Below are 56,433 nucleotides of genomic sequence, written 5' to 3'. Positions count from 1 at the left end.
GGCAGCGATCGAGGCCGCAGCGGGGATCGACGACGTGAACGAGAAACGACGGCAGCAGGCGCTGCCGCTGCGCGATGCGCGCTATCTTACGGAGCGCGTGCGCACGGCGCAGGTGATCGATGCGCCGACGTCGCAGGATGTGGTGGCCTTCGGAAGCACGGTGACATTCGAGCGCGATGACGGACGCGTGCAGACTTATCGCATCGTGGGCGAGGATGAGGCCGATCCAAAGGCCGGGACGATATCGTTCGTGGCGCCGGTGGCGAAGCTGCTGATGGGCAAGGCCGTGGGGGATGTCGCGACCATGTCCGGACAGGAACTGGAGATCACGAAAATTGCGTGAATTCTCCGCCGTCATTGCGAGGAGCGTAGCGACGAAGCAATCCAGTCTTGTTGCCTTCTGGATTGCTTCGCTACGCTCGCAATGACGAGTAACTACTCCCCGCCGAGCCCCAGCCTGTTCGGCATCCGCTTCTCGATGTTGAACTTGAGCAGCGCGGCGGAGCGGAAGATGCCGTGGGCGAATTTGCCGTAAGGCAGCGTCACAAACAGCGCCATCACGGTGCCGAGATGGATCGCCAGCCACAGCGCCATGAAGCGGGTGTCGCGCAGCACCAAGAGCAGCAGGCCGGTGACGGACACCAGCAGCAGCAGCATGATGAAGCCGCGGTCCATGGCCTTCTGCGAAGCGTCGCTGCGCAGCGCGTCGCGCTTGAAGTTCAGCCAGAGCAGACCGACCGGGCCGATGATCAGGCCGATGCCGCCAAGCGTACCGAGAATGACGGGCGCGCTGGTGTAGGCATAGGGCGCCTGCAGCTTCCAGATATAGTGATACAGCGTCGCCACGCAGGTGGAGGCGAAGCACAGCAGGAAGCCATACAGCGTGAAATGATGGAAGCGCCGGCGCCACAGGGTAAAGGCATCATCGCCCTCGTTGCAGCCCTCCCCATGGCCACCGCCGAGATATTTCATGCGCGCCACATCGTGGACTGCTTCGGCCACGGCGGGCACGCGCGCTTGCGCGGCCGCCTTGATGTCTGCAGCATTGCCATCCTTCGTCGGCGAGACCTCGCGCCAGAACTTCACGACGCCGATGGCGAGCGCGAGGATGGCGAAGCCGAACACCGCGCCGAACAGCAGCGCCATGAAATTGTGCGGGAAGATCGCGTAGAAATTGCCCTTCAGAGGCTCATGAATGAGACGGCCATTCATCGCGATGGCGAGAATCATGAACAGCGCAAGACCGCCGGACAAAGCGAAGGCGACGGTGAGCCCGGCGCGCTCATAGAGCTTTCCGAACGCGCGCGGCCAGGCATAGTCCTGATAGGTGCGCACGCGCACCTTGGCCATGGCCTGCGGGACATTGACCGCGAATTCATGGGGCGGTGCATATTGGCAGGCATAGAGGCACGAGCCGCAATTATGGCAGAGATTGGCGAGATAATGCGTATCCGCCGCGTTGAATTCGAGCCGGCGCGTCATTGCCGGAAACACGGCGCAAAAACCTTCGCAGTAACGGCACGCGTTGCAGATCTGCATGACGCGCGCGATCTCGGCCTCGCCGGCGGTCATCGCCTCGGCGAGATTGACGCCGCCATTGCAGGCGCCGTCTTTCGGCGGAGCCAATTCAGCGACCGGCGGCATAGGCGAATTCCTCTTCGAATGTCGGGTGGTGATGCCCGGTGCTGGCGGCCGCATTGACGCCGGCGATGCGGCCGAAGGCCGTGCCGATGCTCATGCCGACGCCGGCGGTGTAGCCCTTGCCGAGCACATTGCCGGCGACCATTTCGCCGGCGGCAAACAGGTTGCTGCTGACGACATTGCCGAAGCGACAAGCGGCGGTCTCGTCGGTCTTCATGCCGAGATAGGTGAAGGTGATGCCGGGTGCGAGCGGATAGGCGGTGAAGGGCGGCGTGTCGATCACGCGTGCCCAATGTGTCTTCGCAGGCACGACACCATCGGTGCGGCAATCATCGAGCGCGGTGTGATCGAAGGTGCCGGGCTGGCACGCCGCATTATAGGCGTTCAGCGTTTCCATGAAGGTGGCGGGATCGACGCCGATCTTCACCGCGAGTTCTTCCAGCGTATTTGCCTTGGTGCCGTCGAACACCGGCGGCATGAAGCGGCCGATGGCTTTCTGGTCGATGATCGACCAGGCGGTCTGGCCCGGCTGCTGGGCAACCAGACGGCCCCAGATCGCATAACGCTTCGGCCAGAAGTCCTCGCCCTCGTCATAGAAGCGCTTGGCTTCGCGATTGACGACGACGCCGAGCGAGACGCAATCGATGCGCGTGCAGATGCCGCCGTCATAGAGCGGCGCGCGGGCGTCGATGGCGACGCAATGGGCCTGGGTGGGATCGCCGATGGTGTCAGCGCCGGCATCGATCATGAATTTGAGCAGGACGCCTTGATTGAAGCGGGTGCCGCGGATCAGGAAGTTTTCAGCGGTCCATTCACCGCGCTCGTTCTGGCCCCAGGCTTCGCGCTGCCATTCCAGATTGGACTCGAAGCCACCGCAGCCGAGCACGCAGCTTTTGGCGGTGATACGCTCGCCAGACTCGGTGATGGCAGCGACGAACTCGCCGTCTTTCAGTTCGAGGCTCTTGACCGGCGTATCGTAGCGGATCTCGACGCCAAGCTCTTCGGCTGATCGGTAATAGGCATTCACCAGCGCCTTGCCGCCGCCCATGAAGAAGGCATTGGTGCGGGCGACGTGCAGCGCGCCGGACAATGGGGGCTGGAAGTGGACGCCATGCTTGCGCATCCATGGCCGGCAACGCGAGGAATGCCGGATCACCATGCGCGCCAGCGGCTCATTGGTGATGCCGCCGGTGACCTTCAGCAGATCCTGCCAGAATTCCTCTTCCGGATAGGCCTCGACCAGCACGTCCTGCGGCTCGTCATGCATGCAGCGCAGATTGCGGACATGCATGGAATTGCCGCCGCGCCATTCCTTCGGTGCGGATTCCAGCAAGAGCACCGACGCACCGGCCTCGCGCGCCATCAGCGCCGAGCACAGAGCCGCATTGCCGCCGCCGATGACGAGAACGTCGGGCATGGATGAGGACGTGGCCATCGATCAGACCGTCTTTCTCAAGATTGAAATTCCGGCCACTCGCCGCCGAGATTGATGGAGAGCTTTTGCGCGATCGGGCCGAGCACGCTTTTCATCTGCGCGATCTCCGCTGCGCCAAAGCGTTCGCGCGGGCCGGACAGCGAAATCACGCCGACCAGCATACCACGCGGGCCGAACACCGGCGCCGCCACCGCCGCGCAGCTCGGATCACGCTCGCCGAGCGAGACGTCGTTACCATGCGTGCGGATGGCATCATAGCGATCGCCTTTCGCGGCATCGTAAGCGAGGATGATGTGGCCGGCAGCGCCGCGCAGCAACGCGTAACTGTGACCGGCCTCGACGCGATCCAGCGTGGCGTGGCGCGAATTGACGCGGTAGAGGCAGACGCGGTTGTCGGTGTCCTGCCGCACATGGAATGACGCGCTTTCGGTGCCGCGATCGACCAGCTCCTGCAACGCCGGCACCACGTAATGGCCGAGCGCATTCTTGCGGGTGAAGGCAACGCCGAGACGGAATGCGGTGGGGCCGAGGTCATAGGTCCCGTCCGGCAGGCGCGTCACATAGCCGGTCGGGATCAATGAGGAGAGCAGACGCAGGATCGTGCTCTTGTAGAAACCGGTGCGCACGGCCAGTTCGGCCAGCGTCATCGGCTTGTCGGCATGTTCCAGCGCGGCGACGATGGACAATGCCCGCTCGACAGCGGCGACGCCCTCGCCGCCTTCGCGGGCGGGAAGATCGGCCTTGGGTTTCATAGCAGGCTTGTTCATCGTGATCCGATCAGGTGCGGGATTTCTCAAGGACGCGGGCGATCACCGGCCAGTAGAGATCGCCATCACCGGCGTCAATCGCCTGACCGAGGACCTTGTCGGCGAGTTCCGCCCCCTGCAACTGGATGTTCACCGACTTCGCCAGATCGAGCGCATAGGAGATGTCCTTGCGGGCATATTCAGTGGAGAAGGCGCGTTCGGGGAAATTACCGGGCAACATCGCCTTCATGCCGTGATTGCGCAGCGCGAAGCTATCGGCCGAGCCTTTGGCCAGGGTCTCGAAGACCACCTTGGGATCAAGGCCCGCGCGCTTTGCCGTTTCCAGCGCTTCGCTGAGCGCGACCACGGTTTCCATCAGCACCATATTGTTGAGGATCTTGACCACCTGCCCGGCGCCGATATCGCCGCAATGGGTGATGTCGGACGCGAAGGTGGCGATCAGCGGCTGCAGCTTCGCGTAGTTGGCGGCAGAGGCGCCGACCATGACGCTGAGCGTGCCGTCTTCCGCCGCCTGACGCGTGCGCGCGATCGGGGCGTCGGCATATTGCGCGCCCCTGGCGGCGAATTTCTTGGCGAGCTCGCGGCTGGCTTCCACCGGCGAGGTGCCGAGATCGACGATGGTGTGGCGCGCATCGGCATGAGCGAGCAGACCGTCTTCTCCTTCGCACACCGCGGCGACATGCTTGCCGCTCGGCAATGCCATGAAGATCACGTCGCAGAGTTTGGCGAGTTCGGCCAGCGTCGCAGCGCGCTTGACGCCGACTTCGGCAAGGCGTTCGAGCGGCGCATCGGCGCGGTCGAAACCATAGACGGGCAAGCCCGACTTCTTCGCCAGATTGCGGCACATCGGCTCGCCCATCACACCCAGACCGATGAATCCAATGGCAGTCGTCATGCCGCGTTCCTTTTCATTCCAAAAATCGGGTTCGTGAGGGCGGACGCGGCCAAGCCGCGTCCGCAGGAGTTGGTTGGATCAGCCCTTGACCAGCGGGCAATTGCCTTCGCTCATCGGGCGGAACGCCTGCTCGCCCGGTGAGGTGGTGATGACCTTGTAATAATCGAACTTGTACTTCGATTCCTCGGGCTTCTTCACCTGCACCAGATACATGGTGTGCAGCACGCGGCCGTCCGGACGCACGGTGACGTCCTTGTTGTAGGCGTCGTTGACCTTCAGCTCGTGCATCTTCCTGGCAACGGCGTCCGTGTCCTTGGTGCCCGCCGCCTTCACCGCCGCAAGATAGTGATGCACGCCGCTATAGACGCCGGCCTGGACCATGCTCGGAACCTTGTTGTTGGTCAGCGCGAAATAGCGCTTGGCCCAGGCGCGGGTCTGCTCGTTGAGATCCCAATAGAACGATGTCGTCACCTGCAGACCTTGCGTCGCCTTGAGGCCGAGCGCATTGACGTCGGTGATGAAAACGAGAAGACCGGCGAGCTGCTGGCCGCTCTCGACAATGCCGAATTCGCCGGCCTGCTTGATGGCGGTCTGCACATCGGCGCCCGAGGTGGCGAGGCCGACGACCTTGGCCTTGGAGCCCTGCGCCTGCAGCAGGAATGACGCCATGTCGGCGGTGCCGAGCGGATGCGCGGACGAGCCGATCACCTTGCCGCCGGCGCCCTCGATGAATTTGGTGGCGTCACGCTGCAGCGCGTGGCCGAAAGCATAGTCGGCGGAGATGAAGTACCAGGTATTGCCGCCGGCCTTGGTGATGGCTTCCGAGGTCAGCTTCGACAGCGCATAGGTGTCGTAGTTGAAGTGGAAGGAGATCGGCGAGCAGGCCTTGCCGGTGAAATCCGACGAGCCCGGTCCGCTGATGGTGAAAATCTTGTTCTTCTGCTTGGCGACTTCGAGGATGGCGAAACCGGCCGACGAGGCTGCACCGTCGGCGACCATATCCACCTTCTCATTGTCGAACCAGCGGCGCGCGGTGGCGGCTGCGACATCCGGCTTGTTCTGGTGATCGGCGGTGACGATCTCGATCTTCATGCCGTTGATCTCGCCGCCGAACTCTTCAGCCGCGAGCTTGGCGGCCGCGACGGAGCCCGTGCCGCCATTGTCGGCGAACACGCCGGACTGGTCGTTGAGCACGCCGATCTTGATGGTGTCGGCTGCGCTTGCGGCAGGGGCCGACAGCACGAGGGCTGCGGATAAATAGAATGCGCTCTTCATTGATTTCATCGGATGCCCCTCCTCAGGAACTATGTTTTTGTTTGATCGTCTCAAGCACCGGCGCGATGTAACGCCGGAACTGCGCAGGATTCTCGCTCATGGGAAAATGACCGAGAGCTTCCATGACCGTGACTTCTGCCCCCGTGATGCCAGACGCCGTGCGCACGGTGTCCTCGGGCGAGCACGAGAAATCGTATTCGCCGGTGAGCAGATAGAGTGGACAGGTCGTGGTATCGATCGCGCTCGTGCGGCCACGCAGGTCGCCATCGACGCGATAGAAATAGAGGTCACCCTTGAACACGCCGGGGCCGCCCTGCTTGTAGGCCCACAGCGTTTCCATGCGCGCTTCGGCCGGCGACTGCGGCGCGACGAGGCCGGAGACCAGTGCGGCGCAGACTTCGCCGCCATGCACGTCGGGGCGGTTCAGCCATGCGGTGTCGTACCACGGCGCCTGGAAGTCGGCGGCTTCGAGACCGATCAGCGCACGGAATTCGCTGGCATGATCGATGGCGAGATTGAGCACGATGCGGCCACCGATCGAGCAGCCCATCACGACGGGCTTGTCGAGATCAAGCGCGTTACAAAAAGCGCGGATCGTTTCGGTGTAGCGCTTGGTCGTCAGCTGATATTCCGACCCGTCCCAATTGGCGGGCGGATTCGACTTGCCATGCCAGGGCAGATCGAAAGCGATGATGCGGAAGTTTTTGGTGAACTCCTCATCGGCCAACATGTAGCGCCACTGGCGATTGTCGGAGCCGGCGGTGTGCAGGCAGACCAGCGGAATGCCCTGGCCGGCTTCCTCGAAATAGATGCGGTGCATGGTGCCGTCGATCTCGACATGCACGTAACGGCCGATCATCGGCTCGATGTAAGCACTCATGCTGCACCTCCGGCGCTGCGCGGCAGGGCAAGCAGATCCTTGAAATATTGCAGATGGGTCATGAACGGCTTGATGTCGCCTTCGAGCGTGGCCGCGCCGCGCTTGGTGAGCGACAGCAGATCATGCCAGCCGGCCTTCGGCATTGGCTGCCAGAACGCCGTCCACGCCTCGGGCGTAGCGCGATAGATGAACGTGGACGAACGCATCAACACCGGCGCCGGCACGAGATCGACGATACGGCCGGCCCGGATGGCGACGTGATAAGCCTGTTCGGTCGAGCCGAGCAGGCAATCGACATCGAGAAAGCGGCCGCGATGGATCAGCGCGGTGTCGCGCTCCAGAAGCGTCGGCAATTGCTCGAATACAGCGCTGACGGGATCAGATTTTTTCAAGGCCGGACTCCTTGATGATCTTGCCCCACAGCTCCGTTTGCTTGGTGACGTGGTCAGCGAGGCCCTGGGGCGACGAGACATCGGGCTCAAGGCCGATATCGGCGAAGAACTTCTTCGCCTCATCCGTCGCCATCACCTGCAGGAACGCCTTGTTGAGCTTCTCGACCACGTCGGCCGGCACGCCCTTCGGGCCGAACAGGCCGCTCCAGGCGGCGAAGTCGTAGCCGGGCAGACCGACTTCGGCCATCGGCGCAACGTTCGGCAGGGACGCGACCTTCTGCACGGTGGTCACGCCCAGCGCGCGCAGGCTGCCATTGTTGATGAATTCGCGCGTCACCGCGACGTCGGTGATGACGAATTCGATACGGCCACCGAGCAGATCGGTGATGGCCTGCGGCGTGCCGGGATAGGAGATGCGCACGGCGTCGATGCTGGCGAGCGAGCGCACCAGCTGTGCGGCGGCCATGCTGCCGGTATTGCCCGAGCCGTAGCTCAGCTTGCCGGGATTGGCCTTGCCGTAAGCGATGAACTCCTTGAGGTCCTTTGCGGGAAAATCCTTGTTGACCACCATCACCAGCGGGTTGCGCGTCAGCCGCGCGATCGGCGTGAAGTCGGCGACGGGATCGAATGGCATCTTGTTGTAGAGATGCACATTGGCCGAATGGGTCGAGTTGGTGGCGAGATACAGCGTGTAGCCATCACCCGCCGCGCGCGCGACTTCGGCGGCGCCGATATTGGCGTTGGCGCCCGGCTTGTTGTCGACCAGAATTTTCTGGCCGAGCACGGCGCCGACCTTCTCGGCGAGGAAGCGCGCTTCCACATCGGTCGCGCTGCCGGCCGGGAACGGCACCAGCAGGCGGATCATCTTGCTCGGATAGGCGTCCTGCGCCTGTGCCGGCATCAGCGTCATTGCGCTTGCGGCGAATGCACCTGCGATCAGTGCACGACGTGTGAACGACCACGCGGCCTTGTGCCCACTCATGTCTCTACTCCCAACCCTTGTTTCTTGAATCTTTTGTTTTCAGCGCATCCGACGCGCGAGGGCCGACGCACACATGGCGCGCGTTGCGGCATGGGCCGCTGCGATCACCGCCGTCCTGTGTGGTCCGCCCTGACCCATCTTCGATCTGATCCAATTCCAGAATATTCTACTAGACAGAACGCTTGTTCTATTATGTGAACATATGTTTGATGCCGCGCAAGCGAGGCGGAGTCAACCGCTTCCAACGATCAAGAAAGTGGACTTGCGAATGGCCTATCCAGAGATCGAGCTTTACGTGGACGGACAGTGGCGCCGGAAATCCGGTGCGCCGATCATCAATCCCGCGGATGAGAGCGTGATCGGCACCGTGCCGCATGCGACCCGCGCCGATCTCGACGATGCGCTGGACGCCGCGCAGCGCGGCTTCCAGGTCTGGCGCAAGACGGCGCCGAATGCGCGCGCCCAGATCATCCTCAAGGCCGCGGCGCTGATCCGTGCGCGCGTGGACGAGATGGCCGTCGCGATGACCCTCGAACAGGGCAAGCCGCTCGATCAGGCCAAGCTCGAAATTTTGCGCGGCGCCGAGATCATCGAATGGGATGCCACCGAAGGCATGCGCATGTATGGCCGCGTGATTCCCGCCGGCCCAGGTCTGCAGCACACGGTGTATCGCCAGCCGATCGGCCCGGTGGCGGCGTTCTCGCCGTGGAATTTCCCGATGAGCTCACCGGGCCGCAAGGTCGCCGGCGCGCTGTCGTCGGGCTGCTCGATCATCCTGAAGGCGTCGGAAGAAACGCCAGCCGGCGCGTTGCAGCTGGTGCGCGCATTTCATGATGCCGGCTTGCCGAAGGGCGTGCTCAATCTGGTATTCGGCGATCCCGCCGAGATCTCCAGCTATCTGGTGCCGCATGATGCGATCCGCCTGATCACCTTCACCGGCTCCGTGCCGGTCGGCAAACATCTCGCCGCGATGGCGGGCCAGGCGATGAAGCCGGCGATCATGGAGCTGGGTGGCCACGGCCCGGTGATCGTGTGCGACGACGTCGATCCCGTCGCCACTGCCAAGGCGTCCGTCGCCACCAAGTCGCGCAATGCCGGCCAGGTCTGCGTCGCGCCGACGCGCTTCTTCGTGCAGGAGAAGAATTTCGAGATTTTCGCCAGGACCTTTGCCGAAGGTGCCGCAGCGTTGAAGATCGGCAACGGCATGGATCCGACGACGCAGCTCGGCCCGTTGGCCAATCCGCGCCGCGTCGATGCGATGGAGCGGTTGGTGGGCGACGCCAAGAAGCGCGGCGCGCGCGTGCTGGCCGGCGGCGAGCGCATCAACAATCGCGGCTATTTCTATCCGCTCACCGTGCTGGCCGATGTGCCCGACGATGCGCTGGCGATGAATGAAGAACCGTTCGGCCCGCTCGCGCTCGTCAATCCGGTGCGCGATCTCGACGAAGCCATCGCGAAAGCGAATGCCCTGCCCTTCGGACTTGCGGCCTATGCCTTCACGAACTCGGCCGACAACGTGCAGCGCATCTCGAATGACGTGGAGACCGGCAATCTCACCATCAACCACTTCGTGGCATCGACGGCCGAGACGCCGTTCGGCGGCGTGAAGGACTCCGGCTATGGCCGCGAAGGCGGCATCGAAGGTCTCGGTTGCTATACGGTGACGAAGAACGTCTCGCATAAATTCGGGTGATGAACTCGTATGGCGGATGACGCCTTCGGCTCATCCGCCCTACGATCCTATCCGAACACTTTCGACAAATCGCTGTGCAGGCGCTTCATGCCAGCCGGGCCGGTGAAGATCTCCTTCACCTCGGCCAGAGCTTCACTGGTCAATGCTTCCTCCGAGCGAATGCCCTGCGCGGCGGTCGCGAGAATGCGTCCTGCAATGGCCGCCTGATTGGCCGAGGTACGATGCTGCTCCGGGACCTTCGCCACGACTTTGCTCAACACATCGCGCATGAGAGCAACGGTGACGGGATCATAAGATGCCGACATTGGGGGCCTCCCCGTTGATATTCTTATTATCTGGACAGGCTACGCCCGCTTTCAAGTTTGCCCAGTGACATTCGCGTGTTCGATCAGCAGACGAAAGGTCGCATCAACTCGTTGATGGTCTGATAGCGGACATTGTAGAGGGTGCATCGGTATCTATTGCCCTGTGATCGGGTTCCCCGGCGCTCGAAAAATATAGTCCTAACAAGCGCGGAAGAACCGGATAGATTTCCGGGACACAGACTGGATGGGAGCAAAGCTTCAATGGTTCGATCGACGGAATTGGCCAGGCTGGAGGCCGGCATCCGCCAAACACCAGTCGCGTGATGATGGATCAGTCGTCAACAATCGAGCCGGGATCTGCCACCCCAGGCGAAATGAGCGCGCTTATCCGCCAGCATGACTGGTCTGCGACCTCGCTCGGCGCGATAGCGTCCTGGTCTCCGAGCTTGCGGGCCACCGTCGATCTGATGCTGGCGACGCAAGCGCAGATCGTGCTGTTTTGCGGGCCGCAATTCGTGGCGCTCTATAATGACGCCTATGCGCCGAGCATCGGCGAAAAGCATCCGCATGCGCTGGGGCATCCGGCGCATGAACACTGGGCCGAATTATGGGACGACCTTGGACCATTGCTGCGCGGCGTCGTCGATACCGGCGAGACGTTTGCCGCTAAAGATCGCCCGTTCTATATCGAACGCAGCGGCTATGGCGAGACGGTCTATTTCGATATTTCCTATTCTCCCGTCCGTGATCGTGATGGCCTCGTCGAGGCTGTGCTCTGCATCGTCACCGAGACCACCGGCCGCGTGCGGGCGACACAGATTCTCGCAGAGAATGAAGAACGACAGGCGCTGCTGCTGAAACTCAGCGACGCGCTGCGCGAGGTGGATGACGCCGTCGAAATCCAGCGCGTCGCCGCATCGACCCTGGGTGCGCATCTCGGGACCCATCGTGTCTTCTATGGCGAAATCAGCGAAGACGGCGACAAGGTCTTTATCCTGCACGATTTCACGTCCGGCTGCGCCAGCATCGCCGGGCTGCACACGATGGCGAGCTATGACAACACGGTGCGAGACAAGTGGCATCGCGGAGAAACCGTCGCAGCTAACGATGTCGATGCCGACCCCGACCTGTCGGAACGGCAGCGGGCGGCATTTGCGGCCATCAATGTTCGTGCCTGGATGGGTATTCCGCTCGTCAAGGCCGGCCGGCTTGTCGCCATTCTCGGGCTGGGTCAGGCCGAGCCGCGGCATTGGTCGAGCCGCGAACTATCGCTGGTCAGCGAAGTGGCGGAGCGGACCTGGTCGGCCGTGGAACGCGCGAAGTCGGACGCACGCCTGCGCGAGAGCGAAAAACGGTTTCGCGCGCTGGTAAGCGCAAGCTCGGACGTGGTCTATCGGATGAGCCCGGACTGGCAGGAAATGCGCCAGCTCGACGGACGTGGCTTCCTGTCCGACGTGGAAGGGCCGACCGTGCGATGGCTCGACGAGTATATTTTTCCGGACGACCAGCCCCTGATCATGGCCGAGGTCGGCCGCGCCATTGCCGCACGCGACACTTACGAGCTCGAGCACCGCGTGCGACAGGCCGACGGCAGCGAAGGCTGGACGTTGTCGCGCGCCATTCCCATCATCGATGAATCCGGGGCGATCACCGAATGGTTCGGCACGGCCGCGGATGTCAGCAACGCCAAGCGCATTCGCGATCAGCAGCGCCTGCTCAACAACGAACTCAGCCACCGCATCAAGAACCTGTTCGCGATGGTGCAGGCTATCAGCCTGCAGACGCTGCGGCCGATCAAGGAGCGCGGCGAGGTCCAAACGCTGCAGGAGCGATTGCTGGCGCTGAGCGGTGCGCATGACATTCTGCTGCGCAACAACTGGATCGAGGCCTCGGTTCACGACGTCGTCTCGGCCGCACTGGACGCGCTCGGTGTGTCCGAACGGGTGGCGGCGAGTGGGCCGGATCTCGTGGTCGGCTCCAAGGCGGCGCTGAGCATGGCGCTGCTGCTGCATGAACTCGGCACCAATGCCGTGAAATACGGCGCGCTATCGCTGCCGCAAGGACGCATCGATCTGCGCTGGGCCATCGAGGCCAGAGATGACGCGCAGCTGTTCTGCTTGCGCTGGGTGGAGAGCGGTGGTCCATCGATCGAGGCGCCGCCGGTGAAAGGCGGTTTTGGCACGCGGCTGCTCTCCACCGGATTGACCGGGACCGGCGGCATGACGCTCGATTATCAGCGCGACGGACTGCAGGCGACCCTCGCCTCCCCGTTGCGGGAGATGTTCTGGACCAATTGAGCCTCGTATTGCAGCCGCGATATGGACCCAATAAAGTCCCCCAATGGATTGGGACAAGGTACGTATTTTTCTCGAAGTCGCCCGAACGGGGCAGATTCTCGGCGCCGCCAAGCGGCTCAAGCTCAATCATGCCACCGTCGCGCGCCAGCTCACCGCGCTGGAAAAAGACCTCAAGACCAAGCTGCTGAACCGCCAGACCACGGGATCGTCGCTAACCCCCGCGGGCGTTGCACTGCTTGCGGCCGCCGAACGCGCGGAGTCCGAACTGCTGCGGGTGGGCTCGCAGCTGTCCTCGGCTGCGGACAAGGTCGCCGGCACGGTGCGCATTGGTGCGCCGGACGGGCTCGGCAATTACTTTCTCGCCGACAAGCTTGGCGCCTTCGCCGCCGACAATCCCGATCTGGTGATCCAGCTCGTCGCTCTGCCGCGGACGTTCTCTTTGGCCAAACGCGAGGCCGATATGGTGGTCACCGTGGAGCGCCCGGACGAGGGCAAGCTGATGTGCACCAAGCTGACCGATTACACGCTCAGCTTCTACGCATCGGAGGCGTATCTCGCGCGATCACCGGCGATCCGCAAGATCGGCGATCTCGCCGATCATCTATTGATCACCTATATCCATGACATCATCTTCAGCCGTGCGCTGGATTATGCATCCACTTTGGGCGACCTGATCACCCGGCGGTTCGAATGCGGCAGCGTGATCGGGCAGCTGGAAGCGGTGCGCGCCGGCCATGGCGTTGGCATCCTGCATGACTATGCAGCGGAGCGTTATCCGGAGCTGCGACGCATTCTGCCGGCCAATAGTTTTACCCGCACCTATTGGCTGGTCTCGCATCCCGACACGCATGATACGCACCGGGTGCGGGAGATCAGGCGATATATCGTCGGCAAGGTGAAAGAAGCGCGAAGGCAGTTTATTGCGGCGTGAGCCTCTTCCTCCACCTCTCCCCACCGGGGAGAGGTCGGATCGCCCTTGCGATCCGGGTGAGGGGGAGCAGCGGGCGACGGAGTTTGTGGAAGCCCCCTCACCCGTCGCGAAGACGCGGCGACCTCTCCCCGGTGGGGAGAGGTGAACGGAGCGTCGCGGGTACCACATCACGTCGCGCCGGAAACTACCGCACCGAACTTCGTGAAAAACTCGCCAGCCAGCTTCTTTGCCGTGGCGTCGATCAAACGACCACCAAGCTGCGCCAGCTTGCCGCCGATCTGCGAGTCGACCTGATAGTGCAGGATCGTCTCGTTCTCACTCAAAGCTTCAAGCTGGATCGCCGCACCGCCCTTGGCAAAGCCCGCAACACCACCTGATCCCTCACCGGTGATCTTGTAGCCCTTCGGCGGATCGAGATCGGTCAGCGTCACCTTGCCGCCGAAACTCGCCTTGACCGGACCGACCTTGATAACGACCTTCGCCGTCATCTCCGTCGGTGACGTCATGTCGAGTTCCTGGCAGCCGGGAATGCACTGCTTCAGGACTTCGGGATTGTTAAGCGCGGCCCACACCGCCTCGCGCGAGGCGGAGATGGTCTGGCTGTCATTCATCTGCATGGGATCGTGTCCTCAACCCGCCAGCGCGTCAGACCGCGCAATAGCGCTCCTGGATTTCCTTGTCGGCGAGCAGCGCTTCCGAGCTGCTCTCATAGACGACCTCGCCCTGATCGAGGATCACCGCGCGATCGGCGAGGCGCAGCGCCCATTCGACATTCTGCTCGACCAAGAGCAGCGTGACACCCTGATCGCGCAGCTTGCGGAACAGCACGCCCATCTCCTCCACCAGGACCGGCATGATGCCTTCCGAGGGCTCGTCGAGCAGGATCATCTTCGGCTTGGCGATGGTGGCGCGCGCAATGGCGAGCATCTGCTGCTCGCCGCCGGACATGGTGACGCCTTCCTGATCGAGACGCTCCTTCAGGCGCGGAAAGCTCTCGGCGATCTCGTCGATGGCTTCGCGCTCGTCGATCTTGCCGCTGGAGGCGACAAGGCCTAGCTGCAGGTTTTCGCGCACGGTGAGGCCAGGCACGATGCGGCGCTCTTCCGGCACATAGGCAAGGCCGAGGCGATAGCGATCATGGGCCTTCAGCGCGACCAGATCCTTGCCGTCGAACTGCATGCTGCCGGTGACTTTCGGCATCAGGCCCATGATGGAGCGGATGGTGGTGGTCTTGCCGGCGCCGTTGCGGCCGACGAGTGCGACGACTTCACCCTGCTTCACGTCCAGCGAAACGCCGTGCAGCGTGTGGCTGGAACCGTACCAGGCGTGGAGGTCGCGGATCTCAAGCATAGCCATGGTTCTGTCCCAGATAGACGCGACGAACCTCGGGGTCCGTCTGGATGTCATGCGGCGTGCCGTCGGCGATGAGCTGGCCGTGATGCAGCACGAGGATGCGATCGCTGAGGCCGAGGATCATCTTCATCTTGTGCTCGACCAGGAGAATGGTGCGCTCGGCTGCGAGCTTCTCCAGCAGCGCGACCATGTCCTTCGTTTCTTCCGGGCCCATGCCGGCGGTGGGCTCGTCGAGCAGCAGCACTTCGGGGCCGGAGATCAGCGCAATCGCAATCTCCAGCGCGCGCTGCTGGCCGTGCGCGAGGAATTTTGCGGTTTCATCGCGTTTGGCGATGAGGCCGACGGATTCCAGCGCCTTGTCGGCGCGTGCATCCAGCTCGTCGAACTTCTTCCGATTGGTCCAGATATTGTAGCGCGAGCGGCCGGCTTGCGCGGCGACGCGGACATTCTCGTGAACGCTCAGATCGGGAAAGATATTCGTGATCTGATACGACCGCGCGATGCCGCGATGGACGAATTCGTGCTGGCGCGTGCCCTTGAGATCGTCGCCCTTGAAGCGCACCGATCCCGTGGACGGCGTCAGCACGCCGGACAACACATTGAAGAACGTGCTCTTGCCGGCGCCATTCGGCCCGATGATGGAAGTGACGCGGCCGGGACGGAACTCGGTGGTCACGCCCTGCAGCGCGATGAAGCCGCCGAACTTCATCCCGACATTTTCGACGGCGAGCAGCGGCGCACTCATCGGACGACCCTCGACAGGAATGTGCCCCAGATGCCCTTGGGCAGGAACAGCACGAACAACACGAAGATGGAGCCGACGATGATCTGCCAGTGCGACGTCCACAGCGAGAACACGTCTTCCATCAGCAGGAACACCAGCGCGCCGATGAACGGACCGAAGAAGCTCGAGGCACCGCCAAGCAGCGTCATCATCACGATCATGCCCGAGGTGAGGTAATGCATCGATTCCAGCGGCACGAAAGCGAGATGCAGGGCCGACATGGTGCCGCCGAGCGCGCAGATGGTGCCAGACAGCGTGAAGGCCAGCAGTTTGGTGCGTTCGACATCATAACCGCAGGTGCGCGCCCGACGCTCGTTCTCGCGGATCGCCTCGATGGCGGCGCCGAAGGGCGAATTGAGGATGCGCGAGACCAACCACAGCGCCAGCGCCGCGAACACCATCAGCACGTAGTACTTGTTGACAGGATCGAGGAAGTTGATGTCCAAACCGAACAGGTTGAACCTGTTCACCGTGAAGCCGCGCAGGCCGTTTTCGCCACCGGTCCAGCTCGAGGCCTGCAGCGCGACGTAATAGACGAGCTGTGCCAGCGCGAGTGTGACCATCGAAAAGTAGATGCCACGCGTGCGCGTGGACATGCCGCCGATGATGAAGGCGAGCACCGCACCGCCGGCGACGCCCATCAGCACGGCGAGATACCAGGGCACGCCGAACTGGCCGATGGCGATTCCGGTGATGTAGGCGCCGGCGCCGAAGAACGCGGCATGGCCGAAGGACAACAGGCCGGTGTAACCGAACAGCAGGTTATAGCCGACGCAGACGACGCCATAGATCAGCACATTGACCGCCAGCGCCTTGGACGGCAGCAGCCAGGGCAGGATGCACAGCGCCAGGATTGACAGCGGAACGCGATAGGTCGTCAGCATCGCCTTGAGACGCGCAGGCTTTCGCGCCTCGGCAGGCAATGGCGCGGCAACGGAGGGTGCATTCATGATCGTCTCTCCGTTACGCGAGTTTGCCGAACAGGCCCTGCGGCCGGATCAGAAGCACGATGGCCATCAACGCGAACATCACGATGGTCGCCATTTCCGGCGCGAACAGTGCGGTCATGCTGATGACGACGCCGACCACAAGACCGGCGATGATGGCGCCGACCAGCGAGCCGAGACCGCCGATGACCGTGACCACGAAGGCTTCCGCCAGCACCAGCGCACCCATCTCGGGATTGACCGACCGCATCGGCCCGGCCAGCACGCCGCCCAGCGCAGCCAGGCCGACACCGAGGCCAAACACCGCGAGCCAGACCTTGCTGATATCGACGCCGAGCACGCGCATCATGGTGGGATCACGCGAGCCGGCGCGGACGATGAGACCAAACTTGGTCTTCTCCAGGCCGAGCCACAACAGCACGACCACAGCGAAGACAAGGCCGACCACGAAGATGCGGTAGATCGGAAAGAAGCCGACGCCGAGATCGACCACGCCGGTGAGCTGCGATGGCGTCGGGAACGGGATGCCGTCGCTACCGAACACGATACGCACGCCTTCGACCAGCACATAGCTGAGGCCGAAGGTGAGCAGCAGGGGATCATCGATCGAGCGGCCGTAGAGCCGCCGGATCAGCACGAATTCGATCAGCATGCCGAACACGCCGATCATGATGGGGGCGACCAGGAGCCCCCACCAGAAACTGCCGGTGAGCGAGGCGACCCACAGCCCGGCATAGGCGCCGACCATGAACAAAGCACCATGCGCGAAATTCACCACGCCCATCATGCCGAAGATGATCGACAGGCCGAGCGCGGTGATCACGAGGATGGCACCGAGGGCAACTCCGGAGAAGAGCTGCATCAGAATGAGTTCTGTATCCATGGGACGGCGCGTGCCTTCGCTTAGGTGGGGAAGCCGAGTTCGGCGCAGGTGCGCAGCACCTGTTCCGACGGCGCTTCATTGGCGACGATGCTGAACAGATCGCTGTCGCCCTTCATGTCGGCTTTCTTCTTGGACTCCAGGACGAGCACGGACTGCACCGACTGGTGATCGCATTTGCGATAATATTGCGGACCCTTGGCGACGTCGTATTTCAACGCTTCGAGGGCCGCGATCACCTTGTCGGTGTCAGTACCGCCCGCCGCCTGCATCGCCTGCAGCAGCGACATCACGCCGGTATAGCCATAGGCGCCGTAATCGGTCGGAATGGCACCGCCATTGGCCGCGCGATAGGCATCGTTGAATGCCTTGGCCGATGGCAGCGTGCCTTCCAGGCCCCAATAATAATTGGAGCCGCCGACGACGCCTTCGAACACTTCAGGCGTGACGGCCAGACGTTGATTGTGCAGCAGCACCGGCACGACGATCTTCGCGCTCTGCTTGAGGCCGAAATCGACCGCCTGCTTGATGGAGTTGGCCTGGTCGCGGCCGAAATTGCTGATGCAGAGGATGTCCGGACGCATCGAGCGCAGGCGCGGCATGAAGGTTGAGTAGTCAGCGGCACCGAACGGGTGCATGATCTCGCCCACCGTTTCCGCGCCGATGGCCGCCTGCGCACGTTTGAAGCCGCGCAGCATTTCATGGCCATAGGCATAGTCTGCGACGAGATGGGCGACCTTGGTGCCCTTCTTGAATGCGTGGCGGGCGACGGCCGCCGTGGTCATCGTCGGGTTCAGCGCTTCGTGAAAGGTGTATTTGCTGAAATCCTTGACCTCATTGATGGTGTCGGACTGACTGATGGAGACATACAGCACGCCACGCGCGCGGGTGACTTCGTTCACGGCGAGCTGCACGGCGCTGGACAGCGATCCGACGATCGCATGCACCTTGTCTTTCTCGATCAGTTCGAGCGTGCGGGTGGCCGCTTCGCCGCCATTCAGCTTGTCGTCACGTACCAGGAGCTCGACCTTGCGGCCATTGACGCCGCCTTTGTCATTGACCTGCTTGACGGCGAGTTCGGCGCTCTTGACCTGATCCTTGGCTTCGGCCGCAAACGGGCCGGTCAGCGGCGTCGGAAAGCCGATGCGGATATTGTCGTCGGCCGCGCGCGCAATCCACGGCATGGCCATCACGCCGGCGCCGGTGCCAAGTGCGGCCAGCATATGGCGACGGGAAATATGGAAACTGTTCGAGCTTCGGTTGTCTTTTGTCATGTGCTCCCTCCCTGTTGTCAGTCTTGTTGATCAGATATGTCCGAGTGCCTTAAGTAGGCGCGCAGGCGTCATCGGCACCTGCGCAATGGTGCCACCGAATGGCGACATCGCATCATTGATCGCATTCATCGCCGCAGCCGATGCTGCGGCCGTTCCGGCTTCGCCGACACCCTTGGCGCCAAGCTGTGTATCCAGAGTCGGCGTCTCCACATGGGCGACGACGATATCCGGCATCTCCACCGCCATGGGAACGAGATAATCGACCAGCGATCCATTGGTGAGCTGGCCGCTCTCGCCATAGACGCATTCCTCGAAGAAAGCGGCGCCGAGGCCCTGCACCACGCCGCCCCGGATCTGCTCATCCACCAGCAACGGATTGATGACACGGCCGCAGTCCTCGACCACCCACATTTTCAGGATCTTGACGAAGCCGGTCTCGACGTCGAGTTCGAGATGGCAGGCCTGCACGCCATTGGTGAAGGCGAAGGGATAGCCCTCCGGCGCATAGTGATGCGCGACGGACAGCTGCGCCTGGGTGCCAGGCGGCAGTGTATCCGAGCGGAAGTAGGCGATACGCGCGATTTCGGCGAGTTCGATGCGCTGCTGGCCTGACGCCTTATCGATGATCCAACCAGCCTGCATGTCGAGCTTGGCCGCTTCTTCCTGCAGAATGGCCGCCGCGACGGAGAGCACATTGCCCTTGAGCTTCTGCGCGGCCTGCAGCGCCGTCTCGCCGCCGATGCCGGCGCCGCGGCAGGCATAGGTGGCGCCGCCATGGGGCGTGGTCTCGGTGTCGCCGGTGACGACCTTGATGCGGTCGCGATCGACGCCGAGATGTTCGGCCACGATCTGGCCGACGATGGTTTCGGTGCCCTGCCCGAGTTCGGTGATCGAGATCAGGCAGCGTACATCGCCGGAGGGCGTGATCTTGAGGATGGCGCCGTCCTGCGAGGAGATGCGCACGCCGCCGACGCCATAGAAGGCCGGGCTCGGATTGGTGATCTCGACAAAGGTCGCGATGCCGATGCCGCGATGGATACCCTGCTTGCGGAGCTTGGCCTGCTCGGCGCGCAGGCCGACATAATCCATCATCTCATGCAGTTTTGCGAGACAGGCGTGATGCGACAGCGACTCGAATTTGTAACCGGTCGGTGAAGTGCAGGGATAGGCGTCGTCCGGGATCAGATTGCCGCTGCGGATGTCGAACACATCGCGCCCGGTCTTGGCGGCGATCATGTCCACCAGCCGCTCGGTCACCGTGCAGGCCACGGGATGGCCGACAGCGCGATACTGGCTCATCTGCACCTTGTTCTGGAACACGACCTGCAGATCGGCGCGATAGGTCTTGAAGGTGTAGGGCGCGCCCATCAGGCGGTAGACCTGGTTGCCTTCGACCACGCTGGTGCGCGGATAGGCGGAGAAGGCGCCGATGCCGGTGACGTCTTCCACATCCATCGCGAGAATGTTGCCATCGGCATCCGCGGCCATCCGTGCGCGGACGCGATGGTCGCGCGCATGAATGTCGGATACGAAGGATTCCATGCGGTCGGCGACATATTTCACCGGGCGCCCCAGCATGATGCTGAGCCCGACCACCGCCATGTCCTCGTGATACATGTGCAGCTTCATGCCGAAGGAGCCGCCGATATCCGGCGCGATCACGCGCACGCAGGCTTCGGGAATGCCGTAATGACGGGAATAGATATCCTGGAACTGATACGGCGTCTGCGTGGCATGATGCACCGTGAGCTTGGGCTCGCTGGCATCGTAATCGGCGATGATCGCGCGCGGCTCCATGGTGACGGCCGTATGCCGGCCGAACAGGAATTCCTCTTCCACCACATGCGCGGCGCTGGCGAAGACGTCATCGACACCGCCGGTGTCGAGCTTGCCCTGGAAGCAAAGATTGCTGCCGAGCTCCGGCGAGATCACCGGTGCATCGGGATCGCGCGCCGCGTCGATATCGACGACGGCGGGGAGTTCATCGAATTCGATGGCCACGAGTTCAGCGGCATCTTCCGCCAAGGCCCGCGTATCGGCGACAACGGCGACCACCGCCTGCCCGGCCCATACCACCTTGTCGATGGGCAACGGCAGCTGCGGCGGCGACTTCATGCCCTTGAAGTGATCCATGGTGCCGACCCACGGCGTGCAGAGCTTGGCCAGATCCGCGCCGGTCGCAACGAGACGTACGCCCGGCGCAGCGCGAGCGTCATCCGCATTGATCTCGACGATCCGCGCATGCGCATAGGGGCTGCGGACATAAGCGACATGCAGCATGCGCGGCAGCGTGATATCGGTGACATAGCGCCCGCGCCCGGCCAGCAATCGCTTGGCATTCGGCCGTGGGACCGAACGGCCGATGTAGGAATTGGGACGATCGAGGGAGGTGATCGCGCTCATGCGTCGATCTCCTGTCGTACAGGCGAGTCGCCACCTTCTGCCCGATTGAGCGCCGTGGTCTCGATGGCATCGACGATCGCTTCATAGCCGGTGCAGCGGCAGTAGTTGCCGGACAGCGCATCACGGATGTCGTCGCGCGTGGGAATCCCGGGCTGCGACAGCAGGCTATAGGCCGTCATCAGCATGCCCGGCGTGCAGAAGCCACATTGCAGCGAATTGCGCTGATGGAAGGCCTCCTGCAGATCGGCGATCACCGCGCGCTCGGTCAGCCCCTCCACGGTCTCGATGGCGGAGCCGCTCGCCTGCACGGCGAAGGTCAGACACGAATGCACCACCTGGCCATCGAGCAGCACGAGGCACGCACCGCAGACACCCATCTCGCAGCCCGTATGGGTACCGGTCAGTTCCAGTGTCTGGCGCAGGAAGTCGGCGAGCGTCGTCCGCGCGGGAACGCGATGCGCAACCTCGCTGCCATTCACGGTCATGGTGACATCGACGAGATCACTCATGGCAGCTGCCTCGCGATATCGCCAAGCAGCCGGCCGAGCACCACGCGCGCCAGATGACGCCGCATGCTGGGCGGCACATTCTCGTCTTCGGGCGGATCGAGATCGTGGACGACAGCGGCCTGCGCGGCAGCGATGGCATCCTGATTGAGGACGCGGCCCATCAGGGCGTCTTCCGCTTTCCAGGCGCGCAAGGGCGTATTGCCGACCGAGAAGAAGACGATCCGGATCTGTTCGACAGCCCCGTCAACGAATTCCGCAAGAATGCCGCAGCCAACCAGCGCAAAATCCCCGCGCCGACGCGCAAGTTCCTGAAAGGCCCAGCGATGAGTGGCGCGCACGACAGGGACGTGAATGGCGACAAGCAATTCGCCAGGCTCGATCGCAGTCTGAAACAGATCGATAAAAAACTCATCTGCCCGTACGCGGCGCGTGCCATCACGATTGGCGATTTCCAGTTCGGCGCCGAGCGCCAGCGTCATCGCCGGGAATTCCGACGCGGGATCGGCATGCGAGATGCTACCGCCGATCGTGCCTTTGTTGCGGATCGCGGGATGAGCGACATGCGGCGCGGCTTCGCTATACAACGGCGCATGTTTGCGGATCAGCGGGTCGGTGAGCACTTCGGCATGCCGCGTCAGCGCGCCGATGCGCAGCCAGCTTCCCTTCAGCTCGACGCCCCGAAGCTCGGGAATATGCGCGATGTCGATCAGTAGCTCTGGCGCCTGCAAGCGCAAGGCAAGCGACGGCACGAGGCTCTGGCCGCCCGCGATGTAACTCGCATCGCTGCCGGCTCCCTCATACGCATCAAGCGCCTCCACCAGTGTGGAAGCCCTGACATAGTTGAACGCCCTCGCCTTCAACGTATCCCCCGAGGCGTCTCGCGGACGCCGAGTTTTGTGACCATTTGGTCGCAAATCTAGAACACGTCGATTTCCTACGGTCAAGTTAAATGACCATTTGGTCTCTTTTTGCGAATGCGATATTCAGTCACAAGCAAATCGAAGTGAATATGGTCAAAAAGCCCGTTAAAACTGCCGAAAAGCCGCCGCGCCGCAACATGCGCGCTGCCGAGCGCGAGCGCCTCATTCTCGACGAGGCCATCAAATTCTTTGCCGAGCATGGATTTGGCGGGCAGACGCGCGAGCTCGCCAAGCGCATGGGAATCACCCATTCGGCGATCTATCGCCACTTCCCGAGCAAGGAAGCGCTGATCGAACGCGTCTATGAAGAGATCTATCTCAGCCGCTGGTCGCCCACGTGGGCCGGGCTGATTCAGGATCGGTCGCAGCCATTGCAGACGCGGCTGTCGCAGTTCTATCTCGAATATGTGCAGCAGGTGTTCGAATATAACTGGGTGCGCATCTTCGTGTTTTCGGGCATGAAGTCGTTCGACATCACCAAGCGCTATCTGCAGATCGTGCGCGAGCAGATCATCGAGCCGGCCTGCTGTGAGTTGCGGCACGACCTGAAGCTGCCATCGCGCGACGCGGTGCCGCTGTCAGAGCGTGAAACGGAAATGTTCTGGGGCCTGCATGGCCGCATCTTCTACATGGCCATCCGGCGCTTCGTCTATGAAACGCCGACGCCGGAGAAACTGGACGACATCGTGCGCGATGCCGTGCGCGTTTTTCTCCACGGATCAAAGCCGCTGATGCGGGAGATCGTGGCTGCGAAGTAGATCCTGCGACGCCTAAAGCGATACCGCGTAGTGTTCGTATTCGTCGCGCACCAGCACGATGTGATCGCGCATGGCCGTGCTTGCGCCGACGCGGTCACCGCGCATGATGGCGACTACGACCCGGTCGTGCTCGGCCTGCGACTTGGCGAGGCGACCGAGATTGCGAAACTGGGCGCGGCGGAATGGCTGCACGCGAATGCGCGTCGCCAGCGTGATCTCGGCGATATAGTCGTTCTGCGATCCCTTGTAGATCGCATTGTGGAAACGCTCATTCACTTCATGAAAGCGATCCGGATTGCCGTCATAGCTGAGCACTCGCAATTCTTCATGGATCGCCTCGAGCGCATGGCGCTGAACGGCGGGCATACGCTCCGCCGCAAGACCTGCGCAAAGCGCTTCGAGCTCGGCCATGGCTTCGAACATGCCGACAAGACGCTCGGCAGATGGCTGCGCCACGACGGCGCCGCGATGCGGACGGGATTCGATCAAACCGCTGGCGGTGAGCTGGCGGAGCGCTTCGCGCACCGGCGTGCGCGAGACGCTGTAGCGCTGCGCTAACTCGGTCTCATCGAGGGAGGCGCCGGGCGGCAACACGCCGCGCACGATCTCGTCCGACAATTGCTGGCGAAGTTCTTCGGCCCGCGTCGGCTTGCCCTTCACAGCATCCGCAGATGCACGCGCGGCGCGGCGCGGCTTCTCCGGCTGGATCAGCATGTCGTCGAAACTCATCCCAGCCTACGCCTTCGCTGCCTGCGGCTCGTCGATCAGGCTGACAGAAGCCGCCACGATTCGCCATCCTTCGGGAAAGCGGACCCAGGTCTGCATCTGCCGTCCGACCTTGCCCGGCGCGTTGTCGCGATAGAACAGCGTGGACGCCACCGCCGTATCGCGGCCGTAGGATGAGATCACGGTGCGCTCGGTGCGGCGCATCAGGCCGACCGGCGAGCGGGCACCGCGAAAGGCCTGGATCTCGTCATAACCATAGAGGTTTTCGCCCATGCCATAGCGGATGGTGCGCGGGTCGTTGCGAAACAGCTCGCCGAGCACCGCGGTGTCGTTGGTCGTCAGCGCCTTCTCATAGCGCGCGAAAGCGGCGCCGACTTCGGCGATGACGTCCGGCAGATCGATATCCATCTCAAAATCCCTTTGCACGCGGCGCGACAGCAACGCCCGCCTGCTGCAGATAATAGGCGACGCGCAGCGCGATGTCTTCCCGCCAGGGTGCAGCGATGATCTGCACGCCGACAGGCATCGGATCGCGCGGCACCGGCACCGCGACCACGGGGAGGCCAATGAAGGAAATCGGCTGGGTGTGGATGCCGATATTGGCGCGCACCGGCAGTTCGACGCCATCGAGCTCGAATGTCGCCTGCCCGATTTTGGGCGCCATGCATGGCGTGGCAGGCGCGATGATGACGTCCACCGTCTGGAAGATCTCCAGCACTTTGGCGCGATACCAGCGACGGAATTTCTGCGCACGATCAACCAGAGCCGCCGGCACCATGGCGCCAGCCAGGAGGCGATCGCGCACGGCTGGATCGAAATCGCCGGCGCGCTTGCGCAGGCGATCGAGATGCAATGAGGCGCCTTCGGTCGTCGATATGAGATAAGCAGCGGCCCGCGCGCGCGCGACTTCCGGCAGCTCGACGCTGGTCGTCACGCCGAGCGCCTTGGTCACGGCTGCTACGGCGGCCTGGGCCTCCGGCATCAGGTTTTTCTGGAAGTAACCGCCAGCCATGGCAATCCGTAGATCGCCAATGTCTTGCCCGATCAGCGCTGAAACCGACTCCGCCGGCCGCATCGTGCAGGCGGCATCTTCGGCATCCGGCCCTTGCATGGCGTCATAGGAGAGCGCGAGATCCTCGACATTGCGGGCGAAGGGGCCGAGATGATCCAGGCTCGCCACGAAGGGAAACGAGCGCGCGCGCGACAATCGCCCGTAAGTGGGCTTCAGACCGAAGATGCCACAGAATGACGACGGTACGCGGATCGAACCGTTGGTGTCGGAGCCGAGCGCGATCGGCACGAGGCTTCCGCCCACGGCGCCACCCGAGCCGCCCGACGATCCGCCGGTCATGCGCGTGATGTCGTGCGGATTGCGCGAGGCGCCGTCATGGACGTTCTCGCCGGTGAAGTCATAGGCGTATTCGCCCATGTTGAGACCACCGACCAGCACGGCGCCCGCGGCTTCCATGCGCTCGACCAGGGTCGCATCGCGGGGGGATGCGGGACGGTCGCGATTGATCTTCGAGCCGGCGCGCGTCGGCAGGCCTTCGATATCGAACAGGTTCTTCACGGCGAAAGGCACGCCGGCCAGCGGTCCGACAGCTTCGCCTTTGGCGATCGCCGCATCGAGTGTACGCGCAGTCGCGCGTGCGCGATCGGCGGTGACGTCCGTGAACGCATTCAGCATCGGATTGTGGCGTTCAATGCGCGCCAGCGCGGCCTCGGTCACGTCAAGCGCGGAGACCTTTTGTGACGCAACGGCCTTTGCAATATCGGAGGCCGGGCGCCAGGCGCCATCGGGCGTGAGGACGGGATCAAGCGACATAGATGCTGGCCGGTTCGGATTCATCGGGAAGCGTGAATTCATCGACGAGGCGTGCCATGCGGAGCGACACTTCGAGGTTCATCTTCACCGCAGGTTTCCACGCGGGCTCGATCGGTAGCGACAGCGCCGACGCCACCGCATCGATATAGTCGTCTAGTTTATCGCTCATCGCGTCCCTCTCAATGCACCGGCAACGGCGGATGCGGGATCGCCGTCAGCAGCTGCTTCGTATAGTCGTCCTGCGGATCGTCCATCACCGCATTGGTGGCGCCCTGTTCGACGATACGTCCCGCGCGCATCACGATGACACGATCACACAGCAAACGCACCACATTCAGATCGTGGGAGACGAACAGATAGCTCATGCCCATGGACTGCTTGAGGTCCTGCAGCAGGTTGAGCACGACGGCCTGGACGGACACATCCAGCGCAGCTGTGGGCTCGTCGAGAATGATCAGTTTTGGCTGCAAGGCGATGGCGCGGGCGATACCAACGCGCGCCTTCTGGCCGCCTGACATCTGGTGCGGAAAGCGATCCAGCAGATCGAGCGGCAGCCCGACCTGCCGCGCCAGTTCCTCGCATTTGGCGCGGAGCGCATCGCTGCCCTTGATATCGCCAAGCTGCATGATCGGATCGGCGATGGCGCGCGCTGCGGTGAAGCGTGGATTGAGGCTGTCGGTCGGGTCCTGGAACACCATCTGGATGCTTTTGCGCAGCGGCAGCCGCGCAAAATTCTTCGGGGCTATTTCACCGACTTCGTCGCCATCGAAGGAGATGCGGCCGGACGTCTTGTCGATCAACCGCATCACCATCATCGACGTGGTGGATTTGCCGCAGCCGGATTCACCGACAAGACCGACGCTCTCGCCGTAACCGACATCGAAACTGATGCCATCCACGGCGCGGAAGACATCCGGCTCCGGCGCGGGCTTGCGGCTGAACAGCTTTGACAGCGTCGCGGTGGCGCCCTGACGGGGGTATTCCTTGACGAGGTTGTCGATGGTGAGCAGCGGCGTGACCGAAGGCTTCACATCAGCTGGCTTGATGACATTCTCTGCCTGCGCCGGCATGGCCGCACGCTCTTCAGCCGGCAGAAGATCGCGCAGCGACACGCCGAGCCGCGGCGTCGCCTGCATCAGTTTCTTCGTGTAGGCGTGCTTCGGACTGGCGAAAATATCGGCGGACAGAGCGGTCTCGACCACCCGCCCCTTCTCCATCACCACCACACGGTCGCAATAGGCGGCGGCAAGGCCGAGATCATGGGTGATCAGGATCGTGGACATGCCACGGCTCTTGGTGAGTTCGGTGACGAGATCCATCACCGCTTTCTGGGTGGTGACGTCGAGGCCCGTGGTGGGCTCATCGGCGATCAGCAGTTGCGGATTGCAGGCCAGTGCCAGCGCGATGACCACGCGCTGGCACATGCCACCGGACAGTTCAAACGGATAGGCGTGATAGCGCTCGCGCGGGCGCGCGATCTTGACCTGCTCCAGCGCCTCGATGGCTTTCTCGGCGCGGTCCGCACTGCCGGCCTGGGCATGCTGGCGCAGCACGTCCTCGATCTGGTGCCCCACTTTGCGGATGGGATTGAGCGCCGCCCGCGGGTTCTGGAAGATCATCGAAACTTCGCGACCGCGCAGATCGCGCATCTGCGTCTCGCTCGCCGCCTTCACATCGACGCCGGAGAACATCACCGAACCTTCGGCGATGCTGCCGGCACGATCGAGAATGCGCATCACCGCATAGGACGTCACCGACTTGCCGGAGCCGGACTCGCCGACAATGCCGAGCGTCTCGCCCTTGGCTACGGAGATATTGACCTGCTGCACGGCCTTGACGATGCCGCGGCGGGTGGCGAATTCGACGGTGAGATCTTGGACGTCGAGCAATGGTTGGGCTGTCATCCGATGCTCCTCACGTCCGTCGCTGCGGATCGACGATATCGCGCAGACCGTCACCGAGCAGATTGAAACAGAACACGGCGATCATCAGCGCAAGGCCTGGAAACAGTGCGATCCACCATTCGCCGGACACCATGAAGGACGCCCCTTCAGCAACCATGATGCCCCATTCCGGCGTCGGCGGGCGCACGCCCATTCCGATAAAGGACAAGCCCGCGGCATTAAGGATCGCATAGCCCATGGTCAGCGACATCTGCACGATCATGATCGGCATGATGTTGGGCAGGATATGCACCAACAAAATCCGCATCTCGCTATTGCCCGACAGCCGCGCTGCCTGCACGAAACCCGCCTCACGGCGGATATTCGCTTCCGCGCGGGCCACGCGCGCATAAAGCGGGAAGTTCACGATCGCCGTGGCGATGATGATGTTCTGTACGGTGTTGCCGAGGGCGGCGACAATGCCCATGGCCAGCACGAAGAGCGGGAACGCCATAATCGTATCGGCGACGCGCCCGACAATGCGATCTGTCCAGCCGCCGAAATAGCCGGCCGCGATCCCGGCCAATCCGCCCATGGCGAAGACGAGCGCAACGGAAGCGACAGCGATGAAGAGATCGAGGCGGGTGGCAACGACGACGCGGCTAAAGATGTCGCGGCCGAGTTGATCGGTGCCGAACCAATTGGCCGCAGATGGCGGCTTCAGCGCCTGCATCGTGTTGCTGGCGAGAGGATCGTGCGGAACGATGTACGGACCGAACACCGCAGCGAAAACGATGACAATTAGCAGGCCGAACGCAAAAGCGGTGACGCGGTTCTCGCCGAGGATATAGCGGGTGTGCTGCAGGGTCGCGACAAGGCTCGATGTCCGCCGCGGTGTTGCCGGCGTTTCGGCTGCAATGGGCGTGATTGCGTTCATGATCTCACCTCACCCTTCCATCCGCACGCGCGGGTCGATGATGCCGTACAGAATGTCGATCACGAGATTGATCAGCACATACATGATGGCCATGGTCAGCACAAAACCCTGCACGGGCGCGAAATCCGATGCGATCAGCGCTTCGACGGCGTAGGAGCCGATGCCGGGCCAGGCGAACACCTTCTCCACCAGCACATTGGCGCCGAGCAGGAAGGAGAAGGTCATCGACAGCGTGGTAATGACCGGCAGCATGGCGTTGCGGAATGCATAAGTCACGATCACGATGCGCGGTGACAGGCCGCTGGCGCGGGCCGTGCGCACAAAATCCGAGGCGAGGATCGCCAGCATCGAGGCGCGCGTCATGCGCGCGATCGGCGCCAGTGAGAAAATCGCAAGCGTCGCCGTCGGCAGGATCAACTGGCTCAGCGCCGAACGAAACGCCTCCCAATCGCGGGCAATGACGCTGTCGATGAGATAAAAGCCAGTTACCGCGGGCGGCGCACTGGCAAAGACGTCGAGCCGCCCGAGCGGCGCCGGCGCCCAGCCGAGCTTGAAGTAGAACACATAAACCAGCACGAGGCCGGTGAAGAATACGGGCAGCGACACGCCGGCCGTGGTGGTGACCCGGCAGAGGTGATCGATCCAGGAGCCGGGCTTGGTCGCCGCGAGAATGCCGAGCGGGATGGCGATGACAACCGAGATCAGAAGCCCGAACAAAGTGAGCTCTGCAGATGCCGGCAGACGATTGCGGAGTTCGGTCGCCACCGGCTGGCCGGTGGTGAGCGAATTGCCGAAATCGCCTTTTGCAAGATCGGCCGTGTAGCGGAAGAACTGCTCGATCAGCGGCTTGTCGAGACCGAGCTGTTTCCTGATGTCCTCGATCACCTGCTTGTCGGCAGCGGGGCCCGCGAAATAGGCTGCGGGATCGCCAGGCAATGCGCGCGTCAGCAGGAACGTGACGATCACCACCCCGATCAGTGACGGGATGGCGAACAGCAGACGCTTGCCGATGAGTGCGAGCATGACGATCCCCCGACGCTTATGCCTTGACCATCGCGCGATAGTCGAGGCGACGATGGAACCAGTACTGGAAGCCCGACACGTTCTTCTGCATCGCGACGTTCAGATAGGGCTGATACAGCGGGATGCGCGGGATATCGGTGAAAGCGAGATCGACGAAGCCCTTCACATCCTTGTCGTAAGTCGCCATGTCGCCGCTGGCCGCCGCGGTGCGTGCGCCCGCGATCAGCTTGTCCATCTCTGGCGACGAATAGTTCATCGTGTTGAAGATCGAATTGCCGGAGCGATAGCACCAGTAGAAGAAGTATTCGGGGTAATCGAGCCAGCCCGAGAAGATGTTGACGTAAAGCGGCAGCACTTTCTTGTTCAGCTCGGTGCGCCAGTTGGCACCCGGGATCTTGTTGATGGTGGCGCGGATGCCGATCTGGGCGAGCGCTTCCTGGATGAGAATGCACATCGGCTCATTGACACCGGCGAAGCCGAGATCGAAGGACAGCGTGGTGTCGAAGCCGGCAGAGAGGCCCGCTTCCGCCATCAGCGCCTTCGCCTTGACGAGGTCGGTGTTGTACTTGGTCGCCTGCGGCCACTTCGCTTCGGTCGGCGCACTGGCGGCCGCGCCGAACATCGGATTGGCGAGGCCGAACATCACGGCGTCGATGATCTTCTGATACGGGATCGCCAATGCAACGGCTTCGCGCACCTTCGGATTATTGAACGGCGGCTGCGACACATTCATGCCGAGATACTGGATGCCGTTGCTGATCGGCACCGAGGTGACGTTGAGCTTGCCGGCCTTCTTCATCTCGGCAAAGTCCTGGTTCGGCAATTCATACGAGATGTCTGCGTCGCCACGCTCCAGCAGCGCACGACGATTGCCGGCCTGCGGCACCATGCGCCAGATCACGCGCTTGATCTTCGGCAGGGGACCGCCGACCCAGGCGTCGTTACGCTCCATGATGACTTCGGTGCCCGCGGTCCACTTGGTGACCTTGTAGGCGCCGGAGCCGACCGTGTTCATCTTGGTGTATTCGAGGCCCCACGGATCCTTCTCCGTGGCATTCTTCTTCACCAGCTCCGAATTGATGATGCTCGGCACGATGACGGCGAGATCGGGGATCGTCAGCTTGTCCTTGACGAGGAAGTCAACGCGCACGGTGTGGTCATCCACCACCACGAACTGTTCGGGCTTCGTCAGCGATCCCGCGCTCATCTGGAAGGTCGGGAAACCACCGACGCTGACGGAGCGATCCAGCGACCACTTCACGTCCTTCGCCGTCACCGGCGTGCCATCTTGGAATTTGGCATTCTTCTTCAGTTTGAACGTGGCCGACATGTCGCCGATCGTCATGTCTTCGGCGAGCTCGCCCTTGAACTTGTCCTTGTCGTAATAGGTGACGCCGCCCGGCCCCTCTTTCATCTCGTGGGTGATCAGGCGGTCATAGCAATTCCAGGCGACTTCATAGCTGGGCACATTGGTGCCGACGCCCATGATGTCGAGATTGTTGGGTCCGCTCTCGGACACCACCAGCAGGGTCTCCGACCGGGCATCCGCCTTGGCGGCCGACCAGATCGCCGGACCCGACACCATGGTTCCGGCGGCGGCACCCGTCGCCGCCTTCAGAAAATCACGACGCTTCATTCTCAACTCTCCCGAGGCATGAATTTTGATTTGCAGGAACTCGCAAGGTTTGTGCCAAGCGGCAGAGCGCAGTTGGAGAGAGTTAAGTGATTGTTTTTGTTGAGTCGACCGATGCAGCGCCCAAAGCCGCCGCAGCGCAATGCATACAAAACAATACATTTCGCCTAATTTAGTAGCAGACAAACTGAGCGCTTAGGGGTTAACCGGGAGCCAAGACCGGTGAGAAGATGCAAGGAATGAAGATGTCGGACCCGTTTCCCACGATCGCGCAACTGCACGCGGCTTATGCCGACGGGTTGTCACCCAAACAGACCGTCGCCGACGTGTATCGCCGCATTGCCGCGGTCGATGATCCCGGCATCTTCATCGCCCTGGTTTCGGAAGACGCCGCACGCGCCGCCGCCGAGGCGCTGCCGCCCTTCGATCCGGCCGCATACCCGCTCTGGGGCATCCCTTTTGCGGTGAAGGACAATATCGATGTCGGCGGGATTCCCACCACGGCCGCCTGCCCTGAATTTGCTTACACCCCGCCAGAGACGGCGTTCGCAGTTCAGAAGCTGCTCGATGCCGGCGCCATCCTGATCGGAAAGACCAATCTCGATCAGTTCGCCACAGGGCTCGTCGGCGTTCGCAGCCCCTACCCCATCCCGCGAAACGCAATTGATCCGCGCTATGTGCCGGGGGGCTCAAGCTCCGGATCCGCCGTTGCCGTCGGCCATGGGCTCGTCACCTTCGCGCTCGGCACCGATACCGCGGGCTCCGGCCGCGTGCCCGCCGCGCTCAACAATATCGTGGGTCTGAAGCCATCGCTCGGCAGCGTGTCGGCGCGCGGCATGCTGCCGGCCTGCCGGACGCTCGATACGATCTCCGTCTTTGCCGGCACGGTAGCCGATGCCGATCGCGCCTATCGCGTGATGGCCGGCTATGACGCGGAGGATGCCTATTCGCGCGCGCTGCCGGTTGCCGGCCAACCCGGGGCTTTGCCGCCGGGCTTGCGGGTCGGCGTGCCTGACGGCGGAAGCCGCCGCTTTGGCGGAGACGCGCTCTCCGAGAGCGCTTTCGACGCCGCACTGGGCGATGTTGCATCGCTGCTACCCGGCCGCCCGTTGGCGAGCATCGACATGACGCCGATGTTCGACGTCGCGACACTGCTCTATACGGGGCCGTGGGTGGCAGAACGCTATCAGGCGCTCCGATCCTTTATCGAAGCGACGCCGCAGCATCTGCATCCCACGACCCTCAAGATTATCGGCGTCGCCAAGACGATGTCCGCCGCCGATGCCTTTGCCGGAATCTACAAACTCGCCGAATTACGGCGGGCTGCCGATGCCATCTGGTCGCAGACCGATGTGCTCATCGTGCCGACCTATCCGCGGCCGCGCCTGGCCTCCGACCTCGCAGCCGACCCGATCGGCCCGAACAGCGAACTCGGCACCTATACGAATTTCGTCAACCTGCTCGATCTCTGCGCGCTCGCGGTGCCCGGCCGATCCCGCTCGGACGGCTTTCCGTCTGGCATCACCTTGATCGCGCCGCGCGGCAAGGATGGGTTGCTCGCAGCGCTCGGTGCCCGGCTTCACCCGCTGGGCCAGAGCAAGCTCGGGGCAACTGCGAGTCCGGTGCCGTCGTCGGAGCAAGGCACGCCGACCGCCATCGCGGGAGAGATCGAACTCGCAGTGGTCGGCGCGCATCTGTCGGGCATGCCGCTCAATCACGAACTTACCAGCCGAAACGCGCGTTTCCTGCGGGCCTGCGATACAAGGCCGGACTATCAGCTCCACGCGCTTGCCGGCGGCCCACCGGCCCGCCCCGGCCTGCTGCGGGTCGCAGAAGGCACGGGCTCGCCGATCGCAACGGAAGTGTGGGCGATGTCGGCCGAAGCATTGGGCGACTTCATGCGCGGCATCCCCGCGCCACTCGGCATCGGAACCACCCGGTTGTCGGACGGCAGCTCACCTAAGGGCTTCATCGTCGAAGCCGAAGGGCTGAGTGGCGCCAAGGATGTGTCGTCATTTGGCGGATGGCGAAACTACATCGCCAGTCTCATCGGCACATAAACAGAGCGTCTGCCACGCAAAGCCAAACTTGCTCATCGAGGGTGATGTCTGCCCTCGATGTCATCTCGCGCGATGATCCGTCACGCAGACGGGCACAGAATCCCCATGAACAGCGGTCGGGCGTAGAGATCCGCGACATTGCCGATGGTCGCCTCGGGCACCCAGCGTTTGATCGAGGCTGACGCATTGATCATGCCGTTCAACATCTGCGCCGCGATCGCCGGATCCACTGGCCGCACCGAACCATCCGCCACGCCATCGACGACGACGCCGGCAAAATGTTCGGATAGCCGGTTCATGATGCGAATGGTCTGCTGCGCCTCGGCCTCGGGCAATCCGCTGCGGGCGGTGATGCGCAGCAAGGGGCCATCATTCGACAACTGATACTTCAGCAGCGCGGCCGCTGCGGCACTCAGTCTCTGCCAACCGCACTCGCATGTGTCGGCAGCAGCCTGGGTACGGCGGATCACATCAAAACTTCGCTGGAAGCAGGCGAGGATGAGATCATCCTTGTTATCATTGTGATGATAGAAGGAGCCCTTCGTGACTTTGAGAGCAGCGGAAATCCGTTCGACCGATGTTCCGCGAAATCCCTCTTCATTGATCAACCGCGTGGCGACGCGCAGAAATGCGTCCGGTGAGATCTCCTCCGCCGACGGCGGGCCGGTGAGCGCCGGGATTGTCGGCGGCATCCAGGCAGCATCTGCTCCGCCGAAACCGCGCAGCAGGATATCACTGGCGTGCCGACCCGCCCGGGCATAGCCGGTGACCTCATAGCGGGTGATCCAGACGCGCGTCCATTGGGTCAATGTGAACAGCAGATGCGTCCGCGCATTGCGCTCGGACCGATGGAGGCCGAGGCGGGGGTCATTCCCGATCAGTCCGCGAACGCGACGAAACATCTGCGCATAGACGGCGGCGACATCCGCGCGCGTCGCACTCAGGGCATTCACCTCGGAGAAGTTGATGAATTGCGGCCGTGCCCCGGTCTCGACATCTGCAAGCAGGCGAAAGAAGCCGGTCACAAAGTTGGTGATCCGCAATTCCGGCGTCCTGGCTTTTTCTGCGGCAGCGAGGAGCTCGTCAAACACGTCGACAGAGCGCAGCACGCAGGCCAGCGCGAGATCGTCCTTCTTTCGATAATAATAGGTCACGCTGTTGGTGACGAGGCCAACGCTCTGCGCTACGTCCGCCAAGGTCGTGCCACGGATGCCGCGCCGGTTGAACAGATCGGCCGCAGCATCGAGTATCGCTTCGCGCTTTTCCAGAAACCGACGGGTCTGCCCTTCGTCGGTGGTCGGCATGTCACTCATGGCGATGTATGGCGACCCAGCTTGGAAACCATCACGCGATGGCGGGAATGTTTAGTTCGGCGCTACTCCTACTGCCGTGTGCAGATTGCCGCAAGACGCCACGTTTCTCGTCGCCGATCGACGGATCGTGCAGATGACAGGCGACAGCGCGCCCGTCCGCCATGTCCCGCAGCGGCGGATCGGCCTCGGCGCAGACTGTCATCGCCATCGGACAACGCGGATGGAAGCGGCAGCCCGATGGGGGATTCACCACGCTTGGTGGTTCGCCAAGAATAACCTGCTGCGGCCTCAAGGCTTCAGCGGATGGGCTCGGGATGGGCACTGCCGCGAGCAGGCCCTGGGTGTAGGGATGCAGCGGCGCCTTGTAGAGCTCGTTGCGCGGCGCGACCTCGACGATGCGGCCGAGATACATCACGGCGATGCGATGGCTGACATGGCGTACCACGGCCAGATCATGCGCGATGAAGAGATAGGACAGGCCGAGCCGTTCCTGCAGCTCCTGGAACAGATTGACCACCTGCGCCTGGATCGAGACGTCGAGTGCCGAGACAGGCTCGTCGCAGATCACCAGCGCCGGATTGAGCGCCACCGCACGTGCAATGGAGATGCGTTGGCGCTGCCCACCCGAAAATTCGTGCGGATAGCGCTCCGCCATGTCGGGTCGCAATCCGACCAGCCGCAGCAGTTCCTGAATTCGGGCGCGATAGACGTCACGTTCGGTATCGACATGATGGACGATCAGCGGCTCGCCGATGATATCGCCCACCTTCATGCGCGGGTTCAGGGAGCCATAGGGGTCCTGATACACCATCTGCACGCGGCGCCGGATGCCGCGCATCGCGGCCGCGCTGTGGTTCGCAATGTCCTCGCCTTCGAACTCCACCTTCCCTTCGGTGATCGGCGTCATGCGCAGAACCGCGAGGCCGGTGGTGGATTTCCCGCATCCGGACTCGCCGACCAGACCCAGCGTTTCGCCCTTGCGCACCTCGAAGGACACGCCGTCCACCGCGCGAACGCTGCCGACCTGCTTGCGGACAACGATGCCCTTATATTGCGGAAAGTGGACCTTGAGCCCGCTGACCTTTAGGATGGGATCGCTTGCCGGTTCAGATACTGGCACTGGCATGTGCGCCTCCCTTGGTATCGGCGAAGCACGCCCGGAAATGCTGGCCATCGATATGTTCGAGCTCCGGCGCTTCCTGACGGCAGCGATCACCGACGTAACGGCATCGCGTCTGGAAAGCGCAGCCCTGCGGCAGCGACGCCAGGTCGGGCGGCTGTCCTTCGATCGGCACCAGACGTTGCTGGGTGTCCTGATCCAGCCGCGGGATCGAGGCCATCAGGCCCAGGGTGTAGGGATGGCTCGGATGATCATAGATCTCGTGCGCGGTGCCGCTCTCGACGATGCGGCCGGCATACATCACGCAGACGCGATCCGCATAGCGCGCGACAACGCCGAGATCGTGGGTGATGAGGACAAGCGCGGCCTTGGTCTCCCGCGTCAGGTCCTTCAGCAGCGAGAGGATCTGCGCCTGCACGGTGACATCGAGCGCGGTCGTCGGCTCGTCGGCCACGATCAGCTTCGGCTTGCAGGCGAGCGCCATGGCGATCATCGCGCGCTGGCGCATGCCACCCGAGAATTGATGCGGATAGGCGGATACCCCGCTCGCCGCATCGGGAATGCGGACGCGCTTCAGCAATTCGCCGGCCTTGGCGAGCGCCTTCTTCCAGCTCAAGCCATGATGCAGCTGCATCGGCTCGGCAATCTGCAATCCCACGGTCAGCGATGGATTGAGCGACGACATCGGCTCCTGAAAGATCATCGCGATCTCGTTGCCGCGGATCGCGCGGATCTCCTTGTCGGACATTTTCAGAAGGTCACGACCATCGAACAGGATTTCGCCCGATCTGACGCGGCTGGGCGGCGACGGAATAAGCTGCAGCAGCGACAGCGCGGTGACGCTCTTGCCGGAGCCGCTCTCGCCGACGATCGCCAGCGTCTCGCCGGGAAACACCGCGAAGGACACCTTGTCCACGGCCCGCAGCGCGCCGCGGCCGACGCCGAATTCGACGGCGAGATCGCGCACTTCGAGCAGCGGACGCGCGTTCGGCGCCGCATTGTTCTGCGCGTCGCCAACAGGCGCGGCTTTTGCCATGATCTCGTTCGTGTCGAGGAGGAGTTCGGTCATTCGCGTCTCCGCTACGGTGGCGGCCGGGATGAGCGCCCTCACCCCGATGCCGCAACGCTTGCAGACATCGGGGCGCTGACATGGATGCTGGCGTCAGAAGCCCATCTTCTTCTTCATCTCCTGGTCGATCCAGATGCGCGCATAGATCGGACCAGGACGCACGGCACCGGCACGCAGCTCGCCCGCATAATTCTTCACCCACGGCCACCAGGCCGTGTAGATGTAGGGCGTCGGCAGCCAGATATACGGAGCCTTGTCGAGGATCTCGATCGTCATCTCCTTGAGCATGGTCTTACGCTTGGTCTCGTCGCGCTCCTGATAGGCCGCGTCCATCTTCTTGTCGAAAGCAGGATCCGCATATTGCGACGGATTCCAGGTCTGGGCCGTGACGAAGCTCTTGCGGATCGTCGTGGTCGGATTGGTGTGGCCGTTGTTCATCATATAGCCGGCCGCATTGGTCTTCGACGTCATGGCCGACAGGAACGCGCCATATTCCATTGGCTGGATCTCGATCTTGACGCCGACCTGTTCGAGATAGGCGCCGATCAACGGCAGCAGATCCTGATGATCCGGCTGGCAGGTGCAGACCTGTACCTTGAAGCTGAAACCTTTCGGCACGCCAGCTTCCGCCAGGAGTTTCTTGGCCTTGTCGGGATTGTAGGTGAACAGCTCCTTCACCGAGGCCGGCATCGCTTCGAGCGGCTCGTAATAGCCGTCATAGTCGGGATGCTGTGGATAGGAGAACAGTTCGGCATGGCCGTTGTAATAGGCCTTGACGATCTCCTGCTTGTTGACGGCCAGATTGAGCGCGCGGCGGACGCGAATATCATCGAACGGCTTTGTGTCGATACGCATTGCCACGAACTGACCATTCATCGACAGCCACTTCGACCATTTGAGCTGCGGCACGCTCTTCTTGAGCTCCTCCATATCGCTCCAACGGATCGGCTCGGCGATATCGAGCTTGCCGGTGCGAAGCGCCGTGGTCACCGTCGCCTCGTCCTTAATATTGCGATAGACGACCTTGTCGACGAAGGGCAGCTTGAATTCCTCGCCGCCGATCTTTTCCTTGTCCCAATAGATCGGGTTCTTCGAATAGGTGTTCTGATTGCCTTGAATATGGTCGGTCAGCATGAACGGACCGGTGCCGTTCAGGTTCTTCCAGTTGCCCGCGCCGGCATCAGCGACCTCTTTCGGATAGATGCCAGAATAATAACCCCAGCCGAAGCGGTAGTCCCATTCGGCATTGAAGGATTTCAGCGTGAAGACGACCGTGTGCTTGTCGGTGGCCTCGACCTTCTCGATGTGATCGAAATAGGTCGCGATCTTCTTCGGACTCTTGTCGAGGCGCGTATAGCTGAATACGACGTCGTCGGCGACCAGTTCGCGCGACGCCATCACGCCGGGCTTTTCCGGGAACATGATGCCCTTGCGCAGCTTGACCTCGATCCGGAGCGGATTTTCCTTCATCTCCCAGCTCTCGGCGAGTTCGCCGCGGACCGCGTCTGAAGGAATCCAGGCGTCCGCATAATATGGGTATTTGCCGCCATTGCGCTTGGACTTCGACAAGTCGGCCGAGAACAGCTGCTCGTAGAACTGACCCGTGTCGTGATTGATCTTCCAGTTCCAGTCAGCGGGATCCCATGTCAGCACGTTCAGCGCACGATTGACCGTGGCCACCTGAAGCGTGCCGCCATATTGCGGTTTCTCATCGGCTTGCGCCGCCGACGAGACGCCGAATGCGAGTGCGGCCGTCATCGCGGTCGCGAGCAGTCGCGCCTTCAACGTGTGCTTCACTGGACTTCCCCTCATCGTCACCTCCCTTGTGTTGATCACCGCGACCTTGTCGATCGTCGGTGCCTTTTCGTTCTGGATCGCGAAGCTAGCGCGAGCCACGCATGCGCGGATCAAGCAGATCCCGCAATGCGTCACCGAAAACATTGGTGGCATAGACCACGACCGTCAGGCACAGGCCCGGCGCCAGCGCCAGCCACGGCCCCTGCAGCATGTAGGTGCGGCCACTGCCTGACAGCATGCCGCCCCAGGTCGGTGCTGGCGGCGGCACGCCGAGGCCGAGAAATGATAGGCCGGATTCCGCAAGGATGACGAAGCCGACACGCGTCGTGAACAGGATGATGATCGGCGGCATCACATTGGGCAGGACGTGGCGGATCAGAATGCGCGGCAGCGTGGCCCCCATCGACTGCGCCGCATTCACATACATGTTCTCGCGCACCGAAATGGTGGCACCGCGAATGATGCGCGAGCCGTTGATGCCGAGCAGAAGGCCGAGAATGCAGATGATCGGCACCAGGCCGGGACCAACCACCGACACGACCACGATCAGCACGACCAGGTCCGGGAAGCTCATCCAGGCATCGACCAGCCGCTGCGTGATCATGTCGAAGCGCCCGCCGAGATAGCCGGAGAGAATCCCGACCACGACGGAAATGATGGTGGCGATGCCGGCTGCGCAGAACCCGATAATGACGGAGAGCTGCGCACCATAGAGACAGCGCGACAGCACATCGCGACCGAGATTGTCGGTTCCGAACGGAAACTGCCACGATGGCGGCTTCATCCGGTTCAGCGGGCTGATCTGGTTGTAGCCATAAGGCGCGAGGAAATCCGCGAACAGGCCGCAAAACAGGAACAGCAGGAACACGACGGCGCCGGCGGCACCGAGCGGCTTTTCGCGGAACAGCCGCCCGATGAAGGCCATCGTGGGCGAACGCCGACGCGGCGGCTTGGCGATGGAGGTCTCGACTGCGATCGTCATCAGCGATACCTCACTTTGGGATCGAGCAGGCCATAGCTGAGATCGACGATCAGGTTGATCATCATCACGGCCAGACCGACCACCAGAAACACGCCGGCGACGATCGGATAATCGCGCTGCGTGACGCCTTCGAGCAGCAGCATGCCCATGCCGGGAATGACAAAAATCTGCTCGATGATGACGGCGCCGCCGATCACCAGCGGCGCCTGGATGCCGACCAGCGTCACCACCGGAATCAACGCATTGCGCAGCGCATGCCGTGTCACGATGGTGCGCTCATTGAGGCCCTTGGCCCAGCCGGTGCGGATGTAATCCTGGCGCAGCACTTCGAGCATCATGGTGCGCGTCATGCGCATCGTGATGGCCGACAGCGACATGCCGAGAATGAGCGCCGGCAGCAACATATGCTGGAGCGCGCCGACCGGATCCTTCGTGAACGGGATGTAGTTCAGGTCGGGTGACCACCCCCACCAGATGGCCGGGAACACCATCACCATGGTGCCGGTCCAGAACGCCGGCACCGCCAGCATCAGGATTGAGACCGACCGCATGAGATAATCGCCGGCCGTATCCTGGCGCAGCGCCGAATAGACGCCGATCGGGATCGCAATGATGAGGCCGATCAGAATAGCGAGGAAGCCAAGGCCGAACGTGACGGGCAGACGGCTGAGAATCTGGTCGAGCACCGGTGTGTTGTGCCACAGCGACTGGCCGAGATCGCCGCGCAAAACCCCGCCGATCCAGAGGAAATACTGGACATAGATCGGCTTGTTCAGACCCAGCGCCTCTTCGAGCTGGGCGCGATCCTTGGCGCTGGCCGAGATGTCGTTCTGCGACATCATCAGATCGATCACATCGCCAGGTACGAGGCGCAGTGTGACGAAAACGATCAGGCTGGCGAAGAAGATCGTCGGGATCAGTGCAAGCAAGCGACGGGCTGCATAAGCACGCATCAGGATCGCGCCTCCGAATTGCGGGAGGAGCAACGCGCAGTGCATTTCGCGTGTTGGAATTGGAAAACAGCGCCGTCCAGGCGCTCGCGCCGACCAAACAACGGTCTGCACATCGCACATACCGGACCTTCTAACAGGTTCCAAATTCCCATTAGAGCCATGTCTCCACCCTTCTGAAGCTTGTAGATGCGAACATCCCGCTTCTTGATGCTAACATTCTAGCGCTTCGAAAATTCGAATGTAAACTGCGACCAATGTGCATCATCATGTGTGCAGCGCAACGTTGCGGCTGTTGCATGCACAAATGGCTTGGGTCGATCCGCGGCGCATGCCATCGTGCGACGGCGCACGCGTTGCTCATATGGGCGAAGACAGCGACATGCCTTCGCGTCTATAACGGACGCACAGCCATCCAGACGAGATGGCCAACAATGATGACAAGAAACGGGAGAACGACGACCATGAAAGTTGCATATACCCCTCGCCAGACGCCCTATACACTTGCGCCCGAAGACGCGCTCAATGATCTGCGCATGTCGGAGCAGTCGCGTCCGCTCTATGATCACGTGCGGAAATTTATCGCGAACACCGTCGAGCCGATGTCGGTGGAATTCTATCGCGCGGGAGAAAAGAAGACCGATCGCTGGTCGTTCACGCCCGAGCAGCTCGAGATCCTCGGCAAGGCCAAGAACAAGGCGCGTGAGGAAGGTCTCTGGAACTTCTTCCTGCCCGATGCCGAAACGGGCGAAGGCCTCAACAATCTCGATTACGCCTATATCGCTGCCGAGCTCGGCAAGAGCCCGCTCGCGTCCGAGACGATGAACTGCTCGGCGCCGGATACGGGCAATATGGAAGTCATCGAACGCGTCGGGACCAAGGAGCAGAAAGAAAAGTGGCTGAAGCCGCTGTTGGCCGGCGAGATCCGTTCGGCCTATGCGATGACGGAGCCGAATGTCGCTTCGTCGGACGCCAAGAACGTATCCACTTCCGCCAAGCTTGTCGGCGACGAGTGGGTCATCAATGGCGAGAAATACTACATTTCCGGACTCGGCGACCCCCGCTGCAAGATCATGATCGTGATGGTCAAGACCAATCCCGATGCAGCACCCAGCAAGCAGCAGTCGCAGATCCTGGTACCCGTCGACACCCCCGGCGTCGAGGTGCTCGGCCCGATGCATGTGTTTGGCCACGACCACGCGCCGCGCGGCCACATGCATATGCGCTTCAATAATGTGCGCGTACCGAAGGAGAATATCCTGCTCGGCGAAGGCCGCGGCTTCGAGATCTCGCAGCTCCGTCTCGGCCCCGGCCGCATCCATCACTGCATGCGCACGATCGGCAAGGCCGAGAAGGCGCTCGACATGATGGTTGCGCGCGGCCTCACGCGTGAGGCTTTCGGCAAGAAGATCGCGCATCTCGGCGGCAATCTGCAGATCATCGCGCAGGCACGCTGCGAGATCGAGGCGATGCGGCTGATGGTCCTGAAAGCCGCCAAGGCGATGGACGTGCTCGGCAACAAGGAGGCGCGCATCTGGGTCAGCATGGTCAAGGCCATGGTGCCGGAGCGCGCGGCCAAGATCATCGACCAGTCGATCCAGATGCATGGCGCGACAGGCATCTCGCACTGGACGCCGCTCGCCGAAATGTACACCGACGTGCGTCATCTGCGATTTGCAGATGGTCCGGACGAAGTGCACTGGATGGTCGTGGGCCGCCACGAACTGACGCTGTAATCGGCGCGCAATCCGCGCGGCCGCTCCAAATGCCCACAAGGCCTTGGAGCGGCTCGCACGCTATAGATTTGGTGGGAAGTTCGCTCGCCAGTGCTGCGCGATATCGACGCCGCGAGCGAACCACACGCCCTCATGCGCGCTCATATGCTCAAGCATCCGGATTAGCCCGCCGACGCGGCCCGGACGACCGATCAGGCGGTCGTGCAGACCGATGGATAGCAGCTTTGGCGCACCGGCCTGACCTTCCGCATAGAGCACGTCGAAGGCATCTCGCATGTAAGTGAAGAACTGTTCGCCGGTGGAGAAGCCGGAATTCTCGTTGAAGCGGTTGTCGTTGGATTCGTATGAATACGGCACCACGAGAAACGGACCATGCTCCGTCGTCACCCAATACGGCAATTCGTCGGCAAGCGAGTCGCGGTCATAAAGAAAGCCGCCCTCTTCCGCGAGCAGGCGCCGTGTGTTCGGGCCCGGACGCCCTGTCATCCAGCCGAGCGGCCGACTGCCGGTGAGATCGGTCAGGATGTCGATGGCCTTGCGGATATGAGCCCGCTCGGTCGCCTCGTCCACGTGGCAATAATCGATCCAGCGATAGCCATGGCTGACCATCTCGTGGCCGCGCGCGACACAGGCTTTTGCCAGTTCGGGATTCTGCTCCATCGCCCGCGCGACACCGAGAATGCTGACCGGCACCTTGAAGCGATCCAGCACATCGAGGATGCGCCAGGCGCCGCGGCGGCTGCCATATTCGAATACAGACTCCACCAGCGGCACGCGCACGCCTTCTTTCGTTGGCACACCGATATCGTTCAGCATGCCTTCGGACACCGCATCGCCATTGGCCAGCGTGGATTCACCGCCGCCTTCGATATTCAGGCTGATGCTGATCGCGATCTTTGCGCCATTCGGCCATTTCGGATCGGGCGAATCCGCGCCATAGCCGACAAGGTCACGGGTGATCATCGCATCCGGACGGATATCGCCGGGCTTCATCGCTGCAAATTCGGACATAGGGCCTCCGGAATGGCGCGGTCGAGCGGAACGGTGCAGGCATCATAGCCGAAGAACCAGTCGGTTTCGGTCGGACCGTGCATCCACGAATTGGCGATGGAGATCTGCTGGATATCGGCAACGCGCGGGATGCGGATCATCGTGTAATGCGCGAAGGCCGTGGCGGGATCGGCAAATTCGGCGATGCAGCGGCTGAGGATCGCCGCATCCTCGATCGCCGCCGAGCCGCCGGCCGCCATGAACGGACGCACCGCGTGGCAGGCATCGCCCATCAGCACCACGCGCCCTTTGTGCCATACGTCGTTGCGCGGTCGGTCGAAGATCGGCCACACAGTCACGTCCTCGGCAGCTTCCACGGCGCGCTTCAGATCGGGATGTGCGCTATCGAAGGCCGCGATAAATTCATCGCGGTCGCCCCTCACCGGCGAGCCGTCGCCGTCCCAGCGATCCTTCGGCAGCGCAGCCATGACATAGACCTCCTGGCGGTCGGGCGTCATGTAATAGGCCAGCGTGTGCCGGTCCGGCGCCCACCACTTGGTGCAGTCGTCGATGGAATCACCCTTGATGCGGCTGGCCGGGAACACCGCGCGCGGTGCAGAACGCCCGATGAAGCGCGGCTCTTCCGCACCAAGGATGAATTCACGCGTGATCGAGCGAATGCCGTCAGCGCCTATGGCGATATCGGCTTCAGCGCTCGCACCATTGTCGAAACGCAATGTGAGCGCATCGCCGCGCTCCTCAATGCCGGCCAGCTTGTGGCCAAAGCGGATGGTCCCCGGCGTGAGAGGCCGCTGCAGCAGCTGATGCAGATCGGCGCGGTGGATGTTGACGAAAGGGCCACCGAAACGCGCTTCGCATTCGGCGTCAAAATCGAGCTTATAGAGTTGCTCGCCCGTCTCCCAGGCGCGGCTGATGAATGCATCGGGCCGGATACCGGTGGAGGCGAAGGCGTCTTCGAGATCGAGGCGACGCAGCACCTTGGAGACATTGGCGCCCAGAATGATGCCGGCGCCGATGCGCGAAAAACTCGGCGACTGCTCATAAACCGTCACCGCAAATCCGGCACGCTGCAGCAGGCCTGCTGCCGTCAGACCGGCAAGCCCTGCGCCGAGAACGGCGATCCGTGTTCCACGATCCATTTGTCACCTCGTCGCAAGCGGCACCAAAGATAAGCAGCACCAATCATTCGATATCGAATAATTTCGCTTAAAACGAGCTTCCGACGACTGTCAAGCAATGCTGCTTCGCGCCCGCGGAACGAGCGATATGCGTGTAATTTACGCGAATTCGAGGTGGCCGTGATGCGATTTTAAGCAGCCGTGCGGTTGATCTCCATCAAGGCAAAATCTAGTTTTCGTTCGATTGCGAACAAATCGATGCACCCATCCCTGCATTGGTTGCCGGCCTCCTCTCCTGCCATCGAAGGTCTGACCATGAAATTCCGCGCTCGCCTCACCGCCGCTCTGCTCGCGACCCTGGCCACGGCCGGCGTCTCCACCGCACAGGCGGCAGACATCAATTTCATCACCGATTTCGGCTTCAACGGCCGCCACTCGTATTTCTACGTTGCCCGCGAGAAGGGCTACTACAAGGCCGAAGGCTTTGACGTGAATTTTGTGCGCGGCCAGGGCTCGGCTGACGCGATCAAGAAGGTCGCGGCCGGCGTCGCCACCTTCGGCTTTGCCGATGCCGGCTCGCTGGTGCTGGCGCGCGGCAATGACGGCGTGCCAGTGAAGCTGGTGTCGGTGGTCTATGCGAAGCCGCCGCAGGCGATCTTCGCCGTGAAGGGCAGCGGCATCAATTCGCCGAAGGATCTCGAAGGCAAGACTGTCGCCGATACCGCATCGAGCTCGGTGCGCCTCCTGTTCCCGGCCTTCGCCAAGGCAGCCGGCATCGATGCCAGCAAGGTGAAGTGGGTGGTGGCCGAAGGCTCGGCACTGCCATCGCTGCTCGCCAATGGGCGCGCCGACGCGATCTGCCAGTTCTCGGTGGGCGAGCCGCTGATCGCAGCTGCCGTGGCACCAAAGGAAGTGGTGCGTATCAACTATGCCGACTCCAACCTCGACTATTACGGCAACGGCCTGATCGCGTCGGAAGAGATGATCGCGAAGAATCCAGATCAGGTGAAGGCTTTCGTCCGTGCGACCATCAAGGGCATGAAGGACGCTTTCGCCAATCCGGCCGAAGCGGCCACCATCATGGCAAAATATGAGAAGGCGCTCGCGCCCGCGGTCATCGAAGGCGAAACCAAGCTCGTGAAGGAACTTGCTGAAGTCAAAGGTGCGCTCGGCCAAATTGAACCGAAGAGCATCGCCAGCACCGTCGATGTGATGACGGCCACCTTCTCGTTGAAGACGCCGGTGAAGCCCGAAGATCTCTACGCACCGGGCTTTGTCAACTGATGACGGCGACCACCGCACTCAACACTGCACCGTCGCGGCCCGCCGCGGCGGTGGTTCCGGCCATCGAGATCAAAGGCGTCACCAAGACCTATACCGGCCGCGACGGCAAAGCCACGCATGCGCTGGGGCCGGTGGACCTGCGCATCGATCCCGGCAGTTTCGTCTCGGTGGTGGGTCCATCCGGCTGCGGCAAGTCCACACTGCTGCGCCTCGTCGCCGGACTTGAGATGCCGGATAGCGGCACCATGCAGCGATATGGAACACCGCTCGACGGTCCCTCGCACGAAGTCGGGATCGTGTTTCAGGAACACGTGCTGTTTCCATGGGCCAGCATTCTCGACAATGTCCTGCTTCCCGCCGATGTGCTGGCGCTGCCGAAGGCAGCCGCGCGCGAGCGTGCGCTCAAACTGCTCGAACTCACCGGTCTCAAGGATTTCGCCCATCAGCGCCCGCAAGCACTCTCCGGCGGCATGAAACAGCGCGCCGCATTCTGCCGCGCCATGATTTCGGATCCGCGCCTGCTGCTGCTCGACGAGCCGTTTGGGGCACTCGACGCGCTGACGCGCGAAGAACTGTCGCTGGAATTGTCGCGGCTGTGGCAGGAACTTGGCCGCGCTGCATTGCTGATCACCCATGACATCGAGGAAGCGATCCTGCTCGGCGACCGTGTGCTGATCATGTCGGAACGCCCCGGCACCATCCGCGCCGCTATCACCATCGACCTGCCGCGTCCGCGCAATGCCGATACGGTGAAACTGCCGCGTTTCCAGGAGATCAAGAACCAGATCCGCGACATCATCTTCAACCGGACGGGAAGCTGACCATGACTGCATCACGCTTCATCGACCGCGCTGCCACGCCGCTGATCTATCTTGGCCTGTTGATCGGATGGGAACTGATCTGCGACGCGCTGAACGTCCCGACCTGGATTCTTCCGGCACCTTCGGAAATCTATCATTCGGCGGTGAAATGGGCGCCTGAACTCGCATCGAACACCATCGTGACACTCCGCGAGACCGTGCTCGGCTTCGTGTTTGCGATCGCCTTGTCGCTGCCGCTGGCGATCCTGATCAGCCTCAATCCGCTGGCCCGCCGGATCATCTATCCGATCCTGCTCGGACTGCAGTCCGTGCCGAAAGTCGCCGTGGCGCCGCTGATCATCTTGTGGTTCGGCCTGGCCGAATGGCCCAAGATCATCGTCGTCGTGCTGGTCTGCTTCTTTCCGATTCTCGTCAACATGGTCGCCGGCTTCGAGGCAGCACCGAAAACCATGCTTGATCTCATGCGTTCGCTCGGCGCCTCGCCCCATGTCGTTTTCCGACGCCTCCGCCTGCCGGTCGCACTGCCGTACTTCTTCACCGGCTGCAAAGTGGCCGTGACCTTCGCCGTGATCGGCGCTGTCATCAGCGAATTCGTCGCGGCACAGGACGGGCTCGGCTATCTCATTCTCACCTCCACCGCACAATCGCAGACCCCGCTTGCTTTCGCGGCCATCGCACTCCTCACCGTGCTGAGCATTGCGCTTTTCCACGGCATAGAGTTTATCGAGAAGCGCGTGATCGATTGGACGCCTTGAGCATGACGGACGGGATTTTCAGCAAGAAGCCGGCGGGGCGACGCAGCACCAAGGGTGCCGCACTCCGCGAGCAGGTCGATGCCATCTTTTCGCAATGGCAGGCAGAGCGTCCCGACATCGATACGAGCCCGGTGCATGTCTATGGCCTGATCGGCCGCATCCAGATGCAATGCACCGCTTTCATCGACGAAGTGCTGAAGCCATTCGAACTTACCCGCGGCACCTATGACGTGCTGACCGCCCTGCGCCGTGCCGGCGCGCCCTACAGCCTGTCGCCGAAGCAGATCGCACAATCGCTTCTGCTCAGCGGCGCCGGGCTGACCAGCCGTCTCAACAAGCTGGAAGCGCAGAACTACCTGGCCCGTCTTCCCGAACCGAACGATCGCCGCACGCTCCGCGTCCAGCTCACCGCTGCCGGCGAGGCCGTCATCAACGAAGCCATCCCGCTGGTTTTCGACGTGCAACGCAGCCGGCTGCTCCCGCTCGGATCGGATGGGCAGCAGCGACTGGTACATGAATTGACGCGTTTTGCCGAAGCCATCGAGACCTGGCCGGCAAAAGCGCGTCACGACGGCTGATCGCATCCACTCTCACATTGAAAAAAGCTCCGAGGCAATTCTGACATGACCTTTGCAGTGAGCGCCGATGGCGCGCCGATCTATTTCGAGACCCATGGCAGCGGCGTCCCGATCATTCTGTCTGCGGGCATGGGCGGCGGCGGCGGCTTCTGGACGCCGCAGATTGCAGAACTGGCGAAACAGCATCAGGTCATCGTGTACGACCACGTCGGCACGGCGCGCAGCCGCGGCGACAAGCCGATCGAGCGCAGCATAGCTGGCATGGCCGGCGACATCGTCAGCGTGCTGGATCATCTCGGTCTCGACAAGGCCCATATGGTCGGCCATGCCATCGGCGGCATCGTCGGGCTCGAGCTCGCAATGACGCAGCCCGAGCGCGTGCTCAGCGTCACTGTCGTCAATGGCTGGGGGCGTGCCGACGCGTTTCTGCGGCGCTGCTTCGAGGTGCGCAGGGAGATTTTGCGCGTCTCCGGCCCGAAGGCCTATGTACGCGCGCAGCCGCTGTTCCTGTTCCCGCCGCAGTGGATTGCCGAGAACGAGGCAAAGCTCGATGCGGACGAGCCGCATATCATCTCGCACTTCCCGCCGGCAGAGACAATGAATGCGCGGATCGAGATGTTCCTGGCGTTCGATCCCGGCGAGCGACTGCAGACGATCAAGACGCCGGTGCTGGTGACGACCGCTGCCGACGATGCGCTGGTGCCAGCCTATCTGACGCGTGAGCTCGCAGCGGCGATTCCGGGCGCAGTGCTCAAGGAGGTCGGCTACGGCGCACACGCATTTACGGCGGTGACGCCGGACGTGTTCAACACGATGCTGCTGGAATTTCTGGCGGGTGTGGACGGGTAGACTCGATGTCGTCCCCGCGCAGGCGGGGCCCCCATAACCACCGTCATCAAACCGAAAAGCGGCAGAGACGCGTCTCTGCCGCTTTTATTATGTCGCCAACGTGTATGGGTCCCCGCCTGCGCGGGGACGACATCCGTGTTTACGGCGTGATCAACACTGCACCCGTCGTCGCACGGCCTTTCACCTGCTCATGCACCTTGACGATGTCGTCGAGCTTGAAGCGCTGGCCGATATCGACCTTGACCTTGCCGCTCGTAATCGCCTCGAACAGGTCCGCCGCATTGGCGCGGAACGTTGCGGGGTCGGCATTGTGCGGAAACACCGATGGGCGCGTGAGGAACAGGCAGCCCTTCTTGTTGAGCAGCTCCGGTTCGAAATCCTTCACCGGGCCGGACGCTGCGCCGTACAGAACCACCAGGCCGAACGGCGCGGTGCAATCCAGCGACTGGTAGAACGTGTCCTTGCCGACCGCATCATAGACAACGCGCGCCTTGCGGCCGCCGGTCACCTTGAGGAATTCATCGACCCAACCGGGCTTCGAGTAATCGATCGCGAAATCGCAGCCGGCCTTTTTAGCGATGACGCATTTCTCCGGGGTTGATGCCGTGCCGACCACAGTCGCACCGAGCGCCTTGCACCAGTTCGACAGGATCTGACCGACGCCACCAGCCGCCGAATGTACCAGCACGAGATCGCCCGGCTGCACCGCATGCGTCTTCTTGATCAGATATTGCGCCGTCATGCCCTTGAAGATCAGGGTCGCGGCGGCTTCGTCACTGACGCTGGCGGGCAGTACCACCAGTTTGTTCGCAGCAACATTGCGGTGATCAGCATAAGCGCCGATGCCGGCATTCATATAGGCGACGCGATCACCAACTTTTACATCAGTGACACCCTCGCCGATCGCTTCGACGACGCCTGCGGCCTCGTGACCGATTCCCGTCGGCAATGGCAGCGGCATCGCGCCGCCGCGCTGGGAAATGTCGAGATAATTGAAGCCGATGGCCGTCTGCCGGATCTGCGCTTCGCCAGCCACAGGCGACGGCAGGTCCATGGTGACAAGCTTCATCACCTCGGGTGCGCCAAATTCGGCGACCTCGACCACACGTGCTTTCGTCATGCTTCCTCCAAAAAAGTGCGCAGATGAGCCGTGGGCGTCTTCCGCCCTACGTTCCGCTTCAAGATCATGCAACTGCATGCATCGGTGATGCAAGGGCCGCCAACACCACCGTCAACAGGACTTCGTGATCAGGCCGCGATGGCGACGCCGAGTTCCGCCCAGATCCGCTCATAGAGCTCGGTGAAGCGCGGCTGCTTGCGCACCTTCATGGGGTGCCGCAGCTCGGCGGGGATATCCACATCATGGATCGCCTTGACGCGGCCGGGGCGGCTGGTGATGACCACGATGCGATCAGCCATGGTGATGGCCTCGCCGACGTCATGGGTCACCAGCACCACGCTGCAATTGCGCTCGCGGATGATGCGCGCCATGTCGGCCTGCAGCACCAGACGGGTCTGGCTGTCCAGTGCCGAAAACGGCTCGTCGAGCAAGATTACGTCGGGGCTGAATGCCAGCGTCCGCATAAAGGCAACGCGCTGGCGCATGCCGCCGGACAATTCAGACGGATAGCTTTTTTCGAAATCCTTGAGACCATAGGCCTCGATCAGGCCGCGCGCGATCTCTTCGGCTTCCTTGCGCGGCGTGCTGCGCACCTGCAGGCCGATGATCACATTGTCGAGCACCGTGCGCCATGGCAGCAGCAGGTCCTTCTGCAGCATATAGCCGACATGGCCGGTGGCCTGATCGACCTGCTTGCCATTCACATGCACCTTGCCCTGGGACGGGATCTGCAGGCCGGCAATTATGTTGAACAACGTGGTCTTGCCACAGCCGGACGGGCCGACAATGGCGACCACCTCGCCGCGATGCAGGTCGAAGCCGATATCGGCAATGGCCGTCACCGGCTTGGCGCTGTCGGGATTGAAGGTCATCCCGATGGCATCGGCGCGAAGGACAACGTCTTTTGCGAGCGTGCTCATGCAGCGACCTTTTGAGCGATGGGATGTTTGGCCAGGAAGCCGAGCACGGCATCGTTAAAGATTTTTGGCTCGGCCCGTGATAGCGCATGGCCGCCTTGCGCCACCTTGATCAGCGTGGCGCCCTTGATGCGATCCACCATGATGTCCGACGCGTAAGGCGGCGTCAGGATATCATCGTCCGCGACGATGGCCGTGGTCGGGCATGTGATGCGGTCGTGATATTGAAGGCCATCGAACGCCAGAATGCCGGCGGCGCGGGCGTCGAGAATGGTCTTGCTCGACGTGTTGGCGATCGAGGCAGCGATATCGCGCTCCAGTTGCTCCTTGTTGTCGCGGATGTAAGTGGGCGAATACAGGAAGACCGGCGTGGTGCGGTGATATTCCGCCTCGCCCATCGCCATGGCGATGCGACGACGAAGCTGCATGTTCACTTCCATCAGATTGTCATGCACCGCCCAGCTTGCATATAGAACCAGGCTAGCGATCCGCTCCGGCGCAATGGCCGCAAGAACCTGCCCGATCGCACCGCCGGTGGAATGGCCGACCAGATGCGCCTTCTCGATCTTCAGCACATCCATCAGGCGCAGCAGATCGTCGGCCATCAGCTCGACGCTGTAGCGCATTTCCGAGCGCGTGCTGCCGCCGGTGCCGCGATGATCATGCAGGATGACCTGATAGCGCTCGGCGAAAGCGGCGAGGTTCGGATTCCAGTAGGAGGCGGCGCCGCCGAGGCCGGCGACCAGCAGCACCGGCTCGCCCTCACCCTTGATGTCGTAGTGAATGTCGGCGTCGTGGATTTTTGCGAGCGGCATGACAGTTCCTCTTAGCGCCACATCATGCGGCGTTCGATCCAGCCGACGATGGCATCGAGCACGAGCGCCAGGATCATGAGAGCCAGAATGCCGGCCCAGACCGCATTCAGATTGTAGAGTGTTCCGGAATAATAGACGTAGTAGCCAAGGCCCTGCTCCGCCGAGATGTATTCGCCGACCACGGCGCCGATCATGGCGAAGCCGACATTGAGGCGGAAGCCCGAGGCGATCCATGGCAGCGATCCCGGCAGGATCACCATGCGAAAGATCTGCCAGCGGCTTGCGCCGATCGCTTTCAGCATCCGCACATAGTCGTGGTCGATCTCCTTGGCGCCGTCGAAGGAGGTGATCATCGCCACGATGAAGGTGATGATGGCGGCCACCGCAATCTTCGACTCGATGCCGATGCCGAACCAGACGATGATCAGCGGTGCCAGCGCGATCTTGGGCAGGCCGTTCATGGCCACCATGATCGGTCGGAGTACCGCGGCCACCGTCGGCGACAGCCATAGCGACAGCCCCGCCAGCGACCCTAGGATGCCACCGATCAGGAACCCGAGCACGGTCTCCTGGGTGGTGACCCAAGTGTCGCGCAGCAGCGTGCCGGTCATCAATGCCTTGACGAATTCACGCCAGATGCCGGTGGGCTGACCGTAGAGATAGACCTTGATCCATTCGTTGCGGATCGCGACTTCCCACAACAGCAGGAACGCGCCGATCACCAGCACCTGATAGAACAGGATGCGTCCCTTGCCGATCAGCGCCAGCGGCGACCAGCGCCGCCGTGCCGCCAGCTTGCTGGTCATGGCGCGCTCGGCCAGCACGCCTGCGGTCTCGGTGCCCGACATGTCAGGGGCCGACATAGGCGGTGGTGGCGAGCTCGACCAGGAAGTCCGGACGCACGAGCGGCGTCTGGATGCAGTAGCGCGCCGGCGGATTTTCCGGAAAGTACTCCTTGTAAACCGCGTTCATGGCGGCGTAGTCCGCGAGGTCCTTCAGAAAAATCTGGTTCATCACGACGTGCTTCATCGTGCCGCCACCGGCCTCGATCACCGCCTTGATGGCTTCGAGCACGTAGCGGGTCTGGGCTGCGGCATCGCCGACATGCATGGTCTCACCATTCGGGCCGATCGCCAGCGTGCCGGACACATAGATGAAGCCACCGGCTTTAGTACCGGCGCTATAGGGCGCGAGCGGCGGCGGCGGATTCGGCGGGGTCAGGATTTCGATCGGCATGACGGATCCTCTGCTGTGTCTCGGTGGTGATCAGGCGGCGCGTTCGACGGCGCAGGCGGCAGCAATGTCGTTGATGGATGATGTCCAGCCGAAGAAGCGCTCGACATTGTAAATGGTGGCTTCCTGGATGAAGTCCGGGCCGGCCTGATAGCAGGCATCACGGACCAGCACCGGGAAGTACTCCTTGAAATAGGCGTCGCGAATGGTGGATTCGACGCAGACATTGGTGGCGACGCCGCAGACCAGAACCGTGTCGATGCGGCGGCTGCGCAAAATGCTGTCGAGCTGCGTTCCGGTGAAGCCGCTGTAGCGCGGCTTCGGGATCACGATGTCCGCCCCTTCCGGCTTCAGCTCCTTGACCAGCTCGTAGTCCCAGCCGCCCTTGGTGAGCAGCTTGCCCTTGAGCTCCGGTTTGCTACGCATCAGCTTGAGCGAATTGCCCTTGAGCTGATTGACGGACCCCTCGCCGCCCGCTTCTTTTAGATCGGTATCCCAGCCGTTCTGCAGCCAGACCACCTGCATGCCGCCATCGCGCGAGATCCGCACGAGTTCGGCGATGGCCGGGATGACCTGCTGGGTCGGCGCCAGGTCGACGCCGAGATGGCTGAAATAGCCCCCCGGCGAGCAATAACCGTTCTGCATGTCGACCACGATGAGCGCGGTGCGCGATGCATCGAATGCGATTGGTTCCGGCTTGGCAATCAGGCTTCGCATCATCGTCTCCCTCAGCCGGCCTTGTTGAACTTGGCTGCGGCCTTTTCGGCGAATGTGTTGTTGACCATTTCCTCATAGGGACGGCCGACCTTGAGCGAACCGCCGGCAATCTCGAAGGCGATATCAGCATCCCACTCCGCCTTGGAAATGGTCGGCGCCTTCGGAACGGCCAGGGATTTGACCATGATATTATCCGCCGCCGAACGGATGACGGCCTCGGAGAGCTGCGGGAATTCAACCTGCGAGGTCTTCACGAACAATTCGCGATCGGCATGCAGCGCAGCCTGAGCTTCGGCGAGCGCGTCACAGAAAGCCTGCACCATCGCCGGATTCTTCGTGACCTCGGCGGTCGGCAGCATCGCCGTGGTGAAGGCGGCCGGCGGGATGAAGTCGCCGAGCGACATCACAGCTTCCAGACCGAACTGCTGCTTGGAAATGCTGGCATCCCATTCGAACATCACGGCGACATCGGCGCGACCGTCAAGCACCGCCTGCGCCTGGGCACCGGCCGGCAGCTGCAGGAACTTGACGCCCGCCTTCTCGGCATCGAAGCCGCCCTTTTCCTTCATGATGTAGGTGGGGACCTGAATCGTGGAGGACGGGAAACGCAGGGTGGCAACGGTTTTGCCTTTGAAGTCGTCGATGGTCTTGAAGTTTGCACCGGGCTTGGCGACGGCCCACATGGCCATGCCGCCGACGATCTTGGCGATGTTCGAGATTTTGGCGCCCTCGACGGCGGCGTTCACTGACATGCCTGTGCCGGTGACGGCGAATGTCGCATTACCCGACAGCACGACGGGCAATGCCGCAGCGATACCGCCCGCCGAGCTGACGGCGACATCGAGACCGTGCTTCTTGAAATAGCCGCCGAACTTGGCAGCATAGACGGACACGTAAATCCCGAGATGGATGGCTTCGGAGACACGGACCGAGGTCAGGCCCTGCGCCACCGCCGGCGATCCCATCTGCGCCAGTGCGAAGGCCGCACCGGCGGAACTGGCTCCAAGGAGAACACTGCGCCTCGAAAGCACCAGCGACGGAGAAGGAAATTTCACATTTCGGGGCATCGGGCACTCCATGAAGGACGGATGCCCAAAACCTAACCAGCGCCCCCAATCGTGCAAAGACGAGAATCTGTCATGTGGCCGTACCGAAAAGGCAACACGTCAGCTGGAGGCGTCTGCCGATCCTGCGGATGTCGCACGCGGCGCTGCGGATAAACGCTTCAACTCAGCAGTCAGGACTTTCAGGAATTCCTGGGCCGCGTGAGGCAGTGGCCGGTCGCGATGGACGCTGATGCTGGAGCGTCCGGAGACAAATTCGGGCTCATTGACCGGAATGGCGCGCAGGCTGCCGGTCGCCAGTTCCTTGATGACCGTCAGCGCCGGCATGAAGGTCACCGCTTTTCCGGTGGCAGCCATTGTCTTGGTCAATTCGAGGGAGTTGGTCGTCACCACGATCTTCGGTTTGAGCCGACGCTCGATGACGGCACGCTCAAATATCTGCCGCAGGCCGAAACTATGCTCTGACAAAGCGAGCGGCGTGCTGCAGATATCGACCAGCGTCAGAGACGCGCGGGACGCAAATTCGTGAGATGCCGCGACCAGGCAGTAAATCGGCTCAATGAACTCGCCGACGATCTCGATCTCGATCCGTTTCGGTGCATTGAACGTAATGCCGATATCGGCCTCGTCTGCCAGCAACGCTTCGATGATGCGATCGCTGGAGGCCGTCAGCACCTTGAACGAGACGCCAGGATATTTTTCGTGGAAGCGAGCGAGTACGCCGGGCAACAGATCCGACACCATCCCCTCGATCACCCAGAGAGAAACCTCGCCACGCCGAAGGCCGCGCAACTCGTCGATTCCCGTCTGGGCCCGATCAAGATCACGGAAAATGCGGTGACTGTGTCGCGCTAACACCTCTCCTGCGACGGTAAGTTGCACACCGCCCTTCGATCGCTCGAACAGGATCGCATCGACCTCATGTTCCAGTTGCGCGATCTGCCGACTGATGGCCGAGGGCGCAACATGAAGCCGATCAGCTGCCTTCCGGATCGATCCCAGCCTGGCAACTTCGTTGAAATAACGCAGCGTGAGAAACCGCACGACCACCTGCTGAAACAGAACCGAATTGGACGGAATATTACTCTGCCACCCCCGCTCGCGCCCGTCGAGTGACGCGATTGCCGCTCCTTTCCAGCCGGCATGTGTTCCTGCAGCAGTTTGAGCATTTCCGCGACCTGCACCGCCAATATGACGCGTAGTACAACCTTCTCTAGAACACCCGATCTCGCAGTCGGATCGCACCGACATCGCCGGTTCTTTTGGAATTCCCAGAAGTCATGGACCGAGGCTGTATTGGCTCTTGTTGCGCCGCATATTCCGGCGACAGGAGAACATGAAAATGCTCGGCAGGCGACATTTGACGAAGATGCTTGCAACCGCAGGTCTGGCACTCGCGATCGGCATCGCGTCGTCGATGACACCGGATGCTGCCCATGCCCAGGACAAGACCGTCCGCATCGGCTTCCAGAAATACGGCAAGCTCGTGCTGCTGAAGAGCAAAGGCAGCCTGGAGCCAAAGCTGAAGGCGCTCGGCTACAGCGTCAAATGGGCCGAATTCAATGCCGGACCAGCTCTGCTCGAAGGCATCAATGTGGGGGCGCTCGATTTCGGCAACACCGGCGAAGCACCACCGATTTTCGCGCAGGCCGCGGGCGCCCCGATCCGATATGTCGCCTTCGAGCCTCCGGCACCGAAAGGCGAAGCGATCCTGGTGCCGAAAGACAGCCCGCTGAAAACCGTCGCGGACCTCAAAGGCAAAAAGGTTGCGCTGAA

At 62.3% G+C, this 56,433-nt stretch carries 55 protein-coding genes (1 of these 55 only partly in view); 13 read left to right on the top strand and 42 right to left on the bottom strand.

Going from position 1 to position 56,433, the window contains the following annotated elements; genetic code table 11:
- On the top strand, window positions 1–343 hold the 3' portion of the coding sequence (greA, locus tag ACIQ2A_RS09505; RefSeq protein ID WP_398478247.1) for a transcription elongation factor GreA. Its footprint begins 140 nt before the window's first position; 343 of the gene's 483 nt are visible here — the last part of the coding sequence; its start codon lies beyond the left edge, outside the window; the stop codon is at window positions 341–343.
- Between the two features lie 92 nt (window positions 344–435).
- Here the strand turns inward: greA and tcuB are convergent, their stop codons facing one another.
- The 8 genes from tcuB to ACIQ2A_RS09465 all read right to left on the bottom strand — a co-directional run bounded on the left by tcuB (window position 436) and on the right by ACIQ2A_RS09465 (window position 8,267).
- Window positions 436–1,644 carry a tricarballylate utilization 4Fe-4S protein TcuB gene (tcuB, locus tag ACIQ2A_RS09500; protein WP_398478245.1) on the bottom strand — a complete coding sequence of 403 codons (1,209 nt, stop codon included), beginning with the start codon at window positions 1,642–1,644 and terminating at the stop codon, window positions 436–438.
- Window positions 1,628–3,058, bottom strand: a complete 1,431-nt coding sequence (gene tcuA / locus ACIQ2A_RS09495; RefSeq protein ID WP_398478243.1) for an FAD-dependent tricarballylate dehydrogenase TcuA — start codon at window positions 3,056–3,058, stop codon at window positions 1,628–1,630. Before tcuA ends, tcuB begins: the two co-directional genes overlap by 17 nt.
- Window positions 3,059–3,093: 35 nt before the next feature.
- The gene (locus tag ACIQ2A_RS09490) at window positions 3,094–3,843 is read right to left on the bottom strand and encodes an IclR family transcriptional regulator (RefSeq protein ID WP_398478241.1); all 750 of its coding nucleotides are present in this window, start codon (window positions 3,841–3,843) and stop codon (window positions 3,094–3,096) included.
- 10 nt (window positions 3,844–3,853) lie between these two features.
- Window positions 3,854–4,738, bottom strand: coding sequence for an NAD(P)-dependent oxidoreductase (locus tag ACIQ2A_RS09485; protein WP_398478239.1), 885 nt, complete (start codon window positions 4,736–4,738; stop codon window positions 3,854–3,856).
- 78 nt (window positions 4,739–4,816) lie between these two features.
- Window positions 4,817–6,022: an ABC transporter substrate-binding protein gene (locus ACIQ2A_RS09480; protein WP_398478237.1), complete on the bottom strand. Its 1,206-nt coding sequence runs from the start codon at window positions 6,020–6,022 to the stop codon at window positions 4,817–4,819.
- A gap of 13 nt (window positions 6,023–6,035) precedes the next feature.
- Window positions 6,036–6,893 (bottom strand): alpha/beta fold hydrolase, encoded by an 858-nt coding sequence (locus ACIQ2A_RS09475; protein ID WP_398478235.1) that lies wholly within the window; start codon window positions 6,891–6,893, stop codon window positions 6,036–6,038.
- Complete coding sequence (locus ACIQ2A_RS09470; RefSeq protein WP_398478232.1) at window positions 6,890–7,285, bottom strand: hypothetical protein; 396 nt, start codon at window positions 7,283–7,285, stop codon at window positions 6,890–6,892. Before ACIQ2A_RS09470 ends, ACIQ2A_RS09475 begins: the two co-directional genes overlap by 4 nt.
- A complete protein-coding gene (locus ACIQ2A_RS09465) occupies window positions 7,272–8,267 on the bottom strand; it encodes a Bug family tripartite tricarboxylate transporter substrate binding protein (RefSeq protein WP_398478230.1) in 996 nt (331 codons plus the stop codon). The genes ACIQ2A_RS09470 and ACIQ2A_RS09465 overlap by 14 nt, the downstream gene beginning before the upstream one ends.
- 268 nt (window positions 8,268–8,535) lie before the next feature.
- Between ACIQ2A_RS09465 and ACIQ2A_RS09460 the strand changes: the two genes are divergently transcribed.
- Entirely contained in the window at window positions 8,536–9,960 is a 1,425-nt protein-coding gene (locus ACIQ2A_RS09460) for an NAD-dependent succinate-semialdehyde dehydrogenase (RefSeq protein WP_398478228.1), read from the top strand.
- Window positions 9,961–10,007: 47 nt separating this feature from the next.
- Here the strand turns inward: ACIQ2A_RS09460 and ACIQ2A_RS09455 are convergent, their stop codons facing one another.
- Window positions 10,008–10,265, bottom strand: coding sequence for a hypothetical protein (locus ACIQ2A_RS09455; protein ID WP_398478226.1), 258 nt, complete (start codon window positions 10,263–10,265; stop codon window positions 10,008–10,010).
- 374 nt (window positions 10,266–10,639) lie between these two features.
- Between ACIQ2A_RS09455 and ACIQ2A_RS09450 the strand changes: the two genes are divergently transcribed.
- A complete protein-coding gene (locus tag ACIQ2A_RS09450) occupies window positions 10,640–12,562 on the top strand; it encodes an HWE histidine kinase domain-containing protein (protein WP_398478224.1) in 1,923 nt (640 codons plus the stop codon).
- A 43-nt stretch (window positions 12,563–12,605) separates the two neighbouring features.
- Complete coding sequence (locus ACIQ2A_RS09445; protein ID WP_398478222.1) at window positions 12,606–13,493, top strand: LysR family transcriptional regulator; 888 nt, start codon at window positions 12,606–12,608, stop codon at window positions 13,491–13,493.
- A 167-nt stretch (window positions 13,494–13,660) separates the two neighbouring features.
- Here the strand turns inward: ACIQ2A_RS09445 and ACIQ2A_RS09440 are convergent, their stop codons facing one another.
- From ACIQ2A_RS09440 to ACIQ2A_RS09400, 9 genes are read right to left on the bottom strand one after another with little or no spacing between them, the layout of a single operon-like run.
- Window positions 13,661–14,110 carry a carbon monoxide dehydrogenase subunit G gene (locus tag ACIQ2A_RS09440; RefSeq protein ID WP_398478220.1) on the bottom strand — a complete coding sequence of 150 codons (450 nt, stop codon included), beginning with the start codon at window positions 14,108–14,110 and terminating at the stop codon, window positions 13,661–13,663.
- A gap of 28 nt (window positions 14,111–14,138) precedes the next feature.
- Window positions 14,139–14,843: an ABC transporter ATP-binding protein gene (locus ACIQ2A_RS09435; RefSeq protein WP_398478257.1), complete on the bottom strand. Its 705-nt coding sequence runs from the start codon at window positions 14,841–14,843 to the stop codon at window positions 14,139–14,141.
- Window positions 14,836–15,591 (bottom strand): ABC transporter ATP-binding protein, encoded by a 756-nt coding sequence (locus ACIQ2A_RS09430; RefSeq protein ID WP_398478218.1) that lies wholly within the window; start codon window positions 15,589–15,591, stop codon window positions 14,836–14,838. The genes ACIQ2A_RS09435 and ACIQ2A_RS09430 overlap by 8 nt, the downstream gene beginning before the upstream one ends.
- Complete coding sequence (locus ACIQ2A_RS09425; RefSeq protein ID WP_398478216.1) at window positions 15,588–16,580, bottom strand: branched-chain amino acid ABC transporter permease; 993 nt, start codon at window positions 16,578–16,580, stop codon at window positions 15,588–15,590. Before ACIQ2A_RS09425 ends, ACIQ2A_RS09430 begins: the two co-directional genes overlap by 4 nt.
- A 13-nt stretch (window positions 16,581–16,593) precedes the next feature.
- Window positions 16,594–17,460, bottom strand: a complete 867-nt coding sequence (locus ACIQ2A_RS09420) for a branched-chain amino acid ABC transporter permease (RefSeq protein ID WP_398478214.1) — start codon at window positions 17,458–17,460, stop codon at window positions 16,594–16,596.
- Window positions 17,461–17,480: 20 nt separating this feature from the next.
- Window positions 17,481–18,731: an ABC transporter substrate-binding protein gene (locus tag ACIQ2A_RS09415; protein ID WP_398478212.1), complete on the bottom strand. Its 1,251-nt coding sequence runs from the start codon at window positions 18,729–18,731 to the stop codon at window positions 17,481–17,483.
- 30 nt (window positions 18,732–18,761) lie between these two features.
- Window positions 18,762–21,134, bottom strand: coding sequence for a xanthine dehydrogenase family protein molybdopterin-binding subunit (locus ACIQ2A_RS09410; RefSeq protein WP_398478210.1), 2,373 nt, complete (start codon window positions 21,132–21,134; stop codon window positions 18,762–18,764).
- A complete protein-coding gene (locus ACIQ2A_RS09405; RefSeq protein ID WP_398478208.1) occupies window positions 21,131–21,643 on the bottom strand; it encodes a (2Fe-2S)-binding protein in 513 nt (170 codons plus the stop codon). The genes ACIQ2A_RS09410 and ACIQ2A_RS09405 overlap by 4 nt, the downstream gene beginning before the upstream one ends.
- Window positions 21,640–22,503 (bottom strand): FAD binding domain-containing protein, encoded by an 864-nt coding sequence (locus ACIQ2A_RS09400; RefSeq protein ID WP_398478206.1) that lies wholly within the window; start codon window positions 22,501–22,503, stop codon window positions 21,640–21,642. The genes ACIQ2A_RS09405 and ACIQ2A_RS09400 overlap by 4 nt, the downstream gene beginning before the upstream one ends.
- Before the next feature lie 149 nt (window positions 22,504–22,652).
- On the opposite strand from ACIQ2A_RS09400, the gene ACIQ2A_RS09395 reads away from it, so the two are divergent.
- Window positions 22,653–23,321, top strand: coding sequence for a TetR/AcrR family transcriptional regulator (locus ACIQ2A_RS09395; RefSeq protein WP_398478255.1), 669 nt, complete (start codon window positions 22,653–22,655; stop codon window positions 23,319–23,321).
- Window positions 23,322–23,333: 12 nt separating this feature from the next.
- On the opposite strand, the gene ACIQ2A_RS09390 is transcribed toward ACIQ2A_RS09395, so the two are convergent.
- From ACIQ2A_RS09390 to ACIQ2A_RS09355, 8 genes are read right to left on the bottom strand one after another with little or no spacing between them, the layout of a single operon-like run.
- On the bottom strand, window positions 23,334–24,050 hold the full coding sequence (locus tag ACIQ2A_RS09390; RefSeq protein ID WP_398478204.1) for a GntR family transcriptional regulator: 717 nt from the start codon (window positions 24,048–24,050) through the stop codon (window positions 23,334–23,336).
- 6 nt (window positions 24,051–24,056) lie between these two features.
- Window positions 24,057–24,455, bottom strand: coding sequence for an oxalurate catabolism protein HpxZ (gene hpxZ, locus ACIQ2A_RS09385; RefSeq protein WP_398478201.1), 399 nt, complete (start codon window positions 24,453–24,455; stop codon window positions 24,057–24,059).
- 1 nt (window position 24,456) lies between these two features.
- Complete coding sequence (locus tag ACIQ2A_RS09380) at window positions 24,457–25,872, bottom strand: AtzE family amidohydrolase (protein ID WP_398478199.1); 1,416 nt, start codon at window positions 25,870–25,872, stop codon at window positions 24,457–24,459.
- On the bottom strand, window positions 25,862–26,041 hold the full coding sequence (locus tag ACIQ2A_RS09375) for a DUF4089 domain-containing protein (protein WP_398478197.1): 180 nt from the start codon (window positions 26,039–26,041) through the stop codon (window positions 25,862–25,864). The genes ACIQ2A_RS09380 and ACIQ2A_RS09375 overlap by 11 nt, the downstream gene beginning before the upstream one ends.
- Before the next feature lie 10 nt (window positions 26,042–26,051).
- Window positions 26,052–27,776: a dipeptide ABC transporter ATP-binding protein gene (locus ACIQ2A_RS09370; protein ID WP_398478195.1), complete on the bottom strand. Its 1,725-nt coding sequence runs from the start codon at window positions 27,774–27,776 to the stop codon at window positions 26,052–26,054.
- 10 nt (window positions 27,777–27,786) lie between these two features.
- Window positions 27,787–28,692 (bottom strand): ABC transporter permease, encoded by a 906-nt coding sequence (locus ACIQ2A_RS09365; protein ID WP_398478193.1) that lies wholly within the window; start codon window positions 28,690–28,692, stop codon window positions 27,787–27,789.
- Window positions 28,693–28,701: 9 nt separating this feature from the next.
- Complete coding sequence (locus ACIQ2A_RS09360) at window positions 28,702–29,715, bottom strand: ABC transporter permease (RefSeq protein ID WP_398478191.1); 1,014 nt, start codon at window positions 29,713–29,715, stop codon at window positions 28,702–28,704.
- Between the two features lie 16 nt (window positions 29,716–29,731).
- On the bottom strand, window positions 29,732–31,351 hold the full coding sequence (locus ACIQ2A_RS09355; protein ID WP_398478189.1) for an ABC transporter substrate-binding protein: 1,620 nt from the start codon (window positions 31,349–31,351) through the stop codon (window positions 29,732–29,734).
- 236 nt (window positions 31,352–31,587) lie between these two features.
- On the opposite strand from ACIQ2A_RS09355, the gene atzF reads away from it, so the two are divergent.
- Window positions 31,588–33,408 carry an allophanate hydrolase gene (atzF, locus tag ACIQ2A_RS09350; RefSeq protein ID WP_398478187.1) on the top strand — a complete coding sequence of 607 codons (1,821 nt, stop codon included), beginning with the start codon at window positions 31,588–31,590 and terminating at the stop codon, window positions 33,406–33,408.
- An 80-nt stretch (window positions 33,409–33,488) separates the two neighbouring features.
- Here the strand turns inward: atzF and ACIQ2A_RS09345 are convergent, their stop codons facing one another.
- From ACIQ2A_RS09345 to ACIQ2A_RS09320, 6 genes are all read right to left on the bottom strand, one after another.
- Window positions 33,489–34,721, bottom strand: coding sequence for a TetR/AcrR family transcriptional regulator (locus tag ACIQ2A_RS09345; protein ID WP_398478185.1), 1,233 nt, complete (start codon window positions 34,719–34,721; stop codon window positions 33,489–33,491).
- Window positions 34,722–34,752: 31 nt separating this feature from the next.
- The gene (locus tag ACIQ2A_RS09340) at window positions 34,753–35,847 is read right to left on the bottom strand and encodes an ABC transporter ATP-binding protein (protein WP_398478183.1); all 1,095 of its coding nucleotides are present in this window, start codon (window positions 35,845–35,847) and stop codon (window positions 34,753–34,755) included.
- Window positions 35,828–36,877 (bottom strand): ABC transporter ATP-binding protein, encoded by a 1,050-nt coding sequence (locus tag ACIQ2A_RS09335; protein WP_398478253.1) that lies wholly within the window; start codon window positions 36,875–36,877, stop codon window positions 35,828–35,830. Before ACIQ2A_RS09335 ends, ACIQ2A_RS09340 begins: the two co-directional genes overlap by 20 nt.
- A 126-nt stretch (window positions 36,878–37,003) precedes the next feature.
- Window positions 37,004–38,722 carry an ABC transporter substrate-binding protein gene (locus tag ACIQ2A_RS09330; RefSeq protein ID WP_398478181.1) on the bottom strand — a complete coding sequence of 573 codons (1,719 nt, stop codon included), beginning with the start codon at window positions 38,720–38,722 and terminating at the stop codon, window positions 37,004–37,006.
- Between the two features lie 70 nt (window positions 38,723–38,792).
- Window positions 38,793–39,689 carry an ABC transporter permease gene (locus ACIQ2A_RS09325; protein ID WP_398478179.1) on the bottom strand — a complete coding sequence of 299 codons (897 nt, stop codon included), beginning with the start codon at window positions 39,687–39,689 and terminating at the stop codon, window positions 38,793–38,795.
- Window positions 39,689–40,642, bottom strand: coding sequence for an ABC transporter permease (locus ACIQ2A_RS09320; protein ID WP_398478176.1), 954 nt, complete (start codon window positions 40,640–40,642; stop codon window positions 39,689–39,691). Before ACIQ2A_RS09320 ends, ACIQ2A_RS09325 begins: the two co-directional genes overlap by 1 nt.
- A gap of 461 nt (window positions 40,643–41,103) precedes the next feature.
- On the opposite strand from ACIQ2A_RS09320, the gene ACIQ2A_RS09315 reads away from it, so the two are divergent.
- Window positions 41,104–42,375, top strand: a complete 1,272-nt coding sequence (locus tag ACIQ2A_RS09315) for an acyl-CoA dehydrogenase family protein (RefSeq protein ID WP_398478174.1) — start codon at window positions 41,104–41,106, stop codon at window positions 42,373–42,375.
- A 60-nt stretch (window positions 42,376–42,435) separates the two neighbouring features.
- Here ACIQ2A_RS09315 and ACIQ2A_RS09310 read toward each other — a convergent pair whose 3' ends face one another.
- On the bottom strand, window positions 42,436–43,386 hold the full coding sequence (locus ACIQ2A_RS09310) for a polysaccharide deacetylase family protein (RefSeq protein WP_398478172.1): 951 nt from the start codon (window positions 43,384–43,386) through the stop codon (window positions 42,436–42,438).
- Window positions 43,365–44,525, bottom strand: coding sequence for an FAD-dependent oxidoreductase (locus tag ACIQ2A_RS09305; protein ID WP_398478170.1), 1,161 nt, complete (start codon window positions 44,523–44,525; stop codon window positions 43,365–43,367). Before ACIQ2A_RS09305 ends, ACIQ2A_RS09310 begins: the two co-directional genes overlap by 22 nt.
- Window positions 44,526–44,819: 294 nt before the next feature.
- Here ACIQ2A_RS09305 and ACIQ2A_RS09300 point away from each other — a divergent pair, with 294 nt between their 5' ends.
- The 5 genes from ACIQ2A_RS09300 to rutD are packed head-to-tail and all read left to right on the top strand — an operon-like array spanning window position 44,820 to window position 48,791.
- Complete coding sequence (locus ACIQ2A_RS09300) at window positions 44,820–45,788, top strand: ABC transporter substrate-binding protein (RefSeq protein ID WP_398478168.1); 969 nt, start codon at window positions 44,820–44,822, stop codon at window positions 45,786–45,788.
- On the top strand, window positions 45,788–46,609 hold the full coding sequence (locus tag ACIQ2A_RS09295) for an ABC transporter ATP-binding protein (protein ID WP_398478166.1): 822 nt from the start codon (window positions 45,788–45,790) through the stop codon (window positions 46,607–46,609). Before ACIQ2A_RS09300 ends, ACIQ2A_RS09295 begins: the two co-directional genes overlap by 1 nt.
- A gap of 2 nt (window positions 46,610–46,611) precedes the next feature.
- Complete coding sequence (locus tag ACIQ2A_RS09290; protein WP_398478164.1) at window positions 46,612–47,364, top strand: ABC transporter permease; 753 nt, start codon at window positions 46,612–46,614, stop codon at window positions 47,362–47,364.
- Window positions 47,365–47,366: 2 nt separating this feature from the next.
- The gene (locus ACIQ2A_RS09285) at window positions 47,367–47,942 is read left to right on the top strand and encodes a MarR family winged helix-turn-helix transcriptional regulator (protein WP_398478162.1); all 576 of its coding nucleotides are present in this window, start codon (window positions 47,367–47,369) and stop codon (window positions 47,940–47,942) included.
- Between the two features lie 45 nt (window positions 47,943–47,987).
- On the top strand, window positions 47,988–48,791 hold the full coding sequence (rutD, locus tag ACIQ2A_RS09280; RefSeq protein ID WP_398478160.1) for a pyrimidine utilization protein D: 804 nt from the start codon (window positions 47,988–47,990) through the stop codon (window positions 48,789–48,791).
- A 139-nt stretch (window positions 48,792–48,930) separates the two neighbouring features.
- Here the strand turns inward: rutD and ACIQ2A_RS09275 are convergent, their stop codons facing one another.
- The 8 genes from ACIQ2A_RS09275 to ACIQ2A_RS09240 all read right to left on the bottom strand — a co-directional run bounded on the left by ACIQ2A_RS09275 (window position 48,931) and on the right by ACIQ2A_RS09240 (window position 55,908).
- Window positions 48,931–49,911, bottom strand: coding sequence for a quinone oxidoreductase family protein (locus tag ACIQ2A_RS09275; protein ID WP_398478157.1), 981 nt, complete (start codon window positions 49,909–49,911; stop codon window positions 48,931–48,933).
- Between the two features lie 128 nt (window positions 49,912–50,039).
- Window positions 50,040–50,831, bottom strand: a complete 792-nt coding sequence (locus tag ACIQ2A_RS09270; RefSeq protein ID WP_398478155.1) for an ABC transporter ATP-binding protein — start codon at window positions 50,829–50,831, stop codon at window positions 50,040–50,042.
- Window positions 50,828–51,643 (bottom strand): alpha/beta fold hydrolase, encoded by an 816-nt coding sequence (locus tag ACIQ2A_RS09265; protein ID WP_398478153.1) that lies wholly within the window; start codon window positions 51,641–51,643, stop codon window positions 50,828–50,830. The genes ACIQ2A_RS09270 and ACIQ2A_RS09265 overlap by 4 nt, the downstream gene beginning before the upstream one ends.
- An 11-nt stretch (window positions 51,644–51,654) precedes the next feature.
- Complete coding sequence (locus ACIQ2A_RS09260) at window positions 51,655–52,491, bottom strand: ABC transporter permease (protein ID WP_398478151.1); 837 nt, start codon at window positions 52,489–52,491, stop codon at window positions 51,655–51,657.
- Window position 52,492: 1 nt separating this feature from the next.
- Window positions 52,493–52,879 carry a Rid family hydrolase gene (locus ACIQ2A_RS09255; protein ID WP_398471176.1) on the bottom strand — a complete coding sequence of 129 codons (387 nt, stop codon included), beginning with the start codon at window positions 52,877–52,879 and terminating at the stop codon, window positions 52,493–52,495.
- 30 nt (window positions 52,880–52,909) lie between these two features.
- Complete coding sequence (locus tag ACIQ2A_RS09250; RefSeq protein WP_398478149.1) at window positions 52,910–53,596, bottom strand: isochorismatase family protein; 687 nt, start codon at window positions 53,594–53,596, stop codon at window positions 52,910–52,912.
- 8 nt (window positions 53,597–53,604) lie between these two features.
- Entirely contained in the window at window positions 53,605–54,660 is a 1,056-nt protein-coding gene (locus tag ACIQ2A_RS09245; RefSeq protein WP_398478147.1) for an ABC transporter substrate-binding protein, read from the bottom strand.
- 99 nt (window positions 54,661–54,759) lie between these two features.
- Window positions 54,760–55,908 (bottom strand): LysR family transcriptional regulator, encoded by a 1,149-nt coding sequence (locus ACIQ2A_RS09240; RefSeq protein ID WP_398478145.1) that lies wholly within the window; start codon window positions 55,906–55,908, stop codon window positions 54,760–54,762.
- 118 nt (window positions 55,909–56,026) lie between these two features.
- On the opposite strand from ACIQ2A_RS09240, the gene ACIQ2A_RS09235 reads away from it, so the two are divergent.
- A partial coding sequence (locus tag ACIQ2A_RS09235) for an ABC transporter substrate-binding protein (RefSeq protein ID WP_398478251.1) occupies window positions 56,027–56,433 on the top strand: 407 nt, incomplete at its 3' end.

The sequence above is a fragment of the Tardiphaga sp. genome (assembly GCF_044336785.1).
In the GTDB taxonomy this organism is placed as follows: domain Bacteria; phylum Pseudomonadota; class Alphaproteobacteria; order Rhizobiales; family Xanthobacteraceae; genus Tardiphaga.
This window is presented reverse-complemented; position numbering and strand designations above follow the sequence as displayed.

Coding starts and splice junctions, on each gene's coding strand:
- ACIQ2A_RS09375 (WP_398478197.1), bottom strand. CDS start 26,041: ATGAGCGATAAACTAGACGACTATATCGATGCGGTGGCGTCGGCGCTG.
- ACIQ2A_RS09245 (WP_398478147.1), bottom strand. CDS start 54,660: ATGCCCCGAAATGTGAAATTTCCTTCTCCGTCGCTGGTGCTTTCGAGG.
- ACIQ2A_RS09490 (WP_398478241.1), bottom strand. CDS start 3,843: ATGAACAAGCCTGCTATGAAACCCAAGGCCGATCTTCCCGCCCGCGAA.
- ACIQ2A_RS09255 (WP_398471176.1), bottom strand. CDS start 52,879: ATGCCGATCGAAATCCTGACCCCGCCGAATCCGCCGCCGCCGCTCGCG.
- tcuA (WP_398478243.1), bottom strand. CDS start 3,058: ATGCCCGACGTTCTCGTCATCGGCGGCGGCAATGCGGCTCTGTGCTCG.
- ACIQ2A_RS09445 (WP_398478222.1), top strand. CDS start 12,606: ATGGATTGGGACAAGGTACGTATTTTTCTCGAAGTCGCCCGAACGGGG.
- ACIQ2A_RS09395 (WP_398478255.1), top strand. CDS start 22,653: ATGGTCAAAAAGCCCGTTAAAACTGCCGAAAAGCCGCCGCGCCGCAAC.
- atzF (WP_398478187.1), top strand. CDS start 31,588: ATGAAGATGTCGGACCCGTTTCCCACGATCGCGCAACTGCACGCGGCT.
- ACIQ2A_RS09485 (WP_398478239.1), bottom strand. CDS start 4,738: ATGACGACTGCCATTGGATTCATCGGTCTGGGTGTGATGGGCGAGCCG.
- ACIQ2A_RS09270 (WP_398478155.1), bottom strand. CDS start 50,831: ATGAGCACGCTCGCAAAAGACGTTGTCCTTCGCGCCGATGCCATCGGG.
- ACIQ2A_RS09460 (WP_398478228.1), top strand. CDS start 8,536: ATGGCCTATCCAGAGATCGAGCTTTACGTGGACGGACAGTGGCGCCGG.
- ACIQ2A_RS09340 (WP_398478183.1), bottom strand. CDS start 35,847: ATGCCAGTGCCAGTATCTGAACCGGCAAGCGATCCCATCCTAAAGGTC.
- ACIQ2A_RS09330 (WP_398478181.1), bottom strand. CDS start 38,722: ATGAGGGGAAGTCCAGTGAAGCACACGTTGAAGGCGCGACTGCTCGCG.
- ACIQ2A_RS09355 (WP_398478189.1), bottom strand. CDS start 31,351: ATGAAGCGTCGTGATTTTCTGAAGGCGGCGACGGGTGCCGCCGCCGGA.
- rutD (WP_398478160.1), top strand. CDS start 47,988: ATGACCTTTGCAGTGAGCGCCGATGGCGCGCCGATCTATTTCGAGACC.
- ACIQ2A_RS09370 (WP_398478195.1), bottom strand. CDS start 27,776: ATGACAGCCCAACCATTGCTCGACGTCCAAGATCTCACCGTCGAATTC.
- ACIQ2A_RS09420 (WP_398478214.1), bottom strand. CDS start 17,460: ATGGATACAGAACTCATTCTGATGCAGCTCTTCTCCGGAGTTGCCCTC.
- ACIQ2A_RS09260 (WP_398478151.1), bottom strand. CDS start 52,491: ATGTCGGGCACCGAGACCGCAGGCGTGCTGGCCGAGCGCGCCATGACC.
- ACIQ2A_RS09430 (WP_398478218.1), bottom strand. CDS start 15,591: ATGAGTGCGCCGCTGCTCGCCGTCGAAAATGTCGGGATGAAGTTCGGC.
- ACIQ2A_RS09425 (WP_398478216.1), bottom strand. CDS start 16,580: ATGAATGCACCCTCCGTTGCCGCGCCATTGCCTGCCGAGGCGCGAAAG.
- ACIQ2A_RS09305 (WP_398478170.1), bottom strand. CDS start 44,525: ATGGATCGTGGAACACGGATCGCCGTTCTCGGCGCAGGGCTTGCCGGT.
- ACIQ2A_RS09415 (WP_398478212.1), bottom strand. CDS start 18,731: ATGACAAAAGACAACCGAAGCTCGAACAGTTTCCATATTTCCCGTCGC.
- ACIQ2A_RS09410 (WP_398478210.1), bottom strand. CDS start 21,134: ATGAGCGCGATCACCTCCCTCGATCGTCCCAATTCCTACATCGGCCGT.
- tcuB (WP_398478245.1), bottom strand. CDS start 1,644: ATGCCGCCGGTCGCTGAATTGGCTCCGCCGAAAGACGGCGCCTGCAAT.
- ACIQ2A_RS09390 (WP_398478204.1), bottom strand. CDS start 24,050: ATGAGTTTCGACGACATGCTGATCCAGCCGGAGAAGCCGCGCCGCGCC.
- ACIQ2A_RS09250 (WP_398478149.1), bottom strand. CDS start 53,596: ATGATGCGAAGCCTGATTGCCAAGCCGGAACCAATCGCATTCGATGCA.
- ACIQ2A_RS09295 (WP_398478166.1), top strand. CDS start 45,788: ATGACGGCGACCACCGCACTCAACACTGCACCGTCGCGGCCCGCCGCG.
- ACIQ2A_RS09450 (WP_398478224.1), top strand. CDS start 10,640: ATGAGCGCGCTTATCCGCCAGCATGACTGGTCTGCGACCTCGCTCGGC.
- ACIQ2A_RS09475 (WP_398478235.1), bottom strand. CDS start 6,893: ATGAGTGCTTACATCGAGCCGATGATCGGCCGTTACGTGCATGTCGAG.
- ACIQ2A_RS09455 (WP_398478226.1), bottom strand. CDS start 10,265: ATGTCGGCATCTTATGATCCCGTCACCGTTGCTCTCATGCGCGATGTG.
- ACIQ2A_RS09320 (WP_398478176.1), bottom strand. CDS start 40,642: ATGCGTGCTTATGCAGCCCGTCGCTTGCTTGCACTGATCCCGACGATC.
- ACIQ2A_RS09335 (WP_398478253.1), bottom strand. CDS start 36,877: ATGGCAAAAGCCGCGCCTGTTGGCGACGCGCAGAACAATGCGGCGCCG.
- ACIQ2A_RS09380 (WP_398478199.1), bottom strand. CDS start 25,872: ATGTCGCTTGATCCCGTCCTCACGCCCGATGGCGCCTGGCGCCCGGCC.
- ACIQ2A_RS09325 (WP_398478179.1), bottom strand. CDS start 39,689: ATGACGATCGCAGTCGAGACCTCCATCGCCAAGCCGCCGCGTCGGCGT.
- ACIQ2A_RS09290 (WP_398478164.1), top strand. CDS start 46,612: ATGACTGCATCACGCTTCATCGACCGCGCTGCCACGCCGCTGATCTAT.
- hpxZ (WP_398478201.1), bottom strand. CDS start 24,455: ATGGATATCGATCTGCCGGACGTCATCGCCGAAGTCGGCGCCGCTTTC.
- ACIQ2A_RS09310 (WP_398478172.1), bottom strand. CDS start 43,386: ATGTCCGAATTTGCAGCGATGAAGCCCGGCGATATCCGTCCGGATGCG.
- ACIQ2A_RS09265 (WP_398478153.1), bottom strand. CDS start 51,643: ATGCCGCTCGCAAAAATCCACGACGCCGACATTCACTACGACATCAAG.
- ACIQ2A_RS09275 (WP_398478157.1), bottom strand. CDS start 49,911: ATGACGAAAGCACGTGTGGTCGAGGTCGCCGAATTTGGCGCACCCGAG.
- ACIQ2A_RS09465 (WP_398478230.1), bottom strand. CDS start 8,267: ATGAGTGGGCACAAGGCCGCGTGGTCGTTCACACGTCGTGCACTGATC.
- ACIQ2A_RS09360 (WP_398478191.1), bottom strand. CDS start 29,715: ATGCTCGCACTCATCGGCAAGCGTCTGCTGTTCGCCATCCCGTCACTG.
- ACIQ2A_RS09285 (WP_398478162.1), top strand. CDS start 47,367: ATGACGGACGGGATTTTCAGCAAGAAGCCGGCGGGGCGACGCAGCACC.
- ACIQ2A_RS09345 (WP_398478185.1), bottom strand. CDS start 34,721: ATGAGTGACATGCCGACCACCGACGAAGGGCAGACCCGTCGGTTTCTG.
- ACIQ2A_RS09365 (WP_398478193.1), bottom strand. CDS start 28,692: ATGAACGCAATCACGCCCATTGCAGCCGAAACGCCGGCAACACCGCGG.
- ACIQ2A_RS09440 (WP_398478220.1), bottom strand. CDS start 14,110: ATGCAGATGAATGACAGCCAGACCATCTCCGCCTCGCGCGAGGCGGTG.
- ACIQ2A_RS09300 (WP_398478168.1), top strand. CDS start 44,820: ATGAAATTCCGCGCTCGCCTCACCGCCGCTCTGCTCGCGACCCTGGCC.
- ACIQ2A_RS09240 (WP_398478145.1), bottom strand. CDS start 55,908: ATGTCGGTGCGATCCGACTGCGAGATCGGGTGTTCTAGAGAAGGTTGT.
- ACIQ2A_RS09315 (WP_398478174.1), top strand. CDS start 41,104: ATGAAAGTTGCATATACCCCTCGCCAGACGCCCTATACACTTGCGCCC.
- ACIQ2A_RS09480 (WP_398478237.1), bottom strand. CDS start 6,022: ATGAAATCAATGAAGAGCGCATTCTATTTATCCGCAGCCCTCGTGCTG.
- ACIQ2A_RS09405 (WP_398478208.1), bottom strand. CDS start 21,643: ATGAGTGATCTCGTCGATGTCACCATGACCGTGAATGGCAGCGAGGTT.
- ACIQ2A_RS09435 (WP_398478257.1), bottom strand. CDS start 14,843: ATGCTTGAGATCCGCGACCTCCACGCCTGGTACGGTTCCAGCCACACG.